This window comes from Halopseudomonas sp., from assembly GCF_047631575.1.
GTDB lineage: Bacteria > Pseudomonadota > Gammaproteobacteria > Pseudomonadales > Pseudomonadaceae > Halopseudomonas.
In genome coordinates this window covers 1-46,027 of sequence record NZ_JBLIAB010000012.1, presented here as the reverse complement: position 1 = coordinate 46,027, position 46,027 = coordinate 1, and the positions used below count along the sequence as shown (strand labels likewise).

General features: G+C 53.9%; 53 protein-coding genes, 1 tRNA gene and 1 pseudogene. 20 read left to right on the top strand and 35 right to left on the bottom strand.

Annotated elements, in window-relative coordinates; all coding sequences use genetic code 11:
• The coding region (locus ACJAXR_RS15135) for a transposase (protein WP_415059096.1) at nucleotides 1-209 on the top strand (209 nt) is incomplete at its 5' end.
• Between the two features lie 110 nt (nucleotides 210-319).
• Here the strand turns inward: ACJAXR_RS15135 and ACJAXR_RS15130 are convergent.
• The 3 genes from ACJAXR_RS15130 to ACJAXR_RS15120 form a co-directional block, all read right to left on the bottom strand.
• Entirely contained in the window at nucleotides 320-1,249 is a 930-nt protein-coding gene (locus tag ACJAXR_RS15130; protein WP_415059095.1) for a putative bifunctional diguanylate cyclase/phosphodiesterase, read from the bottom strand.
• On the bottom strand, nucleotides 1,246-1,590 hold the full coding sequence (locus tag ACJAXR_RS15125) for a diguanylate cyclase domain-containing protein (RefSeq protein ID WP_415059099.1): 345 nt from the start codon (nucleotides 1,588-1,590) through the stop codon (nucleotides 1,246-1,248). The genes ACJAXR_RS15130 and ACJAXR_RS15125 overlap by 4 nt, the downstream gene beginning before the upstream one ends.
• A 159-nt stretch (nucleotides 1,591-1,749) precedes the next feature.
• The gene (locus tag ACJAXR_RS15120; RefSeq protein WP_415059094.1) at nucleotides 1,750-2,385 is read right to left on the bottom strand and encodes a PAS domain S-box protein; all 636 of its coding nucleotides are present in this window, start codon (nucleotides 2,383-2,385) and stop codon (nucleotides 1,750-1,752) included.
• Nucleotides 2,386-2,742: 357 nt separating this feature from the next.
• On the opposite strand from ACJAXR_RS15120, the gene ACJAXR_RS15115 reads away from it, so the two are divergent.
• Nucleotides 2,743-3,141 carry a hypothetical protein gene (locus ACJAXR_RS15115; RefSeq protein ID WP_415059093.1) on the top strand — a complete coding sequence of 133 codons (399 nt, stop codon included), beginning with the start codon at nucleotides 2,743-2,745 and terminating at the stop codon, nucleotides 3,139-3,141.
• Nucleotides 3,142-3,157: 16 nt separating this feature from the next.
• Here the strand turns inward: ACJAXR_RS15115 and ACJAXR_RS15110 are convergent, their stop codons facing one another.
• From ACJAXR_RS15110 to ACJAXR_RS15095, 4 genes are all read right to left on the bottom strand, one after another.
• Nucleotides 3,158-4,045 carry an SDR family NAD(P)-dependent oxidoreductase gene (locus ACJAXR_RS15110; protein WP_415059092.1) on the bottom strand — a complete coding sequence of 296 codons (888 nt, stop codon included), beginning with the start codon at nucleotides 4,043-4,045 and terminating at the stop codon, nucleotides 3,158-3,160.
• 122 nt (nucleotides 4,046-4,167) lie between these two features.
• A complete protein-coding gene (locus tag ACJAXR_RS15105; protein WP_415059091.1) occupies nucleotides 4,168-4,500 on the bottom strand; it encodes a hypothetical protein in 333 nt (110 codons plus the stop codon).
• A gap of 177 nt (nucleotides 4,501-4,677) precedes the next feature.
• Nucleotides 4,678-5,439 carry a sulfite exporter TauE/SafE family protein gene (locus ACJAXR_RS15100; RefSeq protein WP_415059090.1) on the bottom strand — a complete coding sequence of 254 codons (762 nt, stop codon included), beginning with the start codon at nucleotides 5,437-5,439 and terminating at the stop codon, nucleotides 4,678-4,680.
• 78 nt (nucleotides 5,440-5,517) lie between these two features.
• Nucleotides 5,518-5,871, bottom strand: coding sequence for a hypothetical protein (locus tag ACJAXR_RS15095; protein ID WP_415059089.1), 354 nt, complete (start codon nucleotides 5,869-5,871; stop codon nucleotides 5,518-5,520).
• A gap of 451 nt (nucleotides 5,872-6,322) precedes the next feature.
• Between ACJAXR_RS15095 and ACJAXR_RS15090 the strand changes: the two are divergent.
• A pseudogene (locus ACJAXR_RS15090) lies at nucleotides 6,323-6,442 on the top strand (hypothetical protein); the annotation flags it as partial.
• A 113-nt stretch (nucleotides 6,443-6,555) separates the two neighbouring features.
• Nucleotides 6,556-6,729 carry a GreA/GreB family elongation factor gene (locus ACJAXR_RS15085; RefSeq protein ID WP_415059088.1) on the top strand — a complete coding sequence of 58 codons (174 nt, stop codon included), beginning with the start codon at nucleotides 6,556-6,558 and terminating at the stop codon, nucleotides 6,727-6,729.
• A gap of 49 nt (nucleotides 6,730-6,778) precedes the next feature.
• Here ACJAXR_RS15085 and ACJAXR_RS15080 read toward each other — a convergent pair whose 3' ends face one another.
• From ACJAXR_RS15080 to ACJAXR_RS15055, 6 genes are all read right to left on the bottom strand, one after another.
• Entirely contained in the window at nucleotides 6,779-8,329 is a 1,551-nt protein-coding gene (locus tag ACJAXR_RS15080) for a GTPase (protein WP_415059087.1), read from the bottom strand.
• Nucleotides 8,307-9,419 (bottom strand): YcjF family protein, encoded by a 1,113-nt coding sequence (locus ACJAXR_RS15075; RefSeq protein ID WP_415059086.1) that lies wholly within the window; start codon nucleotides 9,417-9,419, stop codon nucleotides 8,307-8,309. The genes ACJAXR_RS15080 and ACJAXR_RS15075 overlap by 23 nt, the downstream gene beginning before the upstream one ends.
• A 289-nt stretch (nucleotides 9,420-9,708) precedes the next feature.
• Nucleotides 9,709-11,190, bottom strand: a complete 1,482-nt coding sequence (gene glpK, locus ACJAXR_RS15070) for a glycerol kinase GlpK (RefSeq protein WP_415059085.1) — start codon at nucleotides 11,188-11,190, stop codon at nucleotides 9,709-9,711.
• 46 nt (nucleotides 11,191-11,236) lie between these two features.
• A complete protein-coding gene (gene ybaK / locus ACJAXR_RS15065; protein WP_415059084.1) occupies nucleotides 11,237-11,728 on the bottom strand; it encodes a Cys-tRNA(Pro) deacylase in 492 nt (163 codons plus the stop codon).
• 63 nt (nucleotides 11,729-11,791) lie between these two features.
• On the bottom strand, nucleotides 11,792-12,829 hold the full coding sequence (locus tag ACJAXR_RS15060) for an NADP-dependent oxidoreductase (protein ID WP_415059083.1): 1,038 nt from the start codon (nucleotides 12,827-12,829) through the stop codon (nucleotides 11,792-11,794).
• A gap of 112 nt (nucleotides 12,830-12,941) precedes the next feature.
• On the bottom strand, nucleotides 12,942-13,511 hold the full coding sequence (locus ACJAXR_RS15055) for a hypothetical protein (RefSeq protein WP_415059082.1): 570 nt from the start codon (nucleotides 13,509-13,511) through the stop codon (nucleotides 12,942-12,944).
• A gap of 155 nt (nucleotides 13,512-13,666) precedes the next feature.
• Here ACJAXR_RS15055 and ACJAXR_RS15050 point away from each other — a divergent pair, with 155 nt between their 5' ends.
• The gene (locus ACJAXR_RS15050) at nucleotides 13,667-15,469 is read left to right on the top strand and encodes an ATP-binding protein (RefSeq protein WP_415059081.1); all 1,803 of its coding nucleotides are present in this window, start codon (nucleotides 13,667-13,669) and stop codon (nucleotides 15,467-15,469) included.
• Here the strand turns inward: ACJAXR_RS15050 and ACJAXR_RS15045 are convergent.
• The 12 genes from ACJAXR_RS15045 to ccoN form a co-directional block, all read right to left on the bottom strand.
• Nucleotides 15,466-16,110, bottom strand: coding sequence for a response regulator (locus tag ACJAXR_RS15045; RefSeq protein ID WP_415059080.1), 645 nt, complete (start codon nucleotides 16,108-16,110; stop codon nucleotides 15,466-15,468). The two genes, ACJAXR_RS15050 and ACJAXR_RS15045, sit on opposite strands and share 4 nt — an antisense overlap.
• Nucleotides 16,111-16,263: 153 nt before the next feature.
• Complete coding sequence (locus ACJAXR_RS15040; RefSeq protein ID WP_415059079.1) at nucleotides 16,264-16,797, bottom strand: adenine phosphoribosyltransferase; 534 nt, start codon at nucleotides 16,795-16,797, stop codon at nucleotides 16,264-16,266.
• Between the two features lie 22 nt (nucleotides 16,798-16,819).
• Nucleotides 16,820-17,551 carry a fumarate/nitrate reduction transcriptional regulator Fnr gene (fnr, locus tag ACJAXR_RS15035; RefSeq protein ID WP_415059078.1) on the bottom strand — a complete coding sequence of 244 codons (732 nt, stop codon included), beginning with the start codon at nucleotides 17,549-17,551 and terminating at the stop codon, nucleotides 16,820-16,822.
• A gap of 104 nt (nucleotides 17,552-17,655) precedes the next feature.
• A complete protein-coding gene (locus ACJAXR_RS15030; RefSeq protein ID WP_415059077.1) occupies nucleotides 17,656-18,402 on the bottom strand; it encodes a sulfite exporter TauE/SafE family protein in 747 nt (248 codons plus the stop codon).
• Between the two features lie 2 nt (nucleotides 18,403-18,404).
• Complete coding sequence (gene ccoS / locus ACJAXR_RS15025; RefSeq protein ID WP_415059076.1) at nucleotides 18,405-18,629, bottom strand: cbb3-type cytochrome oxidase assembly protein CcoS; 225 nt, start codon at nucleotides 18,627-18,629, stop codon at nucleotides 18,405-18,407.
• Nucleotides 18,626-21,076 (bottom strand): heavy metal translocating P-type ATPase, encoded by a 2,451-nt coding sequence (locus ACJAXR_RS15020; protein ID WP_415059075.1) that lies wholly within the window; start codon nucleotides 21,074-21,076, stop codon nucleotides 18,626-18,628. The genes ccoS and ACJAXR_RS15020 overlap by 4 nt, the downstream gene beginning before the upstream one ends.
• Before the next feature lie 3 nt (nucleotides 21,077-21,079).
• Nucleotides 21,080-21,592, bottom strand: coding sequence for a FixH family protein (locus ACJAXR_RS15015; RefSeq protein ID WP_415059074.1), 513 nt, complete (start codon nucleotides 21,590-21,592; stop codon nucleotides 21,080-21,082).
• Between the two features lie 4 nt (nucleotides 21,593-21,596).
• Nucleotides 21,597-23,009, bottom strand: a complete 1,413-nt coding sequence (gene ccoG, locus ACJAXR_RS15010) for a cytochrome c oxidase accessory protein CcoG (RefSeq protein WP_415059073.1) — start codon at nucleotides 23,007-23,009, stop codon at nucleotides 21,597-21,599.
• Nucleotides 23,010-23,140: 131 nt separating this feature from the next.
• Nucleotides 23,141-24,037, bottom strand: a complete 897-nt coding sequence (ccoP, locus tag ACJAXR_RS15005) for a cytochrome-c oxidase, cbb3-type subunit III (RefSeq protein ID WP_415059072.1) — start codon at nucleotides 24,035-24,037, stop codon at nucleotides 23,141-23,143.
• Nucleotides 24,034-24,243, bottom strand: coding sequence for a cbb3-type cytochrome oxidase subunit 3 (locus ACJAXR_RS15000; RefSeq protein ID WP_415059071.1), 210 nt, complete (start codon nucleotides 24,241-24,243; stop codon nucleotides 24,034-24,036). The genes ccoP and ACJAXR_RS15000 overlap by 4 nt, the downstream gene beginning before the upstream one ends.
• A 6-nt stretch (nucleotides 24,244-24,249) precedes the next feature.
• Nucleotides 24,250-24,858 (bottom strand): cytochrome-c oxidase, cbb3-type subunit II, encoded by a 609-nt coding sequence (ccoO, locus tag ACJAXR_RS14995; protein ID WP_415059070.1) that lies wholly within the window; start codon nucleotides 24,856-24,858, stop codon nucleotides 24,250-24,252.
• Between the two features lie 11 nt (nucleotides 24,859-24,869).
• A complete protein-coding gene (gene ccoN / locus ACJAXR_RS14990) occupies nucleotides 24,870-26,297 on the bottom strand; it encodes a cytochrome-c oxidase, cbb3-type subunit I (protein WP_415059069.1) in 1,428 nt (475 codons plus the stop codon).
• Between the two features lie 372 nt (nucleotides 26,298-26,669).
• On the opposite strand from ccoN, the gene ACJAXR_RS14985 reads away from it, so the two are divergent.
• Entirely contained in the window at nucleotides 26,670-27,347 is a 678-nt protein-coding gene (locus tag ACJAXR_RS14985) for an alpha/beta family hydrolase (protein ID WP_415059068.1), read from the top strand.
• A 117-nt stretch (nucleotides 27,348-27,464) separates the two neighbouring features.
• Here the strand turns inward: ACJAXR_RS14985 and ACJAXR_RS14980 are convergent, their stop codons facing one another.
• Both ACJAXR_RS14980 and ACJAXR_RS14975 read right to left on the bottom strand, forming a co-directional pair.
• Nucleotides 27,465-28,745 (bottom strand): TRAP transporter large permease, encoded by a 1,281-nt coding sequence (locus ACJAXR_RS14980; protein WP_415059067.1) that lies wholly within the window; start codon nucleotides 28,743-28,745, stop codon nucleotides 27,465-27,467.
• Nucleotides 28,746-28,760: 15 nt separating this feature from the next.
• The gene (locus ACJAXR_RS14975; protein ID WP_415059066.1) at nucleotides 28,761-29,351 is read right to left on the bottom strand and encodes a TRAP transporter small permease; all 591 of its coding nucleotides are present in this window, start codon (nucleotides 29,349-29,351) and stop codon (nucleotides 28,761-28,763) included.
• A gap of 221 nt (nucleotides 29,352-29,572) precedes the next feature.
• On the opposite strand from ACJAXR_RS14975, the gene dctP reads away from it, so the two are divergent.
• Nucleotides 29,573-30,712, top strand: a complete 1,140-nt coding sequence (dctP, locus tag ACJAXR_RS14970; protein WP_415059065.1) for a TRAP transporter substrate-binding protein DctP — start codon at nucleotides 29,573-29,575, stop codon at nucleotides 30,710-30,712.
• Nucleotides 30,713-30,729: 17 nt separating this feature from the next.
• Here dctP and ACJAXR_RS14965 read toward each other — a convergent pair.
• Nucleotides 30,730-30,824 (bottom strand) — tRNA-Sec (locus ACJAXR_RS14965).
• 160 nt (nucleotides 30,825-30,984) lie between these two features.
• Between ACJAXR_RS14965 and apbC the strand changes: the two genes are divergently transcribed.
• From apbC to ACJAXR_RS14950, 3 genes are all read left to right on the top strand, one after another.
• Nucleotides 30,985-32,079: an iron-sulfur cluster carrier protein ApbC gene (gene apbC / locus ACJAXR_RS14960; protein ID WP_415059064.1), complete on the top strand. Its 1,095-nt coding sequence runs from the start codon at nucleotides 30,985-30,987 to the stop codon at nucleotides 32,077-32,079.
• A 97-nt stretch (nucleotides 32,080-32,176) separates the two neighbouring features.
• A complete protein-coding gene (gene dcd, locus ACJAXR_RS14955) occupies nucleotides 32,177-32,743 on the top strand; it encodes a dCTP deaminase (protein ID WP_415059063.1) in 567 nt (188 codons plus the stop codon).
• Between the two features lie 92 nt (nucleotides 32,744-32,835).
• The gene (locus tag ACJAXR_RS14950; protein ID WP_415059062.1) at nucleotides 32,836-33,051 is read left to right on the top strand and encodes a hypothetical protein; all 216 of its coding nucleotides are present in this window, start codon (nucleotides 32,836-32,838) and stop codon (nucleotides 33,049-33,051) included.
• Nucleotides 33,052-33,138: 87 nt separating this feature from the next.
• Here the strand turns inward: ACJAXR_RS14950 and ACJAXR_RS14945 are convergent, their stop codons facing one another.
• Together ACJAXR_RS14945 and ACJAXR_RS14940 are read right to left on the bottom strand one after the other, a co-directional pair.
• Nucleotides 33,139-33,858: a TorF family putative porin gene (locus ACJAXR_RS14945; protein ID WP_415059061.1), complete on the bottom strand. Its 720-nt coding sequence runs from the start codon at nucleotides 33,856-33,858 to the stop codon at nucleotides 33,139-33,141.
• A 240-nt stretch (nucleotides 33,859-34,098) separates the two neighbouring features.
• Entirely contained in the window at nucleotides 34,099-34,545 is a 447-nt protein-coding gene (locus tag ACJAXR_RS14940; protein WP_415059060.1) for a GNAT family N-acetyltransferase, read from the bottom strand.
• 62 nt (nucleotides 34,546-34,607) lie between these two features.
• On the opposite strand from ACJAXR_RS14940, the gene ACJAXR_RS14935 reads away from it, so the two are divergent.
• Complete coding sequence (locus ACJAXR_RS14935; RefSeq protein ID WP_415059059.1) at nucleotides 34,608-35,036, top strand: universal stress protein; 429 nt, start codon at nucleotides 34,608-34,610, stop codon at nucleotides 35,034-35,036.
• 46 nt (nucleotides 35,037-35,082) lie between these two features.
• On the opposite strand, the gene ACJAXR_RS14930 is transcribed toward ACJAXR_RS14935, so the two are convergent.
• The gene (locus tag ACJAXR_RS14930; protein WP_415059058.1) at nucleotides 35,083-35,319 is read right to left on the bottom strand and encodes a hypothetical protein; all 237 of its coding nucleotides are present in this window, start codon (nucleotides 35,317-35,319) and stop codon (nucleotides 35,083-35,085) included.
• 132 nt (nucleotides 35,320-35,451) lie between these two features.
• On the opposite strand from ACJAXR_RS14930, the gene ACJAXR_RS14925 reads away from it, so the two are divergent.
• From ACJAXR_RS14925 to ACJAXR_RS14915, 3 genes are all read left to right on the top strand, one after another.
• On the top strand, nucleotides 35,452-35,643 hold the full coding sequence (locus ACJAXR_RS14925; protein WP_415059098.1) for a CsbD family protein: 192 nt from the start codon (nucleotides 35,452-35,454) through the stop codon (nucleotides 35,641-35,643).
• Nucleotides 35,644-35,797: 154 nt separating this feature from the next.
• Nucleotides 35,798-36,688, top strand: a complete 891-nt coding sequence (locus ACJAXR_RS14920; RefSeq protein ID WP_415059057.1) for an EamA family transporter — start codon at nucleotides 35,798-35,800, stop codon at nucleotides 36,686-36,688.
• A 141-nt stretch (nucleotides 36,689-36,829) separates the two neighbouring features.
• Nucleotides 36,830-37,699, top strand: a complete 870-nt coding sequence (locus ACJAXR_RS14915) for a CAP domain-containing protein (protein ID WP_415059056.1) — start codon at nucleotides 36,830-36,832, stop codon at nucleotides 37,697-37,699.
• Between the two features lie 32 nt (nucleotides 37,700-37,731).
• On the opposite strand, the gene ACJAXR_RS14910 is transcribed toward ACJAXR_RS14915, so the two are convergent.
• The gene (locus ACJAXR_RS14910; RefSeq protein WP_415059055.1) at nucleotides 37,732-38,013 is read right to left on the bottom strand and encodes a peptidylprolyl isomerase; all 282 of its coding nucleotides are present in this window, start codon (nucleotides 38,011-38,013) and stop codon (nucleotides 37,732-37,734) included.
• A gap of 104 nt (nucleotides 38,014-38,117) precedes the next feature.
• Between ACJAXR_RS14910 and ACJAXR_RS14905 the strand changes: the two genes are divergently transcribed.
• The 5 genes from ACJAXR_RS14905 (at nucleotide 38,118) to arsJ (ending at nucleotide 42,195) form a co-directional block, all read left to right on the top strand.
• A complete protein-coding gene (locus ACJAXR_RS14905) occupies nucleotides 38,118-38,414 on the top strand; it encodes a hypothetical protein (RefSeq protein ID WP_415059054.1) in 297 nt (98 codons plus the stop codon).
• Nucleotides 38,415-38,487: 73 nt separating this feature from the next.
• Complete coding sequence (locus tag ACJAXR_RS14900; protein ID WP_415059053.1) at nucleotides 38,488-39,417, top strand: CHAD domain-containing protein; 930 nt, start codon at nucleotides 38,488-38,490, stop codon at nucleotides 39,415-39,417.
• A gap of 99 nt (nucleotides 39,418-39,516) precedes the next feature.
• Nucleotides 39,517-39,912 (top strand): metalloregulator ArsR/SmtB family transcription factor, encoded by a 396-nt coding sequence (locus ACJAXR_RS14895; RefSeq protein WP_415059052.1) that lies wholly within the window; start codon nucleotides 39,517-39,519, stop codon nucleotides 39,910-39,912.
• 27 nt (nucleotides 39,913-39,939) lie between these two features.
• Nucleotides 39,940-40,947: an ArsJ-associated glyceraldehyde-3-phosphate dehydrogenase gene (locus ACJAXR_RS14890; protein WP_415059051.1), complete on the top strand. Its 1,008-nt coding sequence runs from the start codon at nucleotides 39,940-39,942 to the stop codon at nucleotides 40,945-40,947.
• A gap of 21 nt (nucleotides 40,948-40,968) precedes the next feature.
• Nucleotides 40,969-42,195: an organoarsenical effux MFS transporter ArsJ gene (arsJ, locus tag ACJAXR_RS14885; protein WP_415059097.1), complete on the top strand. Its 1,227-nt coding sequence runs from the start codon at nucleotides 40,969-40,971 to the stop codon at nucleotides 42,193-42,195.
• A 39-nt stretch (nucleotides 42,196-42,234) separates the two neighbouring features.
• Here arsJ and ACJAXR_RS14880 read toward each other — a convergent pair whose 3' ends face one another.
• The 3 genes from ACJAXR_RS14880 to ACJAXR_RS14870 all read right to left on the bottom strand — a co-directional run bounded on the left by ACJAXR_RS14880 (nucleotide 42,235) and on the right by ACJAXR_RS14870 (nucleotide 45,467).
• A complete protein-coding gene (locus tag ACJAXR_RS14880) occupies nucleotides 42,235-43,242 on the bottom strand; it encodes a zinc-dependent alcohol dehydrogenase family protein (RefSeq protein WP_415059050.1) in 1,008 nt (335 codons plus the stop codon).
• 77 nt (nucleotides 43,243-43,319) lie between these two features.
• A complete protein-coding gene (locus ACJAXR_RS14875; RefSeq protein ID WP_415059049.1) occupies nucleotides 43,320-44,726 on the bottom strand; it encodes a dihydrolipoyl dehydrogenase in 1,407 nt (468 codons plus the stop codon).
• Between the two features lie 207 nt (nucleotides 44,727-44,933).
• Nucleotides 44,934-45,467, bottom strand: coding sequence for a PRC-barrel domain-containing protein (locus ACJAXR_RS14870; protein ID WP_415059048.1), 534 nt, complete (start codon nucleotides 45,465-45,467; stop codon nucleotides 44,934-44,936).
• Nucleotides 45,468-45,806: 339 nt separating this feature from the next.
• Between ACJAXR_RS14870 and ACJAXR_RS14865 the strand changes: the two genes are divergently transcribed.
• Nucleotides 45,807-46,027 (top strand): pyrimidine/purine nucleosidase domain-containing protein (locus ACJAXR_RS14865; RefSeq protein WP_415059047.1); only part of this gene is annotated, 221 nt, incomplete at its 3' end.

Here is a 46,027-nt window from a genome sequence, read left to right as displayed (position 1 = left end):
GCGGCAGCAACGAAAATACCAATGGCTTGTTGCGCCAGTTCTTACCAAAAGGAACGGATCTGTCCGATGTGAGTCAGGAGCGCCTTGATGAGATTGCCCACTTGCTGAATACTCGGCCACGTCAGACCCTAGGCTGGAAGTTCCCGGTCGAGGTGCTTGTGGAATACCTGCAGCTTTCGCAGAGCAATAACCTTCAGACCATCAACTGAGTGTTGCACTTGGACCCTGAGACCGCCAGGTCTTCAGGTCATCCGTGGTTATGTAGCACCGGTTGCGGTGGGAGATATGGGTGTGCTGGAAGATGAAGATTGCAGTTTTGTTATTGAGTTCTTGAGTGCCCTGTCTGCTGAAATGTGATCATTTCTTTGGCCGGCACAGGTTTGCTGAAGTAATACCCTTGCGCTATGTCGCAGCCTAAATCATCAAGCAAGTTAAGCTGCTCACGCGTTTCAACGCCTTCGGCAACAACAAGTAAACCCAGACCATGCGCCATGGCGATGGTTGCGATAACCAGATCGAGGTCCTTTTTTTCTGAGGTTATGCCACTGACAAAACTGCGGTCAATTTTTAGAATGTCAAATGCGTATTCGCGCAAATAACTTAGTGAAGAATATCCTGTGCCAAAATCATCCATCGACAATTTTACTCCGAGTTCGTGAAGTTGGTTCAGTGCAGTATTTATATAAGACTTTCCAGAGATAAGTAACCCTTCGGTAATTTCAAACTCCAATTGATCAGGTCTGATATTTAACTTGCCAATGGATGCGTTAATGAAATTGACTAGTCCATCGCCCCTGAACTGACGAGGAGATAGGTTTATTGCGATTGTATAATCTGTGCTTTGAAAATTCTGCCAATCAAACAAAAAATGGATGGCTTTCTCAATAACATATTCACCTATATTGACAATCAAGCCAGTATGTTCTGCGATTGGGATAAACTCGTCTGGTGGAACATTACCAATTTTATTATTATGCCAGCGAAGTAGTGCTTCGGCACCAACGATGCAGCCGCTTCTTATATCTATTTTAGGTTGATAGTACACCTCGAGCTCGTCACGCTCTAATGCGCCGTGCAGTTGTGCTTCTACTTCCAGTCGGCGCAAGATTATATTGTTCATTTCTTTTGTAAAAAAAGAATAGGTGTTTCGGCCGGCAGCTTTAGATTGGTACATTGCCGTATCAGCATTTCGCAGTAGGTCAGAGGCACAATCACCATTTTCCAGATAAAGAGAAATGCCGATACTCAAGGTAAGAACAAGCTTTTATCGCCTATTTTGAAAGGTTTTTTAAATATATTAAGCAGGTTTTTTGCAGTACTAATGACATCATAAGTATCGGTTATAGACTGCAGTAAAACAATAAACTCATCACCACCTAGGCGGCCTACAGTATCTGTTTTACGTACCGCTAGATTCAATCTATTAGCAGCCTCTGTAAGTAACTTGTCACCTACTTCATGGCCTAACGAGTCGTTTACTTTTTTAAAGTCGTCTATATCTAAAAAAAATACAGCCCCTTTTTTGCTGTGTCTTTCCATCTCTTTGATCATTTGTGATAACCGATCTAGAGATAGGAAACGGTTCGGCAATGAGGTCAAAGCATCAAAATAAGCCTGCTTTCGTATTAGTTCTTTTGTCTTGTGTTGTTCGGAAATGTCTCGAATGATGACGACTAGCTGTTTATTCTCAATTAAGCATCTAATTCGTGCTTCAAAAAAACTTGGGCCTTTTGGTGTGCTTAACTCATATTAAAAACTTACGAGGCCCCCCTGATGCATCGCTTTTTTGCTGTATGCCTGTACGCTAGCAACTACCTTTTCAGGAAGTATTTCTGCTATGGATCTGCCGATATAATGTATTGGATGAGAATATAAATTTTTATTTTCGCCAGCATGATAATCGATAATAGTGCCATTTTCTTCCAGCAAGAAAAACAAGTCGGGAGTTGCTTCAAACACAGATTTCAGGAGGTTGTCTTTTAGGGCTACTTGAGCTTGGGCTCTTTTGATGTCAGCAAGGCTAATATCAATGCAGTACATTTCATGACCATGCTGCTTGCTGTAGTACATTATATGACTTGAGAACACGCTGAGATTTTGACCGTTTTTGTTTTTTAATATAAGTTCAGCAGCAGGTATTTCAATGCCATGATCAAGCCAATTCTTATGTGCGGTAATGACTTCCTTTTGCATCTGCTGAGGAATGATCAGATCTTGCAAGGTTTTGCCTAGCGCTTCTGCTGCAGTATAACCGTAGAGCAGTTCGCTACCTGTGTTCCAATAAGTAACCTTAAGTTTTTCGTCGTATCCTTGGACAGAAATAGCTGCGACGGCATCAAATAGTTGATGCATTGATTCTCTTATGGTTTCTTGAATAGTAAACATTTTTCTGGGATGCCTCTTAGCTATACAAAGTCATAATCAGTTTTAAATATTTTTTTACTTTCTATAGAAATACTGATGTGTACTCTGTTCTTTATATTCATTGTAACTGCTTGTCAGGGGGGCGTCGGAGGAATGCCAAGGATTGAGATGAACCCATGCTTTAGAGTCGATTTGTAGCCCAGCGTCAGATAGCCCATTTGGGCAGTCCTGTAAATCAAGCTGGGATGAGAGAATTGATTTGAGTATCGTCGACATCTGCAGATTTTTGACGCTTTGTTTTGATGATCTAAGCTCCTATTGCACATAGATGAGCACGGGTCTCGACTACTAACGCTAGGCTTAATATTGGAGAGAATAATGATAGTGAATAAAATATTGAGGGTGATTGTCGCACTTCTTGGAGTTCTGTTTGTCCTGATTGGCTTGCGGTGGCTGATAGATCCCTCATCTGCGGCTGTTCAATTGGGTATGCCTTTGCTCGATGGATTGGGACGCAGCACGCAGATCGGCGACTTTTCCGCGTTTTTCCTGACACTGGGAACGTTTATTTTGATTGCTTTGATCACGTCAAAACGTGTTTGCTACTACCCCGCTATCATGTTGTTGGGCATCGCTGCCGTGGGTCGAATACTGGCGTGGTTGATTCATGATGCGGCGCTGGCGATTGATATGATCGTTCCCGAAATAGTGATCGCCAGTATTTTGCTGTTCGCAGCACGCCGCCTCACTGTTAGCTCCCCAGGTCAGTCGACCTAACCCAGCGTGTAACCAATCAGCCGAAGCTGATTATTTCTTGCCCCAAAACATCGGCCAGCAACGGGCTGGCAGCGGCGCGCTCAAAGGCGGCATCAATCGCCTTGGCGCGGGCTTGAGTGGTGGGGCGATAGTTGGGGTGGGTGAAGATGTAAAGCTCCCTGGCTTTGAGCGCTTCAGCCACGCGTTCACCGACAATCTCTACCGGTAGTCCGTTATCAATGATCTGCTGCATCTTCGCGGCCATGGCAGCCTGTTGCGGGGTAGCCTCTTTTTTGGCGCCGTCAGTTTTGTAGTCGCTTTGTTTGTTACGCATGGACAGATTGATGCGCGTTTTGACAAAGGCAGGGCAGAGCACAGACACTTGAATGTTGTGCGGCTGCAGTTCGGCAAACCAACTTTCCGACATGCCCACAACAGCGACCTTACTGGCGGTATAGGCGCCGCCGTGAGGTATGCCTCCCATGCCGGCCATGGACGCGACGTTAAGCAGCCAGCCGCCTTCACCATGCTGCTTGATGTGCGGGATCATCACCTGGGTGCCGTTGATGACGCCCATCAGGTTAACGTCCATTACCCAGCGCCATTCGGTATTGTCAATTTGCTCAATGCTACCGGTGCCGCCACCCACACCCGCATTATTGACCAGCATGTGAATCTTGCCGAAGCGTTTAATCGCTTGTTCCGCGAGCGCTTGCCATTGATCCAGCTGGGTCACGTCCATCTGTGCAGTCAAGACCTCGATTCCGGCTTGCTGCAGTTCTTCTTCGGCGAGCTTCAACTGTTTGCCATCAATATCGCCTAGCACTACCTTCATGCCTTGTTTACCCATAGCCATGGCAATACTGAAACCGATGCCCTCGGCACCGCCACTTATAACGATGGTCTTGCCTGCAAATTCGCTCATGTTCTTTTCCTTATGGTTATCGCCATGGGTTATTCGCACAGGTATTAGCTGCGGCTATTGGCGGTGATCGGTAGCCAATGTGCGCCCGTGCCCCAGACCGGGTACAGCACTATCTGCATCCATTATTCTGAGGCATAAGCGCTCAAAACCTTGGTCCGTTTGCATTCCATCTCTGGGTTGATGACTGTGGCAATGGGAGCTTCATCCCGATAGGTCAAGCCGATGTGAATGCAGTAGCTCAGATTGTCGTCAAGATGCTCGTTCAAGGCGCTCAGTACCACGCGGTTGCCAGACATATCGATGATGACAGTTGCTTCTTTATCCCTGAGTGGATCCCACAGACAGGATGTTATTGGCAGTGAAGGAAAAGCTGTCTGTGGGAGCCAAATATCTCCATTCCTGACAATGATCACGTTTGCATTCGATTCAGTCAGCAGTATATCGGCGAAGGCCATGCCTACCGCGCCCGTTATATACAGCTATTTTCAAGGTAAACAGGGCATCCTCGATACCCTATCCATCAATGCACGGTTTTGTTGGACTGAAAAATCACGCTCGGGCAGAACTGGTAGACATGCCCTGCTGGAAGGAGCGTGCCATGGACGCAGTGGTGATACAGGTAGATGGAATCATCAGCCGCGGAAAAACAGAATTGTCATGACGGTGCCGGTAACGATGACTACCATCCGCACTATGGTGGCTGAGAGCCGCCGAGCGAGCCTTGCCATGACATAGCCACCGATGGTCGCCGCGACCATCATGACGAGGGCTTCGAGCCAGACAATGGCGCCGCCGAACGCATAAACCGCTACGGCAATTGCCGTGAGTACCGAAGAAACCAGGTTCTTCAGAGCTTGCATCTGATTAAGGTTGCGATGCCCCAGCAAGCCAAGTGCGGCAAGCAATACAATACCTAGCCCGCCATTAAAGTAGCCGCCGTAAACACTGACGGCTGCCAATGCCGAGCCTTGACTCAGTCCGTTTGCCTCGCTGCCGTCACCATTGCGTTGGAAGACACGCAGCAACCAGGGTCCGCCGGCAAACACCACTGTAGCCACTAGCAATAACCAGGGCACGACTGCGCGGAAGACCGCATCGGGTGTTGTAAGCAGCACCACTGCGCCCAGAGCGCCGCCAAACAGACTCACGCTGATCAGCGCAACCATGGGTAATGTGTCGGGCGCCTTAAGCTCTTCTCGATAGCCCAAGGTGCTGGCGATATAGCCAGGCAAAAGTGCAAGCGTACCAGTCGCATTCGCAGCGACGACGGGTATTCCGGCGAAAACCAAAGCCGGAAATGTAAAAAAGCTGCCGCCGCCCGCGATCGCGTTCAAGCCACCGCCAAGAAACGAGGCAACAATCAGCAGGCACCAGGTCAGAATATTCTCTTCCACAGGAATGGATCACTTTTTGATATCTAATCAGGTATCAGATGATATTGCCTAGTGCATTGCAAGTCGCCATCAGCCGCTTTACATATTCTGCTGATACATTTGGTGAAATTCATTCAGGCGTGAACTGCCATCTTCTGCCAGGGCCAGGGCCAGGGCCAGGGCGCGGGTCAGCATCTCTGGCTCCACCACAAGATGGCCACTGCACTGATTGGCCAGTTGGAACTGTTGATCCTCTGCCATTCCCTCAAAGTAGTCATACAGTCGCTCGACTAGTAACGGCAGGTCCGTTGGCTGGCGGTCAAGACTCTGCTTGGGTTGCACACATCTGGCCAGAAAAAACAGACTGTCGATCATTCGGGCAAGGCGGTCGAATTCTTCCAGATGGGATCCCAGTAGCTGCTCATATTGCTCGGCCGAGCGGGGTCGACTCAAGGATTGCTGGATCTATCCGATCAGATTATTGAGGGGGTTGCGCATTTCGTGCGCCAGATCGCCTGAAAATCGCGTCAACTGCTCGAAGCCATCCTCCAGCCTTCTTAAGGCGTGATTAAAACTGGGCTTAAGAGTTTCTAACTCGTTGTAGTGGCCAAGCCGTGTGTAATCGCAGGTATAGATTTTCGCTGTCGATTTTTCCTGCCTACAGTGCCAGCTTTCGTAGCGTTAGCAGACCTCGTTGGCTTATCCAGAAGCCCAGCAGAAAGACCAATAAACTGCCGGCACTCAAAACGGCTATCAGGGTGGATCGATAAGCGGAGAGCATCAACTGACGCCCGGCTAGCAGGTGCCCGGTAATCAGGGTCAATGATTGTTGATTGATTTCAATCTGCTGAATAACCAGACGGGCGTCTGTCGTTTGAACCTGTCCTGATGGAATTACACTTTTATGAGCAACCCACCCAATATCGTTATCAGTAAGCTCGAGCTACAGTGGCTTGATAAAATTCTTGATCCAATGAAATATTCTCTGGACTCCCTTGAGACATTGGAAAACGAAATCGCCCGCGCACGCATCGTCAGTCATACACGTATTCCGGCTAATGTCGTCACCATGAACTCGAAGGTGCATGTGCTGGATGAAACTACAGGTCGTGATTTTTTTTCACGTTGGTTTATCCCATGGATGCGGGCGACACTGAAACAGTTTCAGTTCTTGCGCCAGTGGGCATGGCGCTTCTTGGTCTCAAGACAGGACACAGTATCGAACGGACGTCGCCGCAATGCCGGCCATTGAAAATCAAGGTGCTGGATATTCCCTGCCAGCCTGAAGCTAACCTAGAATACGACCTTTAAGACAGCGCAACCGCCACGACTAAAAGGCGGTTTGCAAGAAGGCGCAAGCTTATTTTTTCGAATCCTTCCCCATCAACGAAAACAGCGAGCCGGCGGCATGTCGTGCGCGTTGCCACTCCTTCGAAGCCGAGAAGCCACTGGCTTCGCGGCGCCTGCGGTTTAGTTGTACGTTCAAGGCCTTGTCGTACTTGTCTTTCAATAACTCACGCAGGGTTTCCACATTGTACTGTTCCCGCTCTGTAGATACCGACAGAGGTATGATCTCATCCAGTTGGAGCACATTCTTGTTGAATGCCAGCGCCTCCCGAATCAGCGTTGCCTTGGCGCTGCTATCGCTCAAGTCATAGGGGGGATTCCAGTCATTGGTCGAGCCAAGCCGGTCAACCTGGTTGAGCAAGCCGATGATAGCGGGTGGCTGGTAATGGATCTGTTTACCCTGCCACGCCTGAAAGCGGTCGCCGAACTCCTGATCCAGTTTGCGCGCAGGCTGATTGGCTCTGAGCACCCAGAGCACCATGTCGGACTGAACCATCTCCTTGAACAGGGTCTTCTCGACTTTCGGATCGCCATTGAGGCCTGGTAGATCGAGCAGTCGCAGAAAGGGTATGCCATCGATCTTGCATTCATACACCAGACCGCGATCTGTCGAGGGTAAGGCGCTGGTTTCAGCCTGCCAGCCTTCAGTCAGCGCATTGATTACCGATGACTTGCCGGCGCCAATCTGACCAAGCAGACAGATACGAATAGGCTCCGGTTTTTCTGCAGGGCGGGTATCGTCCTTCAGAGTGGTAGCGCTAATGGAAAGTTCATCGTCATCGAAGCGGAAATGGCCGCCATAGAGGTCGATCGCAGCACGCAGCATCTCAAGCAATAGAAGGCGCTTGAGCCGCAGTTGCATTTCATCGCTCAAACCCTCGAACGACTGTCCGATTGCCCGGCTGCCGAGCTCTGCCAGCATACCCTCGGGCGTCAGCAGGCGGATTTTGCGATAAACATTGACTAGTTTCAGAGCGGGGACGAATTGATCGCTTTTTTCCTCAAGCCAGAGGACATGGGAGATTTTCAGATGATCTATGCCCGGCACGTTTTCCTTGAGGGTTCGCCGGTAGCGTTGCGTCAGCCGTTCGGCTATTGCCAGCAGTGCAACAGGTGAAAATGCCCATTGGGCATGCCGTTTGCCGCTGCCGTAGTGCGTTGCCACGGCGCGAGCGACCTCGAGTGCAGCGTCCGGCATTGCGCGCCAATCGGGACTACGCTGTGATAGCTCGCTAACCGCTCCGAGCAATTCCTGCTGCGCCTGTCGATCACGTGGTGTCCAGTAATCTGGCGTATCCATTGCCTCAATCAGGGCTGCGTCGACCTGCGGCAATGTCTTGCGCCTAGGCCTGCGTACAATGAACAGAAGCAGCATCGCGGCCAGCGTAAACAGCCCCAGCAACCCAACAAACGTCAGGATGTAGTTATAGCGAAAGATCGCGTAGAGACCAAAAAGCGCGAGTAGGAGGATCGGTATGAGCACGGTAATCAACACGAATGGTTTGATCCGATCAGAGAATCCGACTAGGGCGCGCCAGGCGTTAAAAGTTTTTTTCAGAGTCATCTTTGGCGACCGGCATGATGTGTTCGAAGGCCTTGCGATAGGTAGCCTTGAGTTCCTCGGAGGAGGTCGGCTTGCCGCAGCTCTTGTTGAAGAAATAGATACAGCCGACGCGACCTAGCGCATAGGTCACGCAATAGCTTGTGGCGGCCGCCGAAGCGGCGCCAACCGTCTGACCGTAAACAGGAATCAGTTTGACCAGCTGCTGCAGCCCGAGGCGCGATGCATATTGCACACCGAACCCCATACCGAATGTGCTGGCCAACTCAGCCAACAATCGTTTATCCCATTCAAGTCCGTATTGGTTAGCCAGACTGTGCAGCATCTTGGTCTGGATCGCCGGTACCGTGACCAGTCCGACCACTGGAACCGCATCGGTGGCCCCCGCTGCGCCGGCGTACCACATGATTTCGGTCTTGAGTTTGCGGAAATTGGATTCTTCCGCCGAGTGCTTGCCCTGGCGCTCGAACAGCTCAGCTACAATCGGCAGGAACTGCCCCAGTTTTTCAATCAGCCCCTTCATCCCGACCGGATGATCATCCTGACCAATAAGGTCTATCGGCGCGCTCTCGATCGCGCCCCAGACCTTTTCCACCACAGCTTGGTTTAAGGCGATACATTTATCGCGCTCCTGAACACTGTCGAGAAGGTCGATACCCGTATGGACCAGCAGGGCGTTGCGGACCTTGCCAGACTGCTTTATCTTTTCAAGAGCGCTTAGCAGTTCTGACTGCTCGGGATCGTCGGCGCGCATAACGATGACCAGTGCATGACTGCTGCCTTCGCAGGCTTCTATATCCTCAGCCGGGTCGTAGCCGGCCTCAGCCAGTCCGCGGGTGTCGATAAACGTCAGTACCGGAGTCTCCGAGGGGTAATCGTAGCGCGTGGCGGTACTGGTACAGGGTCGAAAGCCCTGGCCTACTTCAATATCGCTCAGTCCGGTCACAGCCTTGATCAATGATGACTTGCCAGCACCAGTCTTGCCTATTAACCATAGGGTGGGCAAATGCGCTGCACTGTGCCGAAAAGCCCGCTCCAGGTCCGGCTTTTGCGCTGGGTTGAGTGCGTGATATAGCCGATTGAAAAAACGCATGGACTGTCCTGCTTGTATCAGTGAGCAAAGGTGCTGGCGTACGGCAGCGCCTGTTGATACCAGCCTACATCGATATTGCCCGGCTGTAACAGGAACGCCCTGTAAAAATTGGGTTCAGATCAGCTTAGTTGACCGTCGCAGTCTGGAGTGTGTTTGTGGACGCGCGGGAGTAGCACGGTTTTGCGAAGGATCAGTTCTCGCAGGGTATTCCGGCTCTGACAGCAGCTGAGACCAGTCGTGATGAACTGGTTCTCACTGGAGAACGTTCTTGTGATAAAGCGCTCTAGCATTATTCGCGTACGCGGCGAACAGCATCGAGCCAGCCCCGGTACAACTCATTGCGTTTTGCCTCGGGCATGGCTGGAGTAAAGGCGCGTTCGCATTGCCAATGCTCGGCGATTTCCGCCAGATTCTGGTAAAGACCCAGCTGCAATCCTGCCAGGTAGGCGACACCCAGCGCGGTGGTTTCAGTTACTTGCGGACGGTCGACGGGTACGCCAAGTATGTTGGCCAATGCCTGAACTACCCAGTTATTGACTACCATGCCGCCGTCAACACGCAGCGCTTCTGTGCTGCTGGCACCATCGGCGGTCATCGCATCCAGCAAATCACGTGTCTGAAAACATACCGATTGCAGCCCGGCGGTAACGATCTCGGCGATACCAGTGTCCCGGGTCAGACCGAAAATGGCGCCGCGCGCTTTGGGATCCCAATAAGGCGCACCCAGGCCGGTGAACGCGGGGACAAGATAGACACCACATTGATCACCGGTTTCTTCCGCCATGGCTTCGGTTTCGTCAGCATTCTGGATCAGCTTGAGGCCGTCGCGTAACCATTGTATTGCGGCGCCGGCCACAAAGATGCTGCCTTCCAACGCATAGGTTGTCTTGCCCTGAAGACGATAGGCTACGGTGGTCAACAGTCGGTTTCGGGAAGTAACCGGAACGTCGCCGGTATTCATCACCATGAAACAGCCAGTGCCGTAAGTGCTCTTGACCATGCCTGGCTCAAAACACGCTTGGCCAATGAGGGCGGCCTGCTGGTCGCCTGCCATAGCCGCTACTGGGATGCTGGCGCCAAGCAGGCTGGCATCGATATGGCCAAAATCCGCCGCGCAGTCCATCACCTCGGGCAGCAGGCTGGCTGGAATATCCAGCAGGGTCAGCATGTCCTGATCCCACTGCTGTGTATGAATATTGAACATCAAAGTACGTGAGGCATTACTGGCATCTGTGCGGTGTACCTTGCCGCCGGTGAGGCGCCAAAGCAGAAAGCTGTCGACCGTACCAAAACGAAGCGTCCCTTGCTCTGCCCGTTGTCGGGCGCCTTCGACATTGTCCAGCAACCAACGCAGTTTGGTGCCTGAGAAGTAAGGATCGATCAACAGACCGGTACGTTCCGTTACCATAGACTCGTGCCCAGCAGCCTTGAGGTCACGACAGAAGTCTGCGGTACGGCGGTCCTGCCAGACGATAGCGTTATGCAGCAGTTCACCACTTTGGGCATCCCATAACAGAGTTGTTTCCCGTTGATTGGTAATGCCAATGGCGCTTATATCCTGCGCACTCAGGCCGGCTTTCGCCAACACGTCTCGGCAGACCTTGAGAGTGCTTGCCCATATCTCCTCACCATCATGTTCAACCCAGCCGTCCTGCGGAAAATATTGCTTGAACTCTGTCTGGACCACCGTTTCGGGCTGACCCTGGGCATTAAAGATAATGGCGCGGCTGCTCGTGGTGCCCTGGTCGATGGCGAGAATATGCTGGGGCATAAAGGTGGCGCTCCCGTCTGTATGCGGTTGTTATGATTGTGTAAGGCTATTGGCCTGCGCCCATCGCGGGGAGGCGAGCAAGGGAAGTGGTCTGCGCACCGGTTTGTAGCGCAAGTTGTTGTGGCATGAGTTCTATTTCCAGGCCCCTTCGGCCGCCGCTAACGTACAGGGAGGACCATTGGGTGGCACTACTGTCGATAAACGTCCGCAGTGCTTTTTTCTGTCCCAGCGGACTGATGCCGCCCAGCAGGTAGCCGGTGCTGCGCTGGGCCGCAGCCGGATTAGCCATGGCGGTCTTCTTTACCTTGGCAGCTGTGGCGAGTGCTTTAAGATCCAGCATGCCAATCACTGGAACCACGGCTACCAGCAGCTCGCCGCTTTCACTGGTGACCAGAAGAGTTTTGAACACCCGCGCAGGATCTAGACCGAGCATTTCAGCCGCTTCAGAGCCGTATGATTGTGCTTTAGGATCATGGTCGTAGCGGTGTAGCCGGTAATCTATACCGGCTTTATCCAGCGCTCTGGTCGCGGGGGTCATGGCACATTCCTGATTGGGATGGCTACAGAGTAATGAGTCCCCGCCAGATCGCCAAGTGCCGGATTAGCTATCGGCGATTTTGACGACTAATTTGCCAAAGTTTTTACCTTCCAGCAGCCCCATGAAGGCTTCAGGTGCGTTTTCCAGACCGTCGACCTGATCTTCCTTTACACGTACCTTGCCCTCGGCAACCCACGGCGTCATGGTTTTCAGAAACTCGGGATAATGCGGGCCGTAATTATCAAAGATAATGAATCCCTGCATGCGAATGCGCTGGCTGAGCATCAGGCGCATCAATTGCGGCATACGGTCCGGACCGCTGGGCAGTTCAGTCGCGTTGTACTGGGCAATCAGGCCGCATACGGGAATGCGTGCACGGGCATTGAGCAGTGGCATAACTGCATCGAATACCTTGCCGCCGACGTTTTCAAAGTACACATCAATACCGTCGGGGCACGCCTCGCCCAAGGCGTGGGCCAGATTGTCCTGTTTGTGATCGAGGCAAGCATCAAAGCCCAGCTCTTCGACTGCGTAGGCGCATTTCTCCGCGCCGCCGGCAATGCCGACTACCCTGCAGCCTTGGAGCTTGGCTACCTGGCCAACCACTGTGCCTACTGGGCCGGTGGCAGCGGCGACCACCACTGTTTCGCCAGCTTTGGGCTGCCCGATATCCATCAGGCCCATGTAACCAGTAAAACCGGGCATACCGAGCACGCCCAAAGCCTGGGATGGATTTTTCATATTGGCATTAAGTTTGAATACCATGCTGCCATCTGACACTGAATAATCTTGCCAGCCAGCGGTGAAGGACATGACCAGATCGCCCTGGCTGAAACCATCAAGATGGGACTCATGGACCCTGCAGACGGCGCCTGCTGTCATGACTCCGCCCACGGGTACTGGATCAGCATAGGACTTTGCGTCACTCATGCGGCCGCGCATATAAGGGTCGAGCGACATCCACAATGCGCGCAGTAACATCTGTCCGGCTTGTGGAGTTGGGATTGAATTCTCGACCAGTTTAAAGTTGTCTGGACCTGGCGCTCCAACGGGGCGGGAGGCAAGCAGTATCTGGCGGTTGGTTGTATTTGACTGGGGCATAAATATCTCCTGTAAGGCATGAAACGTGCCTTATAGGATGGTCCGCGGTCAGGTAATGGTCAACCTGCGCCCGATTGGCTGATGGCGCGCTATTGATGAGGGCGAGATAGCTTCACACGGAGATCATGGGCTCATCATGAGCTGCCCGATTCCAGCACTCGATGAAGTCGATCGCGCTGGCGTCGTGGTGTGGATAGATAAGATGCCAGAGCTGTGCCAGCTCGTTGATATCCATGTTATCGCTCAAGTCGAGAGGTTGCTGTTGGTACACAAGCCAGGCAATTGCTGTTGCGTAAGCAAGGTTATAACCCAGCTCGCCGTGGGGATTCTGGAGGAAGCAGCGCTGGCTGGCGAGTCCACGAATCAGGCTGGCGACCTCGGGATCCTTGGCGAGGTAATCGTCCCAGATACGAGTGTGCAAACCCCGGGAAATGCTATAGGGGCCTATGCCGCCGTGTGGCTGCTTGCCTGGCGGTAGCCATGCCATGACCATCAGGGTACCCAGCAACAGGTTTTCTGCAGAGCGCGAGGATATTCCCAGATAACTCAGGGCAGGGCGAATGACCGCCTGCCTTAACGTTGCCGGAGGCACCAGGGCCAGGATGTTGACTGCGCTGCCAAGATTCAAGGATGGGTCAGCTTGGGTGATACATTTATGTGTCAGTGGCGTAACTGCTGTCACAAATTCACCTTTAGATCGAGTTCATGTTTGAAGCATAGTCGCAAAAGTACAAAGTAATGTATTGTTTTTTAAACGATTAAACTTTTCATACTGTTCACATATCGCGCAATGGTATAAAAGTGGAATAAATCGCCCCCACAAGACGGAATTTACCCATGCTTGGCGGTCCGACAATAACAAAAAACGCCTCCATTGATGAGCCGGCTCTGGTGGCGCAACAACGGCATTTCGCGTCTCTTCGGTTCACCAGGCAGTTCGAGCCGGCCTTTCAGGCCTATTTACATGAAAAGATGTGCCGGCGTGTATGGCTGGTAGGGTTCTCGAGTATCGGCTTCATGCTGATGTTCGTTCTGATCGATTTCGCCTACCTCCCCAAGTACGTTCATAACTACACCGTGCCGGTGCGATTAGTTGTCATTCTCGTGGTGGTGTTCTGTCTCTGGTATGCCAATCGTCCGGGTAAAATTCCCACACGACGAGCATTTATTGTCGCATCGATTGGCTTGGTCTGCGCGGGCTGGATGGTTGCAATGATTATCGCCGTCAGCCGTATGGCCAACCTCAGTGTTCCAGTCACCCATGATGGTCTTTACCTTGTGCTGCTGTCGGGCTTTTTCTTGATCGGTATGCCTGCGCGGCATGCTGTAGTGTCTTGTTGGGGTATTGTGCTGGGGTATCTGTGGGGGGAGTACATGGTCGATAGCGGGCGCAGCTTGATCACGGCGAACGCGCTGTTTCTATCATGTTTTACGTTGATTGGCAGCTTTGGTGCGTACATGTATGAATACATGATGCGCAGCGCCTTTCTCAATGAGCGCCTGCTCGATGCAGCAAGATCAAGGGCTGAGCGAGAGAGCCAGAGTAAAACGCGCTTTCTTGCTACAGCAAGCCACGATCTGCGTCAGCCTTTGCATGCAATGTCCCTGTTCATTCAGCACCTGGATGAGCGCATCAGTGATCCGCCGGTACGACGTACGGTCATGCGTCTGGCTGACTCGACCCAACTGCTGCAAGCCATGCTTAATTCCCTTCTGGACATATCGCGACTCAGTGTTGGCATGGTCCGACCACAGATACGTTCTTTTAACCTGTATCCCTGGCTTCAGCGCATTCTCGGTACCCTTGAGGTGAGCGCTGAGGAGCGGGGAGTCAGTATCGAACTCGATTGTCCTCCGCGGATGGCGGTGAGCAGCGATCCGCTTCTACTCGAACGTTTGATGCGTAACTTTCTCAATAATGCATTACTGCATGCCGATTCGAGTGAGGTCATTATTCGGGTTTCGAGGGTAGAGGAACGGGTACGTTTGGCGGTTGAGGACAACGGCAGAGGGATGGACCAGACAGAGCAAGAACGCATATTCGAGGAGTTTACGCAGTTGCGCAATCCAGCACGGACACTGGAAAAGGGTGTGGGTTTAGGTCTGTCCATCTGCCGCCAACTGATCCACTTGCTCGAGTACCCTTCTGGCTTGCGGTCTGCCCCGGGTCAAGGATCAAACTTCTGGATAGACGTGCCGACAGGGGACTGGGCCGTGGATATAGCTGAAACCGGCAAGGTGTTGCAGGTAAACCTGGTAGGGCGTATTGCGCTGGTTGAAAATGATCTAATTAACCGCGAGGCGATGGAGACGCTGCTCAATCACTGGGGGTGTCAGGTGACGTGCTACGTGACCCCGGATGAAGCTCTAGCAGGGATTGAACCGGGCTCAATCGATCTGCTGATCAGTGATTATCGGTTGGAAGGCTCGAAGGATGGTCTGGCGTTGATTCGCGAGCTTCGCGCATCAACCCGTTATAATGGCCCGGCTTTACTGGTGACTGCAGATACTAGCGAAGAAGTGACTGAGTTAGCTCGACTGACCGACATAGACATTATTTACAAGCCTGTATTGCCTGTGCGTTTACGTCGTGCCATTCATCAGCTGCTTCCAGACACACTGCATGGTAGCGCCCGCTAGAAACTGACAAGACCGAGCTTGCGTGCATTGCTCACACACTCGGTGCGATTATGGCAGCGCAGGGCACTGAATAGAGCTTTGATGTGGGTTTTGACGGTATCTTCCGACAGGTTCAGACGCAGGCAGATGACTTTGTTGGGAAGTCCCTCGGCCAGGTGGTCAAGTATCTCCAGTTGCCGTGGCGTCACACCAACTTCCCGCGCCGAGCGTTGGCGGTCCATCGGCTGGGTGCCATTGCCGATGATTACTTGCTCACCGAGCAGCAAGCGCGTGACTGCGTCGATTAGCATGGCGCCGTCTGCTGTTTTGCTGATGAACCCGGCTGCGCCCAAGTGGATGGCAGCGTCGAGATCACTAGGGCTGTTACTGGCAGTCAGCGCCGCAATGGGCACGAGGGAATCGAGCTTGCGGAGTTTCTGCAGCAGGGCCAGGCCGCTGCTGTCGGGTAGCTGTAAATCAAGCAGGACCAGATCGTAGGTATTGCTCTGCACCTGTTGCTCTGCCTCGGCGGCCGTATGGGCATGATCCAGTATGACACCGGCATGCAGGTTTTGCAGTGTCAGGGTCAAGCCGTCAAGGTAGATCTGATGGTCGTCTATCAGCAAGACCCGGGTATTGGGCGGCAAGACAGAAGTGGGCATGCCAGAGTCCTCGCAAATGCTTGCTGGAGCCCACCGTGCCGGCTTCAGCATGCTTTTTTATTATTGGCGCAACAATAAGCAAAGCACCCCTTGAAAGCCAGCATCGACAGGTGTTCAGCAGGTCGCTGCTTGCTGTACTCTCTAGCAGAGTCCCTAGAAGGCGCACAGGGTGAAGGTGGGGATGTCCGCGTCCTGCATCTTGCGTGAACCGCCGAGGTCGGGGAGATCAATGATCGCCGCTGCTTCGTAAACCTGAGCCCCCAACTGATGCACTAGGCGTGCTGCGGACAGAAAAGTACCCCCGGTGGCAATCAGATCATCCAGTAGTAAGACTTGTTCGCCGCCTTCCAGTGCGTCGCGCTGAACTTCCAGTTGTGCCTTGCTATATTCGGTTTCGTAGGTGTCCACCAGGGTGTCGCCCGGTAGTTTGCCGACTTTGCGAAACAGGATCAGCGGCTTGTTCAATTCGTAGGCAATGACTGCACCCAGGAGAAACCCCCGGGCATCAATGGCGCCGATATGGGTAATGGGTGACTCTACATATCGCTGGATCAGGCTGTCAGCGACCATGCGCATTGCCCTGGGTGAGCGGTATAACGGAGTGATGTCGCGAAAGGTCACGCCAGGCTTGGGGAAATCGCGCACCGGGCGTACCAGAGACTTGATGGTGTATTCGTCAAAAATCATTCGGTTTTCCTGAATCGTCAGCTTATTCGGCGCTACCACCGGCTAGCGCGCACAGTTCGGTGTGCTTGAGAATGTCTATATTCTTTCCTTCCGCGGCAATCAGACCCTGTTGCTGGAACCGAGTGAAAACCCGTGAAACGGTCTCGACGGCCAGGCCCAGATAATTACCTATCTCGTTGCGTGACATGGCCAGCCGAAATGCCTGCGCAGAGTAGCCACGTGCTCGATATCGTGCCGAGAGGTTGATTAGCAGGGTGGCTATACGCTCGTCTGCGGTTTTTTTCGAGAGCAGCAGCATCATCTGCTGGTCTTCACGAATTTCCCGGCTCATCAGACGCATGACCTGTTTGCGCAACTGGGGCATGGTTGCGGTCAGGTCATCCAGTCGCTCGAAGGGTATCTCGCACACTGAGGTGGTTTCCAATGCGACGGCGGTTACTGGGTAACGTTGATTATCCATGCCAGAGAGTCCGATCATCTCGCTGGCCAGGTGAAATCCGGTAATTTGCTCTTCGCCCATGTCGGAAAGGCTGTAGGTCTTCACTGCACCTGAACGCAAGGCATAGATCGAGGCGAAAGTATCGCCCTGGCGGAACAACGTCTCGCCCTTCTTCAGCGGACGACCGCGTTTGACGATTTCATCCAGTGTGTCCAGCTCTTCTGTCTGAAGTGCCAGAGGCAGGCACATGCCGGACAGAGTGCAGTCCTTGCAATGTGCTTCCGGAAGGGCGCGAAGATGGAGGGAATTGCTCATGGGAATACCCTATATGCCAAAAACGAAAAACAAGATTACCTCAAGGTGGCAGCTTGTTCCATGAGCGCGACTAAATCATCGGCGGCGCTTACCTGGTCAATGTGTCAGTGCTGATGCATCGGACTTGCGGATTCCATGGTCGCAGTTTCGCCGTGTCCGGTATGTCCCATCAACCATGCCTTATGCGGACCGGGTAGCGTCCAGACGCCAAACAGGATCACCAGTAACGCCGCGGTGACCCTCACACTGCGTTTGCGTAGTATCAGAAGCATGCGTTGGGCTGCCAGCCCAGTGGCCAGCAGAGTCGGCAGCGTGCCGAGACCGAAGGTCAGCATCAGTGAAGCCGAAAGGGCGCTATTGCCATGGCTGCTGGCCCAGACCAGTGTACTGTAGACCAGACCGCAGGGCAGCCAGCCCCACAGTGCACCCAAAGCCAGTGCTCGGGGCGCGCTCGTTACGGGCAGGAGACGTCGTGCATAGGGTTCGATATGACGCCACAGTCCTCTGCCTACGCGCTCTATGCGAGTAAGGCCGGACCACCAGTTCGCCAGGTACAGCCCCATGGCTATCATCAATAGACCCGCTATAGTTCGCAAGATTATTCCGAGACCGAGGTCCTGTACCAGCCAGCCAAGGCTGCCTACCACTGAGCCGGCAGTTGCATAACTGCTGATACGCCCCAGGTTGTAGCTCAGCAGAATGCGCCACAATGGCCATCCTGTGCGCTGCTGTGGCGGAATGCTCATGGTCAGTGCACCCATCAGGCCACCGCACATACCAATACAATGACCACCGCCCAGAAGGCCTAGCGCAAGTGCGGTTAGAAAAAGGGGCAGTAGCTCAAGGCTCATAATCAGGACTCCGGTTCGTCATGTGCTGGCTTGGTTTTACTGTCTTGCGACTCCTGCACTTCTGCACGGGCCTTGAGATGCGCGGGATCTTCATCGTCGAACAAAATGCTGTGTGCCGGCCCGTCCAGATCATCGTATTGCCCCGTATCAACCGCCCAAATAAATATCCCGATGGCGGCCAGCACCAGCACCATCGCGACCGGAATAAGAATATAGAGTGCAGTCATGCCGGGGACTCCTGCAGTGTATGCGCGTCGGAAGCCGTACTTGAGCTTTGTTTGATGCGTGTCAGACGCAAGGCATTGAGAACCACCAGCAGCGAGCTTGCCGACATGCCAATCGCCGCCCATGCCGGCGTCACCATGCCGATTGCTGCCAAGGGTAATATGGCCACATTGTAACCGGTTGCCCAGGACAGGTTTTGCAGCATGATACGGCGTGTCTGCCGGGCCATATCCAGGGATCGCAGCAGAACGTTTAGTTGGCTGCTCAGTAGTATGGCGTCCGCACTGGTCTTGGCCAGATCAGATGCTTCACCCATCGCGATGGAAATATCGGCGCTGGCGAGCACGGGCACGTCGTTGACGCCATCGCCAAGCATCAACAGACGCGCTCCTTCAGCCTGAAGCTGCTGCACATAAGCAAGCTTGTCAGCAGGGCTGGCATTACCAATAGCTTCCGGAATGCCGAGGCGATGTGCCATCGCATCGACCACGTGCGGATAATCGCCGGACAGCAGAATGACTCGCAGCCCTCGGGATCGCAGGTTGCTGATCAGTTGCTCTGCGTCGTGGCGCACTCGATCATTGAGTACGAACCAGGCCAGAGGGCCTTCGCTGCTACCGAGCAATAACCATTGTCCTGGCTGGTCTGGTAAGCCAAGCGGGGCCTGCCCGCTGAGTTCTGCCACGTAATCTGGCTTGCCAATACGGAGCAGCTGGCCGTTGCATGTGCCTTCCAAACCGCGCCCCGGGTGACTGAGAACTGACTCGGCCTGTCCAGTGGCGCGGCCAAAAGCACGGGCTATCGGATGCTCCGAACGCGCTTCCAGCCTCTGCGCCAGATCCAGTACTGTATCGGAATCCTGACCGGGAAACGTCTCGATACGCTCAAGTGTCATGCGACCTTCGGTCAAGGTACCGGTTTTGTCGAGCACCACTGTATTGATTCGCGTCAGCCCCTCCAGAACGTGACCTCGGGTAATCAGCAGTCCCAGTTTCTGCAAGCTGCCAGTGGCTGTGGTTAGCGCTGTGGGGGTCGCCAGAGACAACGCACAAGGACAGGTGGCCACCAGCATGGCGAGTACGATCCAGAATGCAGTCTCGCCGTTGACCGTCCACCACCAAATCGAGCCGACGATGACGGCGGCACTGAGTACGGTCAGCAGAAAATACTGCGCCACCTGGTCAGCAAGACGACCCAGACGGGGCTTGTCGGATTGGGCACGTTCGAGCAGCTGAACAATCGCTGAGAGTCGTGTTTTGTCGCCTACGGCATTCACGCGAATGCGCAGGGGGCTTTCGACGTTCAAGGTGCCCGCTGTGACGCTGTCGCCCTTAAGCTTGGCCAGCGGCATGTATTCGCCGGATAAAGCCGACTCGTCAACACTGCTGATACCGTCGACAATAACGCCATCGGCTGGGATGGTTTCGCCAGGACGTACCTCTAGAAGGTCACCGGGCTGCACTTCGTCGAGCATGATCCGTTTGGGCTGACCAGCACTGTTGATCCGAACTGCACTTGGCGGTAGCAGGCTGACTAACCGTGCTGTGCTCTCCACTGTTCGCTGCCGCGCGCGACGCTCCAGATATCGGCCGGCAAGCAGGAAGAAGGCGAACATGGTCACCGAGTCAAAGTAGATCTCTCCCGTATTGGTAACGGTAGCCCATACACCGGCTAGGTACGCTCCGCCTATAGCCAGGGATACCGACACATCCATACTCAAGCGCCGGTTGTTTAGATCACGCCACGCACCGTAGAAGAATGGTACGCAACTATAGAAGACAACAGGGGTGGTCATCAGCAGGCTCACCCAACGCAGAATAATGGCCATGTCTGCGGTCAGGTCCTGATTGAACTCTTCATACAGGCCCATGGTTGCCATCATTACCTGCATGAACATCAAGCCTGCCAGGCCTAGCCTGCGCAGGTATCGTCGGTTTTCGGCGGCAATATGCTCGCTGGCCTTGTCCTGCTCCCAGGGCTGGGCGGCGTAACCGATACGTTTGATTTCAGCCAGCAACGTGGACAGGCGCGTCTGCAGTGGGTCCCAGCTTATGCTCAAACGGTGATTGCCCAGATTAAGCGTTGCCTGAGTAACGCCAGAAAGTTGGGTCAGACGCTTTTCGATCAGCCAGCCGCAGGCGGCGCAGCTGATGCCGTCCACCAGCAATTGAATATGTTGCTGATCGCCCTGGATTTGTACATAACGGGCCTGCACATCCGGCCGGTCGAGCAACTCCAGTTCTTCCTGCAGAACTTGAGGAAGGGCACCAGGATTGACGGAGATATCCGTGCGATGACGGTAATAGGAGTCGAGCCCGCCCGCCACGATCGCCTCGGCTACTGCCAGACAACCCGGGCAGCACATAGCCCGGCTTTCGTCGAAAATACGGCAGTGCCAGTCTGATTTGGCGGGTACAGGCTCACCGCAGTGGTAGCAGGGCTCGGCCATGGGTCATCGGGTATCGAGCTGATAGACGCGGTCGCTGGCCAGGGTGACCTCATCGGTCAGGCGCCAGCCTGCTTCGCCTGGACGGGCTGGATCGCTCAGATCAATGTAATTGCGACCCTGAATGCGCTGGGGCATCTGCCCGGCATACTCATTGGCTGCGACCCTGTTCAGTGCGATAGCCCGATCCCGATCGGAATGGGAGGGGGAAATCAGATCGAATTGCAGTATCTCTGGATAGACTTCCAGATCGCCATTCAGCGTCAGGCTGATTTCACCGGTCAGGTCGTCAATCGTGAAGGTGGCGACCAGACTCAGATCACGTGCCATCTGATCACGTCCCAGATGCATATTGATTGCGCGACCTTCCTTGTAATAGTTGTCACGCACCATGCTGTCCTGATAGACAAAAGAGATAAACAGCAGGCTCAACCCAACAGTCACTGAGAGTCCCAGAAGCCCAATCAGGAACCAAGGCCAAAACTGCTTGTACCAGGGTTCAATATCATTCTCGTGCATAGGATTACCTGATTCTGGGGCCCATGAAGCGGCTTTCCGCTTCGGCCGTTATATCGGAGTCTTCGGTGGCAATAACCCTGAACGTAATGGAGGTGTTGGTTCCGTCCATATATTGAGGGTCTAACCGGACGTTGACCGGAAGTTGCAGGTGTTCGTTGGCCTGCAGGGAGAGACTGTCCTGGCGAAGATCCATACGCAGTTGCGGATGACCTTCAACGCTTAGTACAAAGCTGCGCGGTACCTGACTTTTATTGAAAATTCGAACGATATAGATGTTTTCAATATCACCACCGCTGACTTCGCGGAACAACACGTTACGGTCTCTGGACACATCCAGTGAAACCTTTGCCAGTCCGCTAACAGTCACTGCAAAGAGCCCGATCATTACTGCCAGCAACGCGCCGTAACCGAGCAAGCGAGGCCGTAGCATTGTCGTCTTCTCGCCACTCAGATTATGCTCAGTGGTGTAGCTGATCAGTCCGCGCGGGTATTCCATCTTGTCCATGACTTCGTCGCAGGCATCTACGCAGGCTGCGCAACCTATACATTCGTATTGCAGTCCGTCGCGGATGTCGATTCCGGTAGGGCAGACCTGTACGCACAGGGTGCAATCGATGCAGTCGCCTAAACCGGCTGCTGCAGGATCAACCCCTTTCTTGCGTGAACCACGGGCTTCACCCCGGCGCGGATCGTAAGCGATGATCAGCGTGTCCTTGTCAAACATGACGCTCTGAAAACGGCCGTAGGGGCACATGTAGAAGCAAACCTGCTCACGCAGCCAGCCCGCATTGATATAGGTTGCCATGGTGAAGAAGAACACCCAGAACAGGCTCCATCCACCGATATTCAAGGTAAAGGTATCGGGTACCAGCTCTCGAATGGGTGTGAAGTAACCTACGAAGGTGAGTGCCGTGACAATCGATACAGTTAGCCAGATCCCATGTTTGACCGATCTACGGGCAAGCTTGTTGGCACTCATTGGTGCTTTATCAAGTTTGATTCGAGCGTGGCGCTCACCTTCGGTGACCCGTTCAGCCCACATGAAAATCCATGTCCAGACGGTTTGCGGGCAGGTGTAACCGCACCAGACACGACCGGCAAAGACGGTGATGAAAAACAGCCCAAACGCGCAAATAATCAAAATGAAGGAGAGGAGAAAGAAATCCTGCGGCTGGAAGGTCGAGCCAAACACATGGAACTGCCGTGCTGGAAGATCGAACAGCACGGCCTGACGCTCGCCCCACTGCAGCCAGGCCGTACCGAAGTAGAGTAAAAACAGAAAAGCCACGCCAAGCAATCGTATGTTACGAAACAGCCCAGTATAAGACCGTGGATGAATCTTTTCGCGCTTGGCGTACAGTTCGGCAGCCTGAGCATCACCCGGGGTGACGTTCTTAATGGGGATGTTTTCGCTCATGACGATGTGTCCTGGTGATATGCAGGAGTTGCCCGGCCGGTAATTCACCGGCCGAGGCGGGTAGCACTCAATCACACCAGAATAGTGCGACTGGTCAGGTAAAACCATGCGACAGGGAGTCGCGCCAGTTCTTACTTGGCCGCAACGTCGCGGCGCGAGAGACTGTAGACATAGGCAGCAAGCATGTGGATCTTGTCGTCGCCCAGGTGCGCCTGAGCGGGCATATTGCCGTTGCGACCGTAGCGCAAGGTCTGTTGGATCTGCAGCATGCTGGAGCCGTATAGCCAGACATCGTCAGTCAGGTTGGGTGAGCCGATCAGCTCGTTACCCTTGCCCTGGGGACCATGACAGGCAACGCAGTTGGTGTTGAAGACCTTTTCCCCGAGGGTAGTATCGACTCCATCGGTTTCAATGCCGGCCATCTGGCGGACATAGGCAGCAGTACTGCGCACGCCATCATCACCGATGATCGCCAGCCATGCCGGCATTGCGGCTTGTCGGCCCTGATACAAAGTTGTTTTGATCTGCTCCGGCTGGCCACCCCAGATCCAGTCGTTGTCGGTTAGGTTCGGAAAGCCGTAAGCTCCTCGGGCATCAGAACCGTGACAAACCGAGCAGTTGATGGCGTACAGACGCTGGCCGATACGTAATGCGCTTTCGTCCTGGGAGACCTGTTCCACTGTCATGCCTGCATACTTAGCGAAGATCGGCGCGTACTGCTCGCGGGCGGCAGTGACTTCGTCGTCGTATTGACCTTCTTTCGTCCAGCCAAGAATGCCGGGGAATTTGCCCATGCCAGGGTAGAGAATCAGGTAAAGCCCTGCGAACACGATAGTCACCATGAACAGCATGAACCACCAGCGAGGCAGGGGATTGTCATACTCTTCGATGCCGTCGAACGAGTGACCGACTGTTTCTTCTGTTTCCTCGGGACGCTGTCCCTTGCGTGTGGCGATCAACAGCCACAGTATTAAACCTATCATGGTCAGCGTAAGGACAATGATGTATCCGCTCCAGAAATTACTCATTGCTTGCTGCTCCTGGTCTCGTTCTGGTCACTGGGCTTGTGTTCGCTTTCGGGCTTTTTGATTCTCTCAGGCTCATCGGCGAAGGGCAGCTGTGCTGCCTCATCAAAGTCCTTTTTTTTGTAAGAGCTGTAAGCCCACACGGTGACACCGATAAACGCCAGCATCGCTAAAACAGTACCTATACCACGTAACGTATTGATATCCATGAGCTATTACCGGCGATCCGAGAGTACGGTACCCAAGTGCTGCAGGTAGGCGATGAGGGCGTCTATCTCACTAACGCCACGAACCATTTGCTGAGCGCCGGCGATGTCCTCGTCGGTATACGGCACGCCCAGACGGCGCATAGCAATGAGCTTCTTCTCGGTATCGTCGCCGCTGAGAACGTTTTCCTGCAACCACGGATAGGCTGGCATTTTGGACTCAGGCACCACATCGCGCGGGTTGTACATGTGCGCACGATGCCAGTCGTCTGAGTAGCGTTTGCCAACACGAGCCAGGTCCGGTCCGGTGCGCTTGGAGCCCCAGAGGAACGGATGTTCCCAGACGCTTTCACCCGCGACGGAGTAATGCCCATAGCGCTCGGTCTCGGAACGGAAAGGACGGATCATCTGGGAGTGACAACCTACACATCCTTCTCGGATGTAGATATCCCGGCCTTCGAGTTCCAGCGCGGTGTAGGGCCGTAGGCCCTCGATTGGTTGGGTGGTTTCCTGCTGGAAAAACAGCGGCACGATCTGCGTCAGGCCGCCGAAGCTGATCGCAATGACGATCAGCACAACCAGCAAGCCCAGGTTCTTTTCTACCAATTCATGCTTCATCGATATGCTCCTCAGACCATTTGCGCTGCAGCTTGTGCTTCAGCCGGCTGGTGTGCGCGAATGGTGCGCCAGACGTTATATGCCATCAGTAACATGCCAGTCAGGAAGAATGCGCCGCCGATAAGGCGAACGACGTAGCCCGGGTGGCTGGCTTCCAGTGCTTCAACAAAGCTGTAAGTCAGCGTGCCGTCGACGTTGACTGCGCGCCACATCAAGCCCTGAGTGATGCCGTTGACCCACATGGATACGATGTACAGTACGGTACCCACGGTCGCGAGCCAGAAATGCACGTTAATCAAGGCAATGCTGTGCATCTGTTCGCGGCCGAAAATTTTCGGGACCATGTGATACAGCGAACCCATGGTGATCATTGCAACCCAGCCCAAAGCGCCGGAGTGGACGTGTCCAATTCCCCAGTCGGTATAGTGGGACAGGGCGTTGACCGTCTTGATGGCCATCATTGGCCCTTCAAACGTTGACATGCCGTAGAACGCCAGAGATACCACCAGGAAGCGCAGGATCGGATCTGTGCGCAGTTTATGCCAGGCACCGGAAAGGGTCATCATCCCGTTGATCATGCCACCCCAGCTTGGGGCTAACAGAATCAGCGACATGACCATACCCAGTGACTGGGCCCAGTCAGGCAGCGCTGTGTAGTGCAGGTGGTGCGGACCGGCCCAGATGTAGATCGCAATCAACGCCCAGAAGTGCACGATTGAAAGGCGATAGGAGTAGATAGGCCGACCGGTCTGCTTGGGTACGAAGTAGTACATCATGCCCAGGAAGCCCGCAGTCAGGAAAAAGCCGACTGCGTTGTGGCCATACCACCACTGAATCATCGCGTCGGTTGCACCTGAGTACATCGAATAGGATTTGAACAGCGATACGGGCATGGCCATGCTGTTGACGATATGCAGCATCCCAACAGTGATAATGAAGGCGCCGAAAAACCAGTTACCTACATAAATGTGCTTCATCTTGCGCTTCATGACGGTGCCGAAGAATACGATTCCGTATGAGATCCACACCAAAGCGATCAGAATATCGATCGGCCACTCAAGTTCCGCATACTCCTTGGTGGAGGTGAGGCCCATTGGCAGAGTGATAGCGGCCAGAACGATGACAGTTTGCCAACCCCAGAATACAAAGGCAGCCAGACGGTCGGAGAAAATCCGTGCCTGTGAGGTACGCTGAACCACGTAAAAAGACGTGGCCATCAACGCACAGCCACCGAAGGCGAATATGACCGCATTGGTGTGTAACGGGCGTAAACGTCCGAAACTGGTCCATGGTAGGTCAAAGTTGAGGGCGGGCCAGACCATTTGGGCGGCAAGGAAGACGCCTAGGGACATGCCGACGATACCCCAGACGACCGTCATGACGGCAAACTGGCGTACAACCTTGTAGTTATAAGCTGTCGAAGTGGTAGCTGTGCTCATGCGAGATTCCACGGATAGCAATGGGTTTATGGGTTCTAAAGCGGCGGCAAGTATGATGAATGGTACCCCTCATTGCAATGACACAGATCAAGGTATCGACTGCTAGCAAGCCCTCTGGCAGGCCATCAGAGAAACACTTCTGTCCAATTGCAATGCTGGTGCACAACCCAGATTTCACATTCCACCTGCAAAGCGCAAGCAAGATTGGTAACCGACGCGGATATGTAGTTGTATGGTCGGCCCCTTTCCTTCCTTGTCGCAGAGACATGGAAAGGGCTAACGCAATCTTAGTGGTCAGAAGGGCACATGTGAAGTGAATACCCCCAGTGTTGGCGTGGCATCTTGTCGCATAGTTCGAGGAGGCGTAAGTCGATGCAATCTCATCTGCTGACTGATGTGCCTGCGGCTGGCCCGCAGCACGCAACACTGCTGTTAGCCCACGGCGCGGGTGCAGCAATGGACAGTATTTTCATGCAAATGCTGGCGCAAGCTTTGAACGCTGAAGGCATTGCAGTCGTTCGTTTCGAGTTTCCCTACATGCAGGCTCGGCGGCTTACCGGTACCCGCACACCGCCCAATCGGATGCCAATTCTACTCGATTCCTTTCGTCAGCAGTGGGCTACGGTGCGAACCTGGTATCCAGGGCCATTGCTGGTCGGTGGGAAATCCATGGGAGCGCGGGTGGCTAGTATGCTAGTTGATGAGTTGGGTGCATCCGGTCTGGTCTGTTTCGCTTATCCGTTTCATCCGCCGGCAAAGCCGGAAAAGCCTCGGGTAGAGCATCTGGCAAATATGCACACCCCCGCGTTGTTCCTGCAGGGAACGCGCGACCCATTCGGCAAGCCCGATGAGGTCCAGCGTTATGGGTTAGCCCAGTCAATTGAGCTGCACTGGCTTGAAAGTGCCGATCACGACTTCAAACCTCTAAAGCGTAGTGGTCACGATCAGCAAAATATCATCGAACAGGCGGCCAGTGCGGTCAGCCACTTTTGTCAAAATCGGCTGAACTGGAGCTCAGTTGGTACTTCGTTTCAGCTGCCCAGAGCTTGAGGCGGGATGCCGACCTTTATAGTTATACGGCTGCCTGTTCGGAATGCTGTTGTGGAATGTGTGAGCTCATCAACCAACGAGCCACTGTAGGAATGCGGTGTTGGTTTTTTTGTAAGATTAATTCGTCAGAGATGGCAGCCAGAGCGAGATCGAGGGAAACATGATCAGCACAACGGTCGCTAGCAGCAGTATGCAGATGAAGGGCGGAGTGCCCTTGATTACATCGAAGTAGGGCCTTCGAAATACGGCCATAGCAGTGAATATGTCACACCCGAAGGGCGGTGTTGCAGAGCCTATCGCCGCTTGCAGTGTGACAATAACCCCCACATGAATCGGATCCAGCCCGGCGATCTCGACAGCGGGCTTGAAGAGGGGGGTGAGAATCAGAATGACGACAATGGGGTCAACGAACATACAGCCGACAAAGAATGAAATCGCAATCAATCCGAGTACCAGAGTTTGACTGTCGCCTATGGTTTCAATTACTGGTCCGAGAATAGCCTGAGGAATACCTGCGAAGGAAATCGTGTAAGTGAACGCGTTACCGGCAGCCACCAGAATGAACACGACGCCCGTTATTAGACCGGTTGATAGAGCGATATCCCAAAGCTCACGCACCTTCACTGAGCGCAGGATGACCACCTCCAATACCACCGCATAAAGCACCGCAATTGCTGCTGCCTCAGTGGGGCTGAACAGGCCGCCGTATATGCCGCCTACAACGACCACAGGAAAGCCAAGAGGAAGTAGTGCTTTTTTCAACGCTTGCCAACGCGCTAGCCAGCTGGCTCGCTCTTCCGGTTCGATGCCCATACGGATTGAACCGATCCAGCAGTACACGGAGAACATCACCAGGATGAGAAAGCCGGGCAGAATGCCAGCGATGAAAAGGTCCCCAATCGACGCGCCGGACACTACGCCGTAGATAATCATGCCTATGCTCGGTGGAATGAGCAGGGCGATGTCGCTCGCATTAATGATCAATGCGATACTGAAGGCATCCGAATAGCCTTTCTGCAAAAGCTTGGGCCGCATTGGCCCTCCCATCGCCACTACCGTAGCCTGAGTAGAGCCCGAAACTGCCCCAAACAAGGTGCAGCCGGCGGCGGTGGTGATTGGCAAGCCGCCGCGCAAATGTCCTACGAAGCTTTGTACTAGATCCAGCAAACGATTGGCCGTGTGCCCGCGGGTCATTAGATCGGCTGCAAAAATGAACAGTGGAACCGCGGCCAACGCCCAGGACTGCACGCCGCTGATCATCTGTCCCATCAGCAGACCGACATTGGTCATGTCCAGTACCAGGAAGAGAAACATCAGACTGGCCACCAACAATGGCACCATCATCGGGAAGCCCAGAAGCAGCAATACGATCATAGCTACAATGATGAGTGTCAGCATGCGTAGGTAGCCTGTTCAGATTTGGTCAATGTCTACTTCCTCATAGCGTTCCTTTTCATTGAAGGAACGGTATATATCGCTGGAAATAAGGTTGCGTATTGCTGTCAGCCAATACTGGATACCGGCGAGCGCAAAGCCGATCGGTGCGACCAGATAGGGGATCCATAAGGGAATTTGCAATGCCGATGAGGTGCGTCCTCGCGACTGTATGGCTTCGACGTAATCCCAGGCGTGGATGCAAAAATAGAACATCAGCGCACCTGTAAGCAGGCTGATGCTGACCAGTGCCGTCTTACGCGCGAGCCCTCTGAGCTGATCATAAAAAGCTGACATGCAAATGTGACGGGCCTTGCGTACTCCGTAACCGAGACCGGAAAAGGTCATGATGATCAGGCTCATCTGCGTAAGCTCGACCTGGCCGGTGACGCCGGTACCCAGTAGTTGCCGGCCAATCACGTGAACCATGAGCATCCCCGCAAGGAACAGTACGGTACAGCCCAGAATGACTTCTTCGACAAACTCGGCCACCCGATCCAGCATAACAAAACCGGTTGTAATGGCGTTCTTCAAGGTCTGGGCTGCAGAGGGTGCGGCGCTCCCGGGCATAGGATTATCCTTTGCAAGAGCCTGGCAGGGCAGGCATGGCCGGGACATATAGCTGACCACGGACCGTTACAGTGTGCATGCCTGCGGTGGGGTCGCAATGGCACTGTGAGTGTTCCTTTTTTCAACATAGCGCATTTGGATTGTCTTTGCACAGAATGGACAACCCGCAGGCATGTGTTATGGTTTATCTGTTATTCAGAACAATTCAAAAGGAGAGTTCGATGAAATTGCGTAATGGATTCATGGGCATGGCAGTATTGGCCCTGGCAGCATGCGGGGGCGATGAGCCAACGACCGCAGCGCCAGAAACCGCAGCGGCTGAACCCGTCGAAACCACGGTGCAGACGTGGGGTATAGGCCTGGAAGAAATCGAAGGCAGTGTACAGTACGAATACGGTGCTAAATTCGCCGAACTGATCAATGAAAAAACCGACGGCGAAGTCGAGGTCAAGCTTTATCCTTACGGGCAGTTGGGAGGCCTGACCGACATATATGATCAGGTGCAGGCGGGTGCAGTGGAACTGGCTTTTGGCTCCGGTTTCCTGGGCGGCACGGTACCTGAGTCGCAACTCTTCAGTCTGAATTTCGTCCTTACCGATGACGAAATGAAAAATACGCAGATCCTCAATGATTCTGCTTTCCGCAAGAACGAAGATCTGGTCGAGTCTTTCCGCGAGCGCGACCTGCAGCCGCTAGCTATAGTGCCTGAAGGCTGGCAGGTATGGAGCGCGAACAAGGCAATTCGCACTCCGGCGGATTTCGATGGCGTGGCCATTCGCACCATGGATAATCGTTTGTTGCGCGAAACCTATAGTGCTTACGGGGCTGATCCAACCACTATGGAATATGGCGAGTTGTTCAGCGGCATGCAGCTTGGCCAGTTGGATGCCAATATTCAGCCAGTATTCGCGCATCAGGAAATGGACTTTTATCAGGTTCAGGACTATCTGATCTTTGCCAATCAGGCACAGTTCATCGCAACATTCATGGCAAACAAAGGTTGGTATGACGGTCTCTCGGAGGAGTATAAGGATGTCGTTGACGAAACAGTCGTCGAGCTTGTGCCCTACATCCATGATGTTCAGGTTCGCCTCAATGAGGAGCGCTTGAAGACCATCACCGAGAACAGCGACATCGAGCTTGTCTATCTTACTTCTGAAGAGCGCCAGGCATTCCGTGATCTTAGTTTGCCAGTACGCGATACATTCGCTGAAATGGTTGGCGAGCGTGGCACGCGTCTGATGAACGTTCTCATCGAGCAGGTTGTAAAGGCGGATGTCGCTGACATTGCAGCGTTAGCTGCCGCGGAACCTGAAACAGAAATGATGGAAACTGAAACCGAAGAAGCAGCGGCTCAGTAATCTGACAAGGATTACGTTGGCGGAAGAGAATAGGAGTCGAACCTACCAGACGCGCTTAGCGCATCTCACCGGGTTTGAAGTCCGGGCGCCCCACCGGGGACGATGCTCTTCCGTTGGCCGCTAGGCTAGCATAGAGACGGCGACAGGCCTAAAGCCTGTCGCCGTTTTTTGTGAGTAATGCAGGCGCTGCCCTCAAGTATCCCGTTGATGGTCTTTCACACCCGCGTATCCGCCAGTAGGATAGGGTCATTCTTCTCGCAGGCTGTTTATTTATGACCGAACTATCGCGCTTTTCTATAGAAAAGGCCCTGGCCCAGTACCAGGATCCCTACCTCAAGACCGATCTTATTACTGCTGGTTGTCTCCTCGAACTGCGGATCACAGGCACTGACGTGTATGCCGAGCTGGTACTGGGTTACGCGGCTGGAGGTATCAAAGGCGGTATTGAGCAGATGTTGCAGGTAGCAGTACAGAACGTCGAAGGCGTCGGTTCGGCTCGTGTGAAGGTACGCTGTGAGGTCCTTGCCGCACCGGCTCAGGGCACCATCGAGGCGCTGGGCAATGTGAAGAATATTATTGCCGTGGCTTCGGGTAAGGGCGGTGTGGGTAAATCCACTACCGCCGTTAACCTGGCACTGGCATTATCCCGAGAGGGCGCCCGAGTCGGGGTGCTGGATGCGGATATCTACGGTCCTAGCATGGGGTTGATGCTTGGCTTGCCTGAGGGCACGCGGCCTGAAGTAAAAGATAAGAAATTTTTTGTTGCACCACGGGCACATGGGGTTCAGGTCATGTCTATGGCCTTCCTCGTTGATGACAACACTCCGGTGGTCTGGCGCGGCCCTATGGTGTCTGGAGCGCTTATGCAACTGCTCAGCCAGACTGCCTGGGATGATCTTGATTATCTGGTTGTGGATATGCCTCCGGGAACTGGCGACATTCAGCTCACGCTGGCGCAGAAAGTGCCAGTGACCGGTGCTGTCATTGTCACAACCCCCCAGGATCTAGCCCTGCTGGATGCCCGAAAAGGGATCGAAATGTTTGCCAAGGTCAATATCCCGGTTCTCGGGGTGGTGGAAAACATGGCGATTCATATCTGCTCCAATTGCGGCCATGCCGAGCATTTGTTTGGTGAAGGTGGAGGCGAGCGCCTGGCGACCGACTACGGCGTGGATCTGCTGGCTTCCATGCCGTTGTCAATGATGATCCGTGAACAGACCGACGCGGGTACGCCGACGGTGATTGCCGAGCCTGAATGCCAGATCAGCATGGTCTACCAGGATATGGCCCGCCATGTGGGTGCGCGCATTGCCGAGCGTGCCAGGCTGGGTTCCGCAATGCCGGATATCAGCATCAGCGATGATTGAGCTCGCTTCTTGGGCGAGTGCCGCGTAGGCGGGGCTTTTGCCTGCCGGGATTACCCGGTAACATGCGGATTCTTTTTTGCACAGCGCAGGGCACATCATGAGTATCAAATCTGATCGTTGGATACGTCGCATGTCTCAGGAACAGGGGATGATCGAACCCTATGTCGAGCGCCAGATACGGGGCGAGGAGGGCAACCGTGTCATTTCCTACGGCGTTTCCAGCTACGGTTACGATGTGCGCTGTTCAAACGAGTTCAAGGTGTTCACCAACATCCACTCGGCGACGGTCGATCCCAAGAATTTCGATGAAAATAGCTTTGTCGATATTACCAGCGACGTGTGCATCATTCCCCCCAACTCCTTTGCCTTGGCGCGCACAATCGAATATTTCCGGATCCCGCGCAATGTTCTGACTATCTGTCTGGGCAAGAGCACTTATGCCCGTTGCGGCATTATCGTCAACGTCACGCCTTTGGAGCCGGAGTGGGAAGGTCACGTAACACTGGAATTTTCCAACACCACGACCTTGCCAGCCAAGATATACGCTAATGAAGGCGTGGCGCAGATGCTTTTCTTCGAGTCCGACGAGCCCTGTGAGGTCTCCTACCGTGACCGTGGCGGCAAATACCAGGGTCAGCGCGGGGTCACATTGCCACGCGCATGATGCGGTCGTAGTGGCGCACTACTTTGGTCTAATTGCCAGAAAGCGGACGAAGCCTCAGGCTGAATAGACACGTTGTCGGATGAGGTGTTGCTGTGAAGATTCTACGAACCCTGGGTTACTGTTTTCTGTTTGTGATGGTGCCTCTGGGTGGCTTGCTCGCTGCCTACCCTGATCAGATCAGTTCGTTAGTGTCTGCTTTGCTGCGCACCGACGTGAGCCGCGGCGCATTGGGGATCGGCTTTCTGTTTTTGTCTGCTGTTTGCATGCGGATAGATTTGAGTATTCGTCGTCGAACCGTCGGCGCTTGAACATAAAAAACCCGTGACTGTGGTGATACAGTCACGGGTTCAATTGCTGAAAAAACTGAACGGCGCCTCTCAAGCGCCGTTGTCGTTTTAGAAGCTCTTGGCGACGGACAGTGTAACGTTGGAGTCGCAGGAATCGCGATCAACGTAAATCTCCGTGCAATCATTACCGAGGTCGGTATCGCTGTACATCAACGCCCAATCTAAGCCGAGTGCAGTCTTGCCCAGAGTAATTGCCCAATCATTGTATTCGAGGTTCGCGGTTGATGTTCCGACGGGGTCCTTGGTATCTGTATTGCCGTAGTGCAGGCCCAGGCCTATGTCATAGGGCAGCTCGAAACCATAACCGACATAGGTGTAGAGTGCGCTGGATGGATCGTAAGCATACTTTGCGCCTAAAGTGAAACCGTACAGGTCGACACTGGCAAGAATCTCATCGACCGCATCAATGCCCTGGGGGAAGGTGTAGGTCGCCCAGGACACGTCGTAAGTGATGTCATCGGTGATTGCACCGCCGTAGCCAACATAGTAATCCAGCTCGATACTCGCCCCACCAAAGTCTTCGGCAGCAACGTTGGAGCCCCACGCTCCAATATAAATGCCGCTCTCATGGGCAAAGTCCAGGCTGGTCTGTACTGCACCAGCACCGTTGGTTTGAGACTGACCACGCCAGATATAATCGGATGCCAGGGTGGCAGTCATGCTTGCGTCGATCTCACCAATAGCGGTGTCGAAGGATTCGGCATGGGCCATGTTGGCAAAACCGAGGGTTGATACGGTAGCGATTGCGGCAGTCAATTTTTTCATCATTATCATGTACCCCATATGTTGTGATTCTTAACGTAGTCCAAAAAATGTTGGCACAGCACACATAGCATTTTGCTTGCCATGTTTTATTTATTGTTATTAATCAATCCGTTAAATTTTTATATGGGGTTTTTAGACGGTATGGCGAGTGTCGAGGGTAATCTGTGCGCACTGCCTTGGTGCATGCATCAAGGTAAGACGTTATTTGTAGTGCACGCGGATTCAGTGCTGAAGGATGTCACGTCAGTCGGAGGTCGTCATGGCTATGAGCGGCTTGCTGCGTTGATAGCGTTCAAGTCGGTCAGCGAGACGTTCGGGCAGCTGCGAGCAGATTTCAAAACCGCTTTTTACATATAAAGCCTGCAGCTGCGGGTTACAAAACAGCCAGACAGGGCCTGCAACGCCAATACGCGCAGTATCGATTAGCTGCTGGGCTATACCTCGCCGGCGGTGCGCGGGGTCAACAAATAGATTGGTTAGCCAGTAACCCTCTGCAACCGGCTGCAGGCACAGGCAAGCCAGTAGCGAATCCGATTGTATGGCCCAGACCTGATGAGCCGGGCGCGTTTTCATGCGGCTGCCATATCGGCGATAGAATTGATCAGCCAAGGTACGTTGGGTCGGATCAAGCAGTCCGCATTCAGTTGGCCCGATTGTCGAGCGCCCTTGACGTGGATCAAGCAGAATCACAGCAGGCCTGCCACACTGGAGTCGGTAAAATGGACAGAACAGGCTAAATGGAGGAAACGAGCATGCATACAGTATTGTTACCCTTTGACGGATCGGAGAGCGCGACGCGGGCGGTTGAGTACCTTATTGAGTTTTCGACCTCGCTTTCTGGCATCAGCGTGCACGTGGTTAACGTTCAGGCCGAGCCGAAGCTATTTGGTAACTATGTAACACCGACCATGCTGAATCAACTTCAGGCTGGTGCGCTAGATTACGCAGCCGAAATGACCGCTAAGGCGGCCGATGCATTACGCGCAGCGAATCTGGAGGTGTACACACACGAGATAGCCGGTGAGGTCATCAGTGAACTGGTCAATGCGGCCGTTAAATACAAATGTACGATGATTGTCATGGGCACTCGAGGAATGAGCAGCCTTAGCAATCTGGTGCTTGGCTCGGTGGCTACTCAGTTAGTGCACGAAGCGCCCATGCCGGTTTTGCTGGTCAAATAACAGGTGCGAAGACTGAAATGGACGTCAAGCTGACCTTCCTAATTGATCAGCGCTTGCCCATCGATCTGCGGGTACCCTTGGGCGCCATGCCGATCTTCTTTTCATGTCGCGCGTTGCTGCCTTTTTGCTGCCACGACGGAGCAGCCGTTTTTTTAGGCGCGAAGTTGGCTGGTGCGAAGGGAAACTTGAACGTTGGCACGGTGGTTTTAACTGACTCGTCGTGTGCCGAAGTCTGACTTGCGTCCGTGGCAACCTGGGAGTCGGTGGGCTTATGTTGGGTCATGGAGAAATCCGTGAATTGGAGAAACAGGCGCGCGAGTATACCCGTTTCCCACTCATGTGCCGCATTGATGGTTGAACTATTGTTTTGTGCTCTGGTCGATCTTGTTTAAGCCATTTACCAATGAGGTAAGCCATAAGCGATAAAGAAGACAAGTTAAAAGGCAAGATCAACGAAATTGTAGGCAAAGGCAAACAGGGCGTTGGCAAAGCAATCGATAACGAGGATCTTAAAGCTGAGGGCGATCTTCAAGAGACCGAAGGCAAGGCTCAGAGTTTGAAGGGCGAGGCCAAGGAGAAGGTCAAGAAGGGCGTCGACAACGCCTGACACTTGGTTGGGCGCCAAAACCTGAAAAGAGCTGGCAGCGAGTGTTGCCGGTTTTTTGTGCGTGACTGTCCTGCTTTTATCCTGCCCCGTTGTACGTATCCCTGCGTCCACCAGGCTGGCCTAATGCATTGTCATACACCGTTGGAGTAATGGCATGTCTTCCCGGGATCTGCTCCTGGCACTTGTAGTGATAGTGGTTTGGGGGCTCAACTTCGTGGTCATCATGACCGGCTTACAGCACATGCCGCCGCTATTAATGGGAGCCATGCGCTTCGCTCTGGTCGTATTCCCGGCGATCCTGTTCGTCAAGCGGCCCCAAGTGCCCTGGCGCTGGTTATTGGCCTACGGTTTGACTATTTCACTTGGCCAGTTTGCCTTTCTCTTCTCTGCCATGGCGGTAGGGATGCCCGCCGGTCTGGCTTCTCTGGTCCTGCAGTCGCAAGCCTTCTTTACTCTGCTATTTGCCGCGATGTTTATCGGAGAGCGTGTGCGTGTTGCGAACCTTCTCGGACTGGTGGTGGCTGCGGCAGGGTTGAGCATGATCGGTATGCAGGTCGATCGCATCATGACGTTAGCCGGCTTTCTGCTGACAATCTGCGCGGCATCCATGTGGGCGCTGGGTAATGTCATCACCCGTCGTATCGGAAAGGTCAATCTGGTGGGGCTCGTTGTGTGGGGTAACCTGGTGCCTGCCCTGCCTTTTCTGGCGTTGTCCTGGTGGCTTGAGGGACCGGCCGCTATCAAAGGCGCGTTGAGCGGGTTCGGGCTGGAGTCCATGCTGGTGCTTGTCTATCTCGCCTTTGGTGCCACCTTGCTTGGTTATAGTATTTGGGGTCGCCTACTGTCACGTTATCCGGCCAGTCAGGTAGCACCGTTCTCTCTTTTGGTGCCCGTGGTCGGATTGACATCGGCATCACTGCTGCTGGGGGATCGACTGGGCCAGTGGCAGATGATCGGTGCGGTGCTGGTAATGTTGGGTTTGCTGATCAATGTTTGCGGTGGCTGGGCGCTGGATCGTTTGCGCAGCAGAGCCGCCGCAGCCTGACGCTGCCGCGTTGATTGGATCCCGGATGGAACTGTTACTTGGCTGAAGGGGTCAATTGTTATGAATTTGTTCATCAAACCCGCTTTGGGACTGCGCGCAGATATACGGCGGGTCGAGCAGGGGCGGTGCGGAGGTTTCACCATGAAAAACCCACAGTCAACCAGGCTCAGTGCCTTCTGGCCCCATCTATTGGTATCGTTGGGGTTGTCATGGGCGTCTGGAGTGTTTGCCGAGCAGAATGCCGATCTGGTCAATAGGATCAATGAATACCGCAATGCACCGGCCGAATGCGAGGGTCGGGCAATGCCGGTTACCGGCCCGTTAGCGCCCAACCCTAAACTGGCAAATGTCGATCTTTCATCGTCTCAATGGCGAACGGCAATGCATGAAGCTGGCTACCAAGCTTCGGCTGCTCAGATTGTGCAGGTATCCGGACCGTCAGATGCCGATCAGGTAATGGAGATGGCCAAGCAGCGCTTTTGTGAGGTATTGCGCAACGGAGACTACGCGGAGATTGGTGTAAGACGTACTGGTAATGACTGGCAGATAATAATGGCCAGCCCACTGGTTTCGCAGGCGATAATCGGTCGGAAATGGATTGATGTCGGCCAGGAGGTATTGGCAGAGGTGAACCTGGCACGCAGGCAGCCCCGCACGTGCGGTAGTGAACAGTTCGCTGCAGCACAACCGTTGAACTGGGATACTCGGCTGGGGCAGGCTGCTCTTGAGCACAGCGGCTACATGGCCGAAAACAATATTCTCAGTCATGTCGGAGCTGACGGTGAAAAGGTCGCAGCACGGGTTGGGATGACTCGCTATGAATGGCGCAAGCTCGGAGAAAACGTGGCTGTAGGCCAGAGCTCGCCACAGCAGGTAGTGTCGGCTTGGCTGCACAGTCCAGGCCACTGCGCGAACATCATGAACTCCGAGTTTACCGACATGTGCGCGGCTTTCGAGACGCGACCGCAGAGCTCGATTTACTGGACGCAGGTATTTGCTAGCGAGCGATAATGTCAGGGCCGGCTTAAGGGCCGGCCACTGATTTAGTCTTGACGGCTGGTCACTTCAAGCAAGTGAAAACCAAACTGGGTCTTCACCGGCCCCTGGACGACATTGATTGGCGCGCTAAATACCACGGTATCAAATTCCTTGACCATTTGCCCCGGGCCAAAGGTACCCAGATCGCCACCTTGACGACCGGATGGGCAGGAAGAGTTGTCTTTGGCCACCTGAGCAAAATCGGCTCCGCCTTCAATGGCGCTTTTCAGTTCGTTACACTTGTCTTCGGTTGCCACGAGAATATGGCGGGCGCTGGCTTTTGGCATGAGTGCTTGCTCCTTTAATTAAAGTGCAGAAGGGTACCGCAATCGGCTGTTACCCGGAAGCATTGCAGGCGACAATACCATTACAGCCTCTGCCCGAGAGAACCATGTCCAGCACCGACCCTATTGTCCATAACGGTATCGAGACTTTGAGCTTTCGTCAGAGCGACCAACTGAACCAGCAAGCCAAAGGCACCACATTCAAGCTTTTCAAGGCTGCCAGGCAAGAGCTGGTTGAGGAGTACGATTATTTCTATTTATCGGCAACGTCTTATTCAAAACGAATTGAAACGTTGAAATCGACTGGGCAGATCTATGGGGCAACAGTCAACCTGGTGCTCCTAACGCGTGCAGGCTATGACAAGCTCCGTCAGCGAGCCCCTAAGATGGACTCTGGAGTCTGAGGGGGCTTGGGCGACAAATTTTGTTTAGCACTACACTCTGAGCGATGCTTAGTCGACATATCAGGGGTTGCGCATGGGATTCAAGATCAAGCCACACAAATCTGCCGCCAAGGAAGTGCGGCGCGCAGCCCTAGAGCGTTTAGGGAAGGCTCGGGAAGCATTGCTGCTTGTGCCTGAACAACAAACGACGGGTATTCATGAGGCGCGTAAACGGATCAAGGAGGTGCGTGCGCTGCTGCGGCTGGTGCGCACACCGATTGGACAGGCCTTCGCTCAGGAAAATCGACGTTTTCGCGATATCAACCGCAAGCTTTCTGTCATGCGTGATGTGGGTGCGCTATTGGAAACCTGGGATTCACTCGCCAGCGAGAATTCAGCGTTATTCGTCCGGCGCTCGATGCGCAACGTTCGCGCACGTTTGGACTCTCTGGGACAGGGAGGTGCGCCCAGTGGTGGTGTTACCTTGGAAGAGACACACCGGGTGCTGAAAGAGGTGCTTGCGGATGTGGAGATGGCTGAAGAGTCGGTTCGTGCCTGGCGTCTGCCCGGTAAAAGGTTTGCTCTGGTATCCAGCGGCCTGCAGCGGACCTTTGCCGATGGGCGCAGAGCACTTGGCGTGGCAGCCAACGCCGCTACCGATGATCACCTGCATGACTGGCGCAAACGGGTGAAAGATCACTGGCATCACACGCGGCTGCTGAGCATGGCCTGGCCGGCTGCATTCAAGGTACGTGCAGCGATGCTCAAGGATCTGTCTCAGTTGCTTGGTCAAGATCACGATCTATCGATGCTGCAGGCGCTACTGGAGCAATCGCCCGCTATCTTTGGTGCGGCTGCGCAGCGTCGTGAACTCGGTGAGTTGGTGGCTGGCCGGCGAGGCTGCTTGCAGCAACGGGCCTTCAGACTTGGAAGCAGGCTGTATGCCGAATCTCCTGCTGCACTGCGTAAGCGATGGCGTCGCTGTTGGGATCTGACGCGTGATGAAAAGCGCTGTCCGGGCTGAAGTGCGTATCTAGCAAGCATACGGATTGCCCGTCTTTACTATATATATGTTTTTCCGTATATTTGAAATATCATATATATTCTGACTCGGTGCCTTTTCATGACACAGGCTTTGCAAACACTCGATACCAGCACATCCCTGACTCCTGTTTCGCTGTTCAAATGCCTGGCTGATGACACCCGTGCGCGAATGATCTTGTTAATTGCGCTGGAGGCTGAGTTGTGTGTCTGTGAGCTCACCACTGCTCTGGATGAAAGCCAGCCAAAGATTTCGCGTCACCTCGCACAATTGCGCCAATGTGCCTTGCTGGAAGACGAGCGCCGTGGACAGTGGGTCTATTACCGCCTGCACCCCGACCTGCCTGAGTGGGCAGTAGACATGGTCAATCTGGTTATGCAGGCAAATCGGGGTTGGCTCGAAATCAATAGCCAGCGACTGAAACAAATGCGCGCCGGTTCTGATCAAGTTGGCGTCTGTACAGTGCGCAGCTGTTGAATTCATCCTGTTGTCTGGAGGAAAAAAATGAGTATCAAAGTAGGCATCAATGGTTTCGGTCGTATTGGACGTTTGGCGCTGAGAGCGGCATGGGACTGGCCGGAGCTGGAGTTTGTGCAGATCAATGATCCGGCTGGTGATGCTGCCACGCATGCACACTTGCTTAATTTTGACTCGGTGCATGGTCGCTGGCAGCACGAAGCTGGCAGCAAGGATGGTTATCTGCTGGTCAACGACAGAGTAATCAATTTGACAGCCAACAAGGCGATTGCTGATACGGACTGGTCCGGCTGCGATCTGGTTATCGAGGCCAGCGGTAAGATGAAAACGCTGGCCGTATTACAGGGCTACCTCGATCAGGGTGTCAAACGCGTTGTGGTCAGCGCCCCAGTCAAGGAAGCGGGTGCGCTAAACGTGGTGTTGGGAGTGAACGATCATCTTTTCGATGCAGCAAAGCATCAAGTTGTCACGGCGGCCTCCTGCACAACCAATTGTCTGGCACCTGTGGTCAAGGTTATTCACGAGAATCTGCGTATTCGTCATGGCTCGATTACCACCATCCACGACGTTACGAATACGCAAAGTATTCTTGATCAACCGCATAAGGATTTACGTCGGGCACGGGCCTGTGGAATGAGTTTGATACCGACATCGACTGGTTCGGCATCAGCGATCGCGGAGATATTTCCCGATCTCAAGGGCCGTTTAAACGGTCACGCAGTGCGCGTACCCTTGGCCAACGCCTCACTTACGGACTGTGTCTTTGAAGTGGAGCAGGTCACCACGGTGGAAGAAGTAAATGCGCTTTTCGAAGCGGCGGCCGCTTCCGGTCCTCTCAAGGATATTCTCGGTTATGAAGAGCGTCCACTGGTGTCCATCGACTATCGCACCGATCCGCGCTCATCGATCATCGACGCATTGTCGACCATGGTCATCAATGGTACCCAGGTAAAGATTTACGCCTGGTATGACAATGAATGGGCCTATGCCAACCGCATAGTGGAGCTGGCGAAACGGGTAGGCGCAGTCAACTGACTCGCAGGAGTTTTTGATGTGATCAAGGCGCTGACAGCAGTGAGCCCGCAGGTACGCCAGTATCTTCTGGTAACAGGCAACTACTGGGCATTTACGTTGACTGATGGTGCGCTGCGCATGCTCGTGGTGTTGCACTTTCATACCCTGGGCTACACGCCGCTGGAAATTGCTGCACTGTTTCTGTTTTACGAGATTTTTGGTGTGGTCACCAATCTGCTTGGCGGTTATCTCGGCGCATGGGTAGGCCTGAACCGCACGATGAACATAGGGTTGGCGATCCAGGTTATTGCCCTGTTAATACTGATAGTACCGACGGCCTGGCTTAGTATCCCGCTGGTGATGGGTGCTCAGGCTCTGTCAGGTATTGCCAAGGATCTTAACAAGATGTCGGCCAAGAGCTCGATAAAGCTTCTGGTGCCCGGTGACCAGCCGGGTATCTTGTATAAATGGGTGGCGATTCTCACCGGCTCGAAGAACGCGTTGAAGGGTGTCGGATTCTTTTTGGGCGGGATGTTGCTGGCGACGATCGGGTTCCGCGGTGCAATGCTGCTAATGGCAGGCGCGCTGGCATTCATCTGGGTTGGCAGCGTGATCATGTTGAAGAAGGATCTGGGCAAGGCCAGCGCCAAGCCTCGATTCCGCGATATTCTATCCAAAAGCCGGGCGATTAATATGTTGTCAGCGGCCCGCATGTTTCTTTTTGGCGCCCGCGATGTGTGGTTCGTGATTGCTTTGCCAGTCTATCTGAGCTCGGATTTTGGCTGGGATTTTTGGCTGGTAGGTGGTTTTATGGCTGTCTGGGTTATCGGCTATGGCATCGTGCAATCGGTCGCGCCATTGATTACCCGGCGCAGAGACAGGCAGGTGCCGGACGGACACGCTGCGATGGTATGGGCCATGATGCTTGCCGGTTTGCCGGCGGCTATTGCATTGGGGCTGGACACGCAATTGCCGGCTCAGAGCGTCGTTGTGGTGGGGTTGCTGGTATTTGGGGTGTTGTTTGCGGTCAACTCATCGCTGCACAGTTATCTGATTGTCAGCTATGCAAAAAATGACGGTGTTTCGCTGGATGTCGGATTTTATTACATGTCCAATGCCATGGGGCGTCTCATAGGCACTCTGCTATCAGGCTGGGTCTACCAGTCGTATGGGCTGGAAGCCTGCCTGTGGGTGTCGAGCGCGTTTGTTGCGCTGGCAGCGCTGATATCTGTTGGGCTACCTCGCCGTCAGGAGGCAGAGACGGGTTAAAGAAAAAAGCGCGAAACAACGCCTTGCGTCGTTCCGCGCTTAGAATTCGAGACAGATCTTGCCGAAATGGTTGCCGCTCTCTTGATGACGGAATGCATCAGCTATGTCATCCAATGCAAAGCAACGGTCGATGACTGGACGCATATCGATCACCTCAAGCGCACGTATCATGTCGAGCTGATGTCGGCGGCTGCCAACGGTCAGTCCCTGAATACGTGCCTGCCGATACATTAATTCCGCCGTCGGCACGTTGCCTGCCATACCGGTCAGTACACCGATCAGCGAGATATGACCGCCTACACATACGGCTCTTATAGATTGTGGCAATGAGCCTGGACCGCCGACCTCAACGATGATGTCTGCACCGCGGCCACCGGTAAGATCCCTGACACGCTCGCCCCAGTTTTTATCGGTTTTATAGTTGAGCACGTGATCTGCGCCCATGTCTTTCAAGCGATCCATTTTTGCCCCTGAAGAAGAAGTGGCAATCACCTGAGCGCCCATCGCACGGGCCATCTGCAGTGCACAAATGGATACGCCGCCTGTGCCCATGACCAAAACAGTGTCGCCTGCTTTAATGCCGCCATCTACCACTAATGCGCGCCAGGCAGTCAGACCTGCGGTGGTCAGTGTCGCCGCTTCGGCGTGACTATAACCGCAAGGCGCTCCGGTAAACCAATGGGCGGGGGTGACTGCGACCTCGCGTGCGTAGCCATCCATACCGTCACCGGGTACGCCTTGGGCAAAGCCCTCGACCGGGGCGCCTTCCTGCCACCACGGGAAGAAACACGAAACTACACAATCACCGGGCTTGAACTCGTCAACCCCTGTGCCGACAGCTTCCACGACGCCCGCACCGTCTGCCATAGGTATGCGTTTGTCCGCATTGGGAATCTTGCCCGTTACCACGAGATAATCATGAAAATTCAGGGAGCTGGCGTGAAGTCGAACGCGGATTTCGCCCTGACCCGGTTGGCCCGGATCGTCGCGCTGAACGATCTGTAATTGCTCAATACCGCCCGGTGCGTTCAACTGAATTGTCTTCATATATTCTCCGCATTGCTGGCTTTAAATCCTCTAAGTCTAGCAGGCACTAGGTAGGTCATCGTGAGCAATGATAGTTATTACTCCAAGGCCTCAATCCTAAATTCGCCGCAGGCGGCCAGATCTGGCTCGGAATATGGAAACTGCTTGGCCAGTTCACGCAAAGCGCTGCGCAAACCTTCTTCCAGCACGGGGTGGTAGAAGGGCATACGTAATACCTGATGCACGGTCAGTTGTTCACTGATGGCGAGCCCCAACAGGTGCACCATATGCTCAGCACCCGGTGCACACATCTCCGCGCCTATGAGTACGGCGTCCTCCCGAGCATACAGGCGCAGTAAGCCCTGATTGCGCTGCGCGGCCACGGCGCGACCCTGGTTGGCAAAACTGGCTTCGCCAATCAGTGCGCTCGGATCAAGATCGGCGAAACGTTGCCCGACAAAGGCCACCCCAGGCTCAATGAACACGATCCCCATGGGCGTTCTTCGCGGGAAATCGGAGGGTGTATCGGCTAGCGCATTGTGAGCGGCAATATACCCCTCGTCCGCGGCTTCGTGGAGAACCGGAGCATGGTTATTGACGTCCCCTACAATAAAAATCGGCAGGTCAGCGATCTGGGTAGTTACAGGGTCAAACGCAGGCATGCCGCGATCATCTAGCTCAATGCCCAGGTTTTCCAGGCCAAGATTCTGAATATTTGGCTGCCGGCCAACTGCGGCCAGCACGCGATCGACTTCGAAGGTCAGATCGCCAGCCTCCACCATGACGCCGTCGCCATGAGATGTCAGCTTCACGTCTGCGCCGGTATGAATGGTGAAATTTTCTTCCAGGGCTTCACGCAGGGTATCGGTTACTGTCGGATCGGTCAGGCCGGCTAATGCGCTGCTCTTGTCGAAAGCGAAGACCTTGATCCCCAGAAAGGCCATCGCCTGCGCCATTTCAAGGCCTAACGGCCCCAGACCGATAACGGCCACGCAGGCCGGGAGAGAGGTTTGCTCGAAAAAACTGTCGGTGGTGAGCACCCGTTCGCCGAGCGCCTTCCATGGTTCTGGCACAACTGGATGCGACCCGGTAGCGATGATGATGCGGTCAGTGTGGTAAATTTCGCCTTCAACTTCTACAGTGTTTGGACCAAGCAGTTTAGCCTGGCCAGAAATACTGCGTTCGCCAAGCGCTTCGGTTGGCTTCAGGGTGCCGCTTACAAAGTGGTCGCGTAGTTCGCGCACGTGGCGCAGCACCGCAGGAATATCGGCGTACAGTCCTTCGCTACCACGAATGCCAAAAGCCTCATGCCTGACGCGGTCATGTAATGCCCTTGCGGCTTCGATCAGTACTTTGGACGGCATACAACCGACTCGCGCACAGGTGGTGCCGTAAGCCCCTGCGTTGATCATCAGGACGTTATCGGTCTGCTTGGATATTTCTCGCAGCGCTGCCAGACCTGCTGTGCCAGCGCCAATAATAATGACATCCCAATGGGCGACCATGAGAGCTCCTGTAAAGGTATGTAGCTGTAGCCTAGGCTACCAGACCAGGGTTGGTATCTGTTGAAACCCGCTGACACTAATTGATGGCCACAAAAAAGCCGCTTGTGGAGTGTTCCGGCAAGCGGCTTGAGATACCTACTGTGTTACGCCGTCCAGGTAGGACGGTAACATCATTCAGTCGGTAGTCTTGTCGGTGGTTTCTTCCACTTAATCAACCATGTTCTCTACGCCTTGCATGGTGCTGTTCCAGGCGGAAGAGGTAGCTTGCTTGGTGTTTTCCCACGCGCTCGAAGTGGTTTCCATGGTGTTTTCCCAGGCCTTATTCAGGTTGTCTTGGGATTCGTTCCACCACTGTTCGTTAAATTGCTGGACACCCTTGAGTTCCTTGCCGGCAGACGTCATATGCACGTCGTAGTTGATGTCGTCGAACATCATCTCGCCTTTGGCTACACTGACGGTAAATTCACCACGCTTGGCTACAACATCATTCTCGCCAATACCGAGAAACTCGTTGGTCTGGATGACCAGCGCGTGCAAGCTCATATCGTTGCCCAACAGGATATCTTCGACGTTACCGACTTCTTCGCCGTTCGCGTCGAACACTTCGGCACCGATGAGATCGTCTGCAGAATACAGACCCTGAGCGTCCATATTGTGGTCATCAGCTATGACAGAGAAGCTCAGGCCCATGGCGCCTGCCAGTAACGGAATGCCCAGTTTGCGGATAGTGTGTGTGGTCATAGTCAGTCTCCTCAACTGTTATTAAAATGATCGTGAGAGCCTTTTGAAAGACGTCTCGGTCATGTGTACTGATCAGCCGAGTTACGTGACTGAGCAGCTAAATGAACCTCGTTTTCTGACTCTGGATAGCCTTGGCGAGAGCCAATAAAGGCCTCCCGACTAGCCGCGTTATTCCAGGACTAGAACAGACCTAACGGGTTACAGTTAATCGGACGACAGGAGTGGCGGTTAGTTCAATACACAACGCATATGGCTCGATACATGACTGCGCTGAAGTGCTTTCACGCCAGTCTTGTTGTGCTGTTAATATGGAAGCCTTCTCATTGGCCGGAACCCCGAATGCGCAACTTAATCAATGTATCAGTCAGCCCCAGAGGCACTCTGGAAACGCTCTCCCAGGTCGAAGTGCAGCAATTAAGTGAAGCAGGATCAGGCAGTACCTACAGGTTGTTCCGCCAATGCGCATTGGCAATTCTCAATACCGGTGTGCAAATCGATAACGCCAAAACAATTCTCGAAGCCTATGAGGATTTTGACGTGCGGATTCATCAGCAGGAACG

Bases quoted from the DNA above. Each gene is read 5' to 3' on its own strand.
- ACJAXR_RS15120 (WP_415059094.1), bottom strand. From the start codon at position 2,385: ATGTTTACTATTCAAGAAACCATAAGAGAATCAATGCATCAACTATTT.
- ACJAXR_RS15115 (WP_415059093.1), top strand. From the start codon at position 2,743: ATGATAGTGAATAAAATATTGAGGGTGATTGTCGCACTTCTTGGAGTT.
- ACJAXR_RS15110 (WP_415059092.1), bottom strand. From the start codon at position 4,045: ATGAGCGAATTTGCAGGCAAGACCATCGTTATAAGTGGCGGTGCCGAG.
- ACJAXR_RS15105 (WP_415059091.1), bottom strand. From the start codon at position 4,500: ATGGCCTTCGCCGATATACTGCTGACTGAATCGAATGCAAACGTGATC.
- ACJAXR_RS15085 (WP_415059088.1), top strand. From the start codon at position 6,556: ATGGATGCGGGCGACACTGAAACAGTTTCAGTTCTTGCGCCAGTGGGC.
- ACJAXR_RS15080 (WP_415059087.1), bottom strand. From the start codon at position 8,329: ATGACTCTGAAAAAAACTTTTAACGCCTGGCGCGCCCTAGTCGGATTC.
- ACJAXR_RS15075 (WP_415059086.1), bottom strand. From the start codon at position 9,419: ATGCGTTTTTTCAATCGGCTATATCACGCACTCAACCCAGCGCAAAAG.
- glpK (WP_415059085.1), bottom strand. From the start codon at position 11,190: ATGCCCCAGCATATTCTCGCCATCGACCAGGGCACCACGAGCAGCCGC.
- ybaK (WP_415059084.1), bottom strand. From the start codon at position 11,728: ATGACCCCCGCGACCAGAGCGCTGGATAAAGCCGGTATAGATTACCGG.
- ACJAXR_RS15060 (WP_415059083.1), bottom strand. From the start codon at position 12,829: ATGCCCCAGTCAAATACAACCAACCGCCAGATACTGCTTGCCTCCCGC.
- ACJAXR_RS15050 (WP_415059081.1), top strand. From the start codon at position 13,667: ATGCTTGGCGGTCCGACAATAACAAAAAACGCCTCCATTGATGAGCCG.
- ACJAXR_RS15045 (WP_415059080.1), bottom strand. From the start codon at position 16,110: ATGCCCACTTCTGTCTTGCCGCCCAATACCCGGGTCTTGCTGATAGAC.
- ACJAXR_RS15040 (WP_415059079.1), bottom strand. From the start codon at position 16,797: ATGATTTTTGACGAATACACCATCAAGTCTCTGGTACGCCCGGTGCGC.
- fnr (WP_415059078.1), bottom strand. From the start codon at position 17,551: ATGAGCAATTCCCTCCATCTTCGCGCCCTTCCGGAAGCACATTGCAAG.
- ACJAXR_RS15030 (WP_415059077.1), bottom strand. From the start codon at position 18,402: ATGAGCCTTGAGCTACTGCCCCTTTTTCTAACCGCACTTGCGCTAGGC.
- ccoS (WP_415059076.1), bottom strand. From the start codon at position 18,629: ATGACTGCACTCTATATTCTTATTCCGGTCGCGATGGTGCTGGTGCTG.
- ACJAXR_RS15020 (WP_415059075.1), bottom strand. From the start codon at position 21,076: ATGGCCGAGCCCTGCTACCACTGCGGTGAGCCTGTACCCGCCAAATCA.
- ACJAXR_RS15015 (WP_415059074.1), bottom strand. From the start codon at position 21,592: ATGCACGAGAATGATATTGAACCCTGGTACAAGCAGTTTTGGCCTTGG.
- ccoG (WP_415059073.1), bottom strand. From the start codon at position 23,009: ATGAGCGAAAACATCCCCATTAAGAACGTCACCCCGGGTGATGCTCAG.
- ccoP (WP_415059072.1), bottom strand. From the start codon at position 24,037: ATGAGTAATTTCTGGAGCGGATACATCATTGTCCTTACGCTGACCATG.
- ACJAXR_RS15000 (WP_415059071.1), bottom strand. From the start codon at position 24,243: ATGGATATCAATACGTTACGTGGTATAGGTACTGTTTTAGCGATGCTG.
- ccoO (WP_415059070.1), bottom strand. From the start codon at position 24,858: ATGAAGCATGAATTGGTAGAAAAGAACCTGGGCTTGCTGGTTGTGCTG.
- ccoN (WP_415059069.1), bottom strand. From the start codon at position 26,297: ATGAGCACAGCTACCACTTCGACAGCTTATAACTACAAGGTTGTACGC.
- ACJAXR_RS14985 (WP_415059068.1), top strand. From the start codon at position 26,670: ATGCAATCTCATCTGCTGACTGATGTGCCTGCGGCTGGCCCGCAGCAC.
- ACJAXR_RS14980 (WP_415059067.1), bottom strand. From the start codon at position 28,745: ATGCTGACACTCATCATTGTAGCTATGATCGTATTGCTGCTTCTGGGC.
- ACJAXR_RS14975 (WP_415059066.1), bottom strand. From the start codon at position 29,351: ATGCCCGGGAGCGCCGCACCCTCTGCAGCCCAGACCTTGAAGAACGCC.
- dctP (WP_415059065.1), top strand. From the start codon at position 29,573: ATGAAATTGCGTAATGGATTCATGGGCATGGCAGTATTGGCCCTGGCA.
- apbC (WP_415059064.1), top strand. From the start codon at position 30,985: ATGACCGAACTATCGCGCTTTTCTATAGAAAAGGCCCTGGCCCAGTAC.
- dcd (WP_415059063.1), top strand. From the start codon at position 32,177: ATGAGTATCAAATCTGATCGTTGGATACGTCGCATGTCTCAGGAACAG.
- ACJAXR_RS14945 (WP_415059061.1), bottom strand. From the start codon at position 33,858: ATGATGAAAAAATTGACTGCCGCAATCGCTACCGTATCAACCCTCGGT.
- ACJAXR_RS14935 (WP_415059059.1), top strand. From the start codon at position 34,608: ATGCATACAGTATTGTTACCCTTTGACGGATCGGAGAGCGCGACGCGG.
- ACJAXR_RS14930 (WP_415059058.1), bottom strand. From the start codon at position 35,319: ATGACCCAACATAAGCCCACCGACTCCCAGGTTGCCACGGACGCAAGT.
- ACJAXR_RS14920 (WP_415059057.1), top strand. From the start codon at position 35,798: ATGTCTTCCCGGGATCTGCTCCTGGCACTTGTAGTGATAGTGGTTTGG.
- ACJAXR_RS14915 (WP_415059056.1), top strand. From the start codon at position 36,830: ATGAAAAACCCACAGTCAACCAGGCTCAGTGCCTTCTGGCCCCATCTA.
- ACJAXR_RS14910 (WP_415059055.1), bottom strand. From the start codon at position 38,013: ATGCCAAAAGCCAGCGCCCGCCATATTCTCGTGGCAACCGAAGACAAG.
- ACJAXR_RS14905 (WP_415059054.1), top strand. From the start codon at position 38,118: ATGTCCAGCACCGACCCTATTGTCCATAACGGTATCGAGACTTTGAGC.
- ACJAXR_RS14900 (WP_415059053.1), top strand. From the start codon at position 38,488: ATGGGATTCAAGATCAAGCCACACAAATCTGCCGCCAAGGAAGTGCGG.
- ACJAXR_RS14895 (WP_415059052.1), top strand. From the start codon at position 39,517: ATGACACAGGCTTTGCAAACACTCGATACCAGCACATCCCTGACTCCT.
- ACJAXR_RS14890 (WP_415059051.1), top strand. From the start codon at position 39,940: ATGAGTATCAAAGTAGGCATCAATGGTTTCGGTCGTATTGGACGTTTG.
- ACJAXR_RS14880 (WP_415059050.1), bottom strand. From the start codon at position 43,242: ATGAAGACAATTCAGTTGAACGCACCGGGCGGTATTGAGCAATTACAG.
- ACJAXR_RS14875 (WP_415059049.1), bottom strand. From the start codon at position 44,726: ATGGTCGCCCATTGGGATGTCATTATTATTGGCGCTGGCACAGCAGGT.
- ACJAXR_RS14870 (WP_415059048.1), bottom strand. From the start codon at position 45,467: ATGACCACACACACTATCCGCAAACTGGGCATTCCGTTACTGGCAGGC.